49 protein-coding genes and 1 tRNA gene (1 of these 50 only partly in view) are annotated in these 52,197 nt (G+C 62.1%); 31 read left to right on the top strand and 19 right to left on the bottom strand.

From position 1 onward, the window contains the following. Positions 1-429: 429 nt before the first annotated feature. The 4 genes from NKH71_RS21925 to NKH71_RS21910 all read left to right on the top strand — a co-directional run bounded on the left by NKH71_RS21925 (position 430) and on the right by NKH71_RS21910 (position 7,662). Positions 430-3,213 (top strand): valine--tRNA ligase, encoded by a 2,784-nt coding sequence (locus tag NKH71_RS21925; protein WP_352857558.1) that lies wholly within the window; start codon positions 430-432, stop codon positions 3,211-3,213. A 402-nt stretch (positions 3,214-3,615) separates the two neighbouring features. After that, entirely contained in the window at positions 3,616-4,836 is a 1,221-nt protein-coding gene (locus NKH71_RS21920) for an OmpP1/FadL family transporter (RefSeq protein ID WP_352482115.1), read from the top strand. A 278-nt stretch (positions 4,837-5,114) separates the two neighbouring features. Next, the gene (gene ilvD / locus NKH71_RS21915; protein WP_352495392.1) at positions 5,115-6,839 is read left to right on the top strand and encodes a dihydroxy-acid dehydratase; all 1,725 of its coding nucleotides are present in this window, start codon (positions 5,115-5,117) and stop codon (positions 6,837-6,839) included. Beyond that, entirely contained in the window at positions 6,826-7,662 is an 837-nt protein-coding gene (locus tag NKH71_RS21910; protein ID WP_023678939.1) for a tetratricopeptide repeat protein, read from the top strand. Before ilvD ends, NKH71_RS21910 begins: the two co-directional genes overlap by 14 nt. Before the next feature lie 24 nt (positions 7,663-7,686). Here the strand turns inward: NKH71_RS21910 and NKH71_RS21905 are convergent, their stop codons facing one another. The 4 genes from NKH71_RS21905 to erpA form a co-directional block, all read right to left on the bottom strand. After that, the gene (locus NKH71_RS21905) at positions 7,687-7,983 is read right to left on the bottom strand and encodes a hypothetical protein (protein WP_502900409.1); all 297 of its coding nucleotides are present in this window, start codon (positions 7,981-7,983) and stop codon (positions 7,687-7,689) included. A gap of 95 nt (positions 7,984-8,078) precedes the next feature. Beyond that, positions 8,079-8,873, bottom strand: coding sequence for an exodeoxyribonuclease III (xth, locus tag NKH71_RS21900; protein WP_023720052.1), 795 nt, complete (start codon positions 8,871-8,873; stop codon positions 8,079-8,081). Between the two features lie 30 nt (positions 8,874-8,903). Further along, positions 8,904-9,293: a VOC family protein gene (locus NKH71_RS21895; RefSeq protein WP_352495391.1), complete on the bottom strand. Its 390-nt coding sequence runs from the start codon at positions 9,291-9,293 to the stop codon at positions 8,904-8,906. Between the two features lie 2 nt (positions 9,294-9,295). Beyond that, positions 9,296-9,643: an iron-sulfur cluster insertion protein ErpA gene (erpA, locus tag NKH71_RS21890; RefSeq protein ID WP_352467016.1), complete on the bottom strand. Its 348-nt coding sequence runs from the start codon at positions 9,641-9,643 to the stop codon at positions 9,296-9,298. 73 nt (positions 9,644-9,716) lie between these two features. Here erpA and NKH71_RS21885 point away from each other — a divergent pair, with 73 nt between their 5' ends. From NKH71_RS21885 to NKH71_RS21825, 13 genes are all read left to right on the top strand, one after another. Then, entirely contained in the window at positions 9,717-10,931 is a 1,215-nt protein-coding gene (locus tag NKH71_RS21885) for a deoxyguanosinetriphosphate triphosphohydrolase (RefSeq protein ID WP_352495390.1), read from the top strand. A gap of 61 nt (positions 10,932-10,992) precedes the next feature. After that, the gene (argS, locus tag NKH71_RS21880) at positions 10,993-12,750 is read left to right on the top strand and encodes an arginine--tRNA ligase (protein ID WP_352895328.1); all 1,758 of its coding nucleotides are present in this window, start codon (positions 10,993-10,995) and stop codon (positions 12,748-12,750) included. A gap of 103 nt (positions 12,751-12,853) precedes the next feature. Then, the gene (locus tag NKH71_RS21875) at positions 12,854-16,528 is read left to right on the top strand and encodes an SPOR domain-containing protein (protein ID WP_352895327.1); all 3,675 of its coding nucleotides are present in this window, start codon (positions 12,854-12,856) and stop codon (positions 16,526-16,528) included. Between the two features lie 119 nt (positions 16,529-16,647). After that, entirely contained in the window at positions 16,648-17,667 is a 1,020-nt protein-coding gene (gene nagZ / locus NKH71_RS21870; protein ID WP_254818318.1) for a beta-N-acetylhexosaminidase, read from the top strand. 58 nt (positions 17,668-17,725) lie between these two features. Continuing rightward, complete coding sequence (locus NKH71_RS21865) at positions 17,726-18,526, top strand: segregation and condensation protein A (RefSeq protein WP_352482297.1); 801 nt, start codon at positions 17,726-17,728, stop codon at positions 18,524-18,526. Beyond that, positions 18,523-19,302, top strand: a complete 780-nt coding sequence (scpB, locus tag NKH71_RS21860) for an SMC-Scp complex subunit ScpB (protein WP_352482126.1) — start codon at positions 18,523-18,525, stop codon at positions 19,300-19,302. The genes NKH71_RS21865 and scpB overlap by 4 nt, the downstream gene beginning before the upstream one ends. 178 nt (positions 19,303-19,480) lie before the next feature. Then, on the top strand, positions 19,481-19,702 hold the full coding sequence (locus tag NKH71_RS21855; RefSeq protein WP_023678929.1) for a twin-arginine translocase TatA/TatE family subunit: 222 nt from the start codon (positions 19,481-19,483) through the stop codon (positions 19,700-19,702). A gap of 62 nt (positions 19,703-19,764) precedes the next feature. Then, complete coding sequence (gene tatB, locus NKH71_RS21850; protein WP_352790527.1) at positions 19,765-20,463, top strand: Sec-independent protein translocase protein TatB; 699 nt, start codon at positions 19,765-19,767, stop codon at positions 20,461-20,463. Further along, entirely contained in the window at positions 20,460-21,323 is an 864-nt protein-coding gene (tatC, locus tag NKH71_RS21845) for a twin-arginine translocase subunit TatC (protein ID WP_023720061.1), read from the top strand. The genes tatB and tatC overlap by 4 nt, the downstream gene beginning before the upstream one ends. A gap of 340 nt (positions 21,324-21,663) precedes the next feature. Continuing rightward, positions 21,664-22,968 carry a serine--tRNA ligase gene (serS, locus tag NKH71_RS21840; protein WP_352482130.1) on the top strand — a complete coding sequence of 435 codons (1,305 nt, stop codon included), beginning with the start codon at positions 21,664-21,666 and terminating at the stop codon, positions 22,966-22,968. Further along, positions 22,968-23,726, top strand: coding sequence for a 5'/3'-nucleotidase SurE (surE, locus tag NKH71_RS21835; RefSeq protein WP_352482131.1), 759 nt, complete (start codon positions 22,968-22,970; stop codon positions 23,724-23,726). The genes serS and surE overlap by 1 nt, the downstream gene beginning before the upstream one ends. Then, positions 23,723-24,388 (top strand): protein-L-isoaspartate(D-aspartate) O-methyltransferase, encoded by a 666-nt coding sequence (locus tag NKH71_RS21830; protein WP_352482133.1) that lies wholly within the window; start codon positions 23,723-23,725, stop codon positions 24,386-24,388. The genes surE and NKH71_RS21830 overlap by 4 nt, the downstream gene beginning before the upstream one ends. A 264-nt stretch (positions 24,389-24,652) precedes the next feature. Continuing rightward, the gene (locus tag NKH71_RS21825; protein ID WP_352586934.1) at positions 24,653-26,185 is read left to right on the top strand and encodes a peptidoglycan DD-metalloendopeptidase family protein; all 1,533 of its coding nucleotides are present in this window, start codon (positions 24,653-24,655) and stop codon (positions 26,183-26,185) included. 153 nt (positions 26,186-26,338) lie between these two features. Here NKH71_RS21825 and NKH71_RS21820 read toward each other — a convergent pair whose 3' ends face one another. Continuing rightward, the gene (locus NKH71_RS21820) at positions 26,339-27,214 is read right to left on the bottom strand and encodes an ATP-binding protein (protein WP_352586937.1); all 876 of its coding nucleotides are present in this window, start codon (positions 27,212-27,214) and stop codon (positions 26,339-26,341) included. 287 nt (positions 27,215-27,501) lie between these two features. On the opposite strand from NKH71_RS21820, the gene yajC reads away from it, so the two are divergent. Genes yajC through NKH71_RS21800 form a run of 4 tightly spaced genes read left to right on the top strand, consistent with a single transcriptional unit; the run spans position 27,502 to position 31,705 of the window. After that, positions 27,502-27,843, top strand: a complete 342-nt coding sequence (gene yajC, locus NKH71_RS21815) for a preprotein translocase subunit YajC (protein WP_023678921.1) — start codon at positions 27,502-27,504, stop codon at positions 27,841-27,843. A gap of 51 nt (positions 27,844-27,894) precedes the next feature. Beyond that, positions 27,895-30,447, top strand: coding sequence for a protein translocase subunit SecDF (secDF, locus tag NKH71_RS21810; RefSeq protein WP_352586940.1), 2,553 nt, complete (start codon positions 27,895-27,897; stop codon positions 30,445-30,447). Positions 30,448-30,462: 15 nt separating this feature from the next. Continuing rightward, the gene (locus NKH71_RS21805; protein WP_023720178.1) at positions 30,463-30,852 is read left to right on the top strand and encodes an Mth938-like domain-containing protein; all 390 of its coding nucleotides are present in this window, start codon (positions 30,463-30,465) and stop codon (positions 30,850-30,852) included. Positions 30,853-30,877: 25 nt separating this feature from the next. Beyond that, the gene (locus tag NKH71_RS21800; protein WP_023720177.1) at positions 30,878-31,705 is read left to right on the top strand and encodes a phytoene/squalene synthase family protein; all 828 of its coding nucleotides are present in this window, start codon (positions 30,878-30,880) and stop codon (positions 31,703-31,705) included. Positions 31,706-31,731: 26 nt separating this feature from the next. On the opposite strand, the gene trmFO is transcribed toward NKH71_RS21800, so the two are convergent. Continuing rightward, positions 31,732-33,141, bottom strand: a complete 1,410-nt coding sequence (gene trmFO, locus NKH71_RS21795) for a methylenetetrahydrofolate--tRNA-(uracil(54)-C(5))-methyltransferase (FADH(2)-oxidizing) TrmFO (protein WP_023720176.1) — start codon at positions 33,139-33,141, stop codon at positions 31,732-31,734. 149 nt (positions 33,142-33,290) lie between these two features. Between trmFO and NKH71_RS21790 the strand changes: the two genes are divergently transcribed. Further along, complete coding sequence (locus NKH71_RS21790; protein WP_245278626.1) at positions 33,291-33,842, top strand: hypothetical protein; 552 nt, start codon at positions 33,291-33,293, stop codon at positions 33,840-33,842. A gap of 346 nt (positions 33,843-34,188) precedes the next feature. On the opposite strand, the gene NKH71_RS21785 is transcribed toward NKH71_RS21790, so the two are convergent. Beyond that, positions 34,189-34,329, bottom strand: a complete 141-nt coding sequence (locus tag NKH71_RS21785; protein WP_023678914.1) for a DUF1127 domain-containing protein — start codon at positions 34,327-34,329, stop codon at positions 34,189-34,191. 48 nt (positions 34,330-34,377) lie between these two features. Further along, the gene (locus NKH71_RS21780) at positions 34,378-34,518 is read right to left on the bottom strand and encodes a DUF1127 domain-containing protein (protein ID WP_023720174.1); all 141 of its coding nucleotides are present in this window, start codon (positions 34,516-34,518) and stop codon (positions 34,378-34,380) included. Positions 34,519-34,740: 222 nt separating this feature from the next. Here NKH71_RS21780 and NKH71_RS21775 point away from each other — a divergent pair, with 222 nt between their 5' ends. Together NKH71_RS21775 and NKH71_RS21770 are read left to right on the top strand one after the other, a co-directional pair. Then, a complete protein-coding gene (locus NKH71_RS21775) occupies positions 34,741-35,853 on the top strand; it encodes a DUF2157 domain-containing protein (protein WP_352790524.1) in 1,113 nt (370 codons plus the stop codon). Next, positions 35,850-36,431, top strand: a complete 582-nt coding sequence (locus NKH71_RS21770) for a GDYXXLXY domain-containing protein (protein ID WP_031194340.1) — start codon at positions 35,850-35,852, stop codon at positions 36,429-36,431. Before NKH71_RS21775 ends, NKH71_RS21770 begins: the two co-directional genes overlap by 4 nt. 76 nt (positions 36,432-36,507) lie before the next feature. Here the strand turns inward: NKH71_RS21770 and NKH71_RS21765 are convergent. Beyond that, a tRNA-Leu gene (locus tag NKH71_RS21765) sits at positions 36,508-36,592 on the bottom strand. 343 nt (positions 36,593-36,935) lie between these two features. Between NKH71_RS21765 and tig the strand changes: the two genes are divergently transcribed. From tig to NKH71_RS21740, 5 genes are all read left to right on the top strand, one after another. Beyond that, on the top strand, positions 36,936-38,411 hold the full coding sequence (tig, locus tag NKH71_RS21760) for a trigger factor (RefSeq protein ID WP_023720171.1): 1,476 nt from the start codon (positions 36,936-36,938) through the stop codon (positions 38,409-38,411). Positions 38,412-38,571: 160 nt separating this feature from the next. After that, entirely contained in the window at positions 38,572-39,096 is a 525-nt protein-coding gene (locus NKH71_RS21755; RefSeq protein ID WP_352482143.1) for a hypothetical protein, read from the top strand. A gap of 212 nt (positions 39,097-39,308) precedes the next feature. Then, the gene (locus NKH71_RS21750) at positions 39,309-39,662 is read left to right on the top strand and encodes a c-type cytochrome (RefSeq protein ID WP_502896297.1); all 354 of its coding nucleotides are present in this window, start codon (positions 39,309-39,311) and stop codon (positions 39,660-39,662) included. Between the two features lie 147 nt (positions 39,663-39,809). Next, the gene (locus tag NKH71_RS21745) at positions 39,810-40,742 is read left to right on the top strand and encodes a heme o synthase (RefSeq protein WP_352790520.1); all 933 of its coding nucleotides are present in this window, start codon (positions 39,810-39,812) and stop codon (positions 40,740-40,742) included. A gap of 317 nt (positions 40,743-41,059) precedes the next feature. Then, positions 41,060-41,872 (top strand): DUF2189 domain-containing protein, encoded by an 813-nt coding sequence (locus tag NKH71_RS21740; protein ID WP_023720167.1) that lies wholly within the window; start codon positions 41,060-41,062, stop codon positions 41,870-41,872. Between the two features lie 57 nt (positions 41,873-41,929). On the opposite strand, the gene NKH71_RS21735 is transcribed toward NKH71_RS21740, so the two are convergent. The 10 genes from NKH71_RS21735 to NKH71_RS21690 all read right to left on the bottom strand — a co-directional run bounded on the left by NKH71_RS21735 (position 41,930) and on the right by NKH71_RS21690 (position 50,124). Further along, positions 41,930-42,403 (bottom strand): aminoacyl-tRNA deacylase, encoded by a 474-nt coding sequence (locus NKH71_RS21735; protein WP_023720166.1) that lies wholly within the window; start codon positions 42,401-42,403, stop codon positions 41,930-41,932. Between the two features lie 144 nt (positions 42,404-42,547). Then, positions 42,548-42,952, bottom strand: a complete 405-nt coding sequence (locus NKH71_RS21730) for a cytochrome C oxidase subunit IV family protein (RefSeq protein WP_352895326.1) — start codon at positions 42,950-42,952, stop codon at positions 42,548-42,550. Positions 42,953-42,962: 10 nt separating this feature from the next. Next, on the bottom strand, positions 42,963-43,685 hold the full coding sequence (locus NKH71_RS21725; protein ID WP_023720164.1) for a heme-copper oxidase subunit III family protein: 723 nt from the start codon (positions 43,683-43,685) through the stop codon (positions 42,963-42,965). A gap of 13 nt (positions 43,686-43,698) precedes the next feature. Then, positions 43,699-44,403 (bottom strand): cytochrome c oxidase subunit 3, encoded by a 705-nt coding sequence (locus tag NKH71_RS21720; RefSeq protein ID WP_352482148.1) that lies wholly within the window; start codon positions 44,401-44,403, stop codon positions 43,699-43,701. Next, positions 44,400-46,169 (bottom strand): cytochrome c oxidase subunit I, encoded by a 1,770-nt coding sequence (gene ctaD / locus NKH71_RS21715; RefSeq protein ID WP_023720163.1) that lies wholly within the window; start codon positions 46,167-46,169, stop codon positions 44,400-44,402. The genes NKH71_RS21720 and ctaD overlap by 4 nt, the downstream gene beginning before the upstream one ends. 91 nt (positions 46,170-46,260) lie before the next feature. After that, the gene (coxB, locus tag NKH71_RS21710) at positions 46,261-47,076 is read right to left on the bottom strand and encodes a cytochrome c oxidase subunit II (protein WP_023720162.1); all 816 of its coding nucleotides are present in this window, start codon (positions 47,074-47,076) and stop codon (positions 46,261-46,263) included. Between the two features lie 319 nt (positions 47,077-47,395). Further along, positions 47,396-48,742, bottom strand: a complete 1,347-nt coding sequence (locus NKH71_RS21705) for a PQQ-dependent sugar dehydrogenase (RefSeq protein WP_352790518.1) — start codon at positions 48,740-48,742, stop codon at positions 47,396-47,398. Beyond that, positions 48,742-49,200, bottom strand: coding sequence for a DUF2231 domain-containing protein (locus NKH71_RS21700; RefSeq protein WP_502900408.1), 459 nt, complete (start codon positions 49,198-49,200; stop codon positions 48,742-48,744). The genes NKH71_RS21705 and NKH71_RS21700 overlap by 1 nt, the downstream gene beginning before the upstream one ends. 118 nt (positions 49,201-49,318) lie before the next feature. After that, complete coding sequence (locus tag NKH71_RS21695; RefSeq protein ID WP_051409696.1) at positions 49,319-49,675, bottom strand: SPW repeat protein; 357 nt, start codon at positions 49,673-49,675, stop codon at positions 49,319-49,321. Between the two features lie 206 nt (positions 49,676-49,881). Further along, on the bottom strand, positions 49,882-50,124 hold the full coding sequence (locus NKH71_RS21690; RefSeq protein ID WP_156948109.1) for a hypothetical protein: 243 nt from the start codon (positions 50,122-50,124) through the stop codon (positions 49,882-49,884). A gap of 24 nt (positions 50,125-50,148) precedes the next feature. On the opposite strand from NKH71_RS21690, the gene NKH71_RS21685 reads away from it, so the two are divergent. Beyond that, a complete protein-coding gene (locus tag NKH71_RS21685) occupies positions 50,149-51,015 on the top strand; it encodes a class I SAM-dependent methyltransferase (RefSeq protein WP_352495377.1) in 867 nt (288 codons plus the stop codon). 361 nt (positions 51,016-51,376) lie between these two features. Continuing rightward, positions 51,377-52,197, top strand: the 5' portion of a protein-coding gene (locus tag NKH71_RS21680; protein WP_352482301.1) for a bifunctional diguanylate cyclase/phosphodiesterase. 1,759 nt of this gene lie beyond the right edge of the window; only the first 821 of its 2,580 coding nucleotides appear in the window; the start codon lies at positions 51,377-51,379; its stop codon lies off the right edge, out of view.

Here is a 52,197-nt window from a genome sequence, read left to right as displayed (position 1 = left end):
GAATCGGTGATTGCAACGTCACCACCGTGCCATGGCCGCTCGCCCTTCAGAGCAAGCGCCGTTCTCTCTCCAAAACTTTTTGCAGAACCTTCAGGACACTATCCCTGCAGGCAATTGAATTTCCGAGATTGGGGAAGACAGACGTCGAAGGTGGCGATCCTTCCCACCCCCCTCTGTCCTGCCGGACATCTCCCCCGCAAGAAGGGAGATCGGATGACGCTTTGGCTTTCGCCAACCACCAATGCTGCAAGGCAGGGCAATGAGGGGCAGTGCAACCTGAAGCGATTGCCTTGCAACGATCACTTCCGCGAGTTGCACCTAACCATCCCAGCGCTATCTATTTGGCCATGCCGCCCTTGCGGTTGACTTGGCAACAACCTTCCGATTTACACCGGACCACAAATTCCGGACAGCGCGGACCGTTTTCCCATGCTCGAAAAGACCTACGACGCCAAAGCCGTCGAGCCGAAGATTGCCAGGATATGGGAAGAGGCCGACGCGTTTCGGGCCGGTGCCGGCGCCGAGGAGGGGGCTGAAGCCTTCACCATCGTCATCCCGCCGCCGAACGTCACCGGCTCGCTGCATATGGGCCATGCGCTCAACAACACGCTGCAGGACATTCTGGTGCGCTTCGAGCGCATGCGCGGCAAGAACGTCTTGTGGCAGCCGGGCATGGATCATGCCGGCATCGCCACGCAGATGGTGGTCGAGCGCCAGCTGATGGAAAAGCAGATCCATCGCCGCGACCTGACGCGCGATGAGTTCATCGACAAGGTGTGGGAGTGGAAGGCCGAGTCCGGTGGCGCCATCCTCAACCAGCTGAAGCGGCTCGGGGCCTCGGCCGACTGGAGCCGCGAGCGCTTCACCATGGACGAGGGCCTGTCGAAGGCAGTGCTCGAAGTGTTCGTGACGCTCTACAAGGAAGGGCTGATCTACAAGGACAAGCGCCTTGTGAACTGGGACCCGAAGCTGTTGACCGCCATCTCGGATCTCGAGGTCGAGCAGCAGGAGGTCAACGGCAACCTCTGGCACTTCCGCTATCCGATCGAAGGCATGACCTTCGATCCGGAAAATCCGAAGACCTTCATCACCGTTGCGACGACCCGCCCCGAGACGATGCTGGGCGATACGGCTGTCGCAGTCCACCCCGACGACGAGCGTTTCCGGCATCTCGTCGGCAAGAACCTCATCCTGCCGATCGTCGGCCGCAAGATCCCGGTGGTGGCGGACGAGTATTCCGATCCCGAAAAAGGCAGCGGTGCGGTCAAGATCACACCGGCGCATGACTTCAACGATTTCGAGGTCGGCAAGCGCCACCGGCTGCCGGCGGTCAACATCCTCACCGTCAATGCGGCGGTGAGCCTCAAGGACAATGAGGACTTTCTGGCCGGACTGGAAGTGACGCCGGAGCGCCAGGCCGTCTGGGACGGCCTCGATGGCCTGGACCGTTTCGATGCGCGCAAGAAGATCGTCGAGCTGATGGAGGCGGGCGGCTTTCTCGAAAAGGTCGAGCCGCATCGCCATGCGGTGCCGCACGGCGACCGCGGCGGCGTGCCGATCGAGCCGTTTCTGACCGACCAGTGGTATGTCAATGCGGCGGAACTGGCCAAGCCGGCGATCGCCTCGGTGCGCGAGGGCCGCACCAATTTCGTGCCCAAAAACTGGGAAAAGACCTATTTCGACTGGATGGAGAACATCCAGCCCTGGTGCATTTCGCGCCAGCTCTGGTGGGGCCACCAGATCCCTGCCTGGTACGGGCCGGACGGGCATGTCTTTGTCGAAAAGACCGAGGAAGAAGCGCTCGGTGCCGCCGTCGAATATTATCTGGCGCTGGAAGGGCCGTGGAAGGCCTGGGTCGAGGACAAACTCGAGAATTTCCAGCCTGGCGAGATCCTGACCCGCGACGAGGACGTGCTCGACACATGGTTCTCGTCGGCGCTGTGGCCGTTCTCGACGCTCGGCTGGCCGGACCAGACGCCGGAGCTGGAGACCTATTACCCGACCGACGTGCTGGTCACCGGTTTCGACATCATCTTCTTCTGGGTCGCCCGCATGATGATGATGGGCCTGCATTTCATGGACCAGGAGCCGTTTCATACCGTTTATGTGCATGCGCTGGTTCGCGACAAGAATGGACAGAAGATGTCGAAGTCGAAAGGCAACGTCATCGATCCGCTCGACCTCATCGACGAATATGGCGCCGATGCGCTGCGCTTCACCTTGACGGTGATGGCAGCGCAAGGGCGCGACGTTAAGCTCGATCCGGCCCGCATTGCCGGCTATCGCAATTTCGGCACCAAGCTGTGGAACGCGACGCGCTTCGCCGAGATGAACGAAGTGGCGCGCGACGACGATTTCTGGCTGCAGGACGCCAAGCTGGCGGTCAACCGCTGGATCCTGACGGAGCTGACGCGAGCCGCGCGCGACATAACCGACGGCATCACCTCGTACCGCTTCAACGAGGCGGCGGGTGCTGCCTACCGGTTCGTCTGGAACCAGTTCTGCGACTGGTACCTGGAACTGCTGAAGCCGGTGTTCATGGGCACCGACGAGGCCGCCAAGGCCGAGAGCAGGGCATGCGTCGCCTTCGTGCTGGACGAGATCTACAAGCTGCTGCATCCGATGATGCCGTTCATGACCGAGGAACTGTGGGCCGAAACCGCCGGCGAAGGCAGGCAACGGCCGTCGCTGCTTTGTCATGCGGCTTGGCCGTCGCCCGACTTCGAGGACGAGGAGGCCGCCGCCGATATCAACTGGCTGGTCGATCTCGTCTCCGGCATCCGCTCGGTGCGTTCGGAAATGAACGTGCCGCCGGCAGCGATCGCGCCCCTGATGGTGATCGGTGCCAATGAAACGACCCACCAAAGGCTTGAGCGCCAGGCATCGGCCATCAAGCGGCTGGCGCGGGTCGGCGACATCTCGCTGGTCGATGCGGCGCCCAAGGGCTCCGCCCAGATCGTCGTCAACGAGGCGACCATCTGCCTGCCGCTCGGCAGCCTGATCGACGTTACAGCCGAGGCAGCGCGCCTGCAGAAGGAACTTGCCAAGGTGACCGAGGAAATTGCGCGGCTTTACAAGAAGCTGTCCAACGAGAAATTCGTCGCCAACGCACCGGACGAGGTGGTGGAGGCCGAGCGCGAAAAACTCGCCGAATATCGCGAGGCGCAAGAGAAGCTTTCGGTGGCATTGACGCGGGTGCGCGATGCCGGCTGATCGAACAAATTGGGCCGGCTGATAGAGCAAATTGGGCCGGCTGATCGAGCAGATTCGCCGGGTCACGAATCTGCTTTCCAGATGGGCTTCGTGCCACGAAAACAGGCATTCCGCAGCGTAAATCTTGAGGCAAACTGAATGTTTTTGCCCCATTGTTGCCATAATGTAACAATGGGTGGCTGCGCACGCGAAATGCCCAGTTTTGTCGTGATTTAGGCGATTTTCCCGATTTTTCTCATTGATTTGTACCGAGCCAGCCATTTTCCCGCCTTGTCGAGAAGGCCGACACCTTGTCGGAAATGCGTTCGGCCAGGGTGTACATGTACGCACGGCGAATTCGTTGTTGCGCCATTAACCTGAATTGGTTCTAGCTTGATGGAATGACATTCGGGGAGGAGATTCATGTGTTATTCGCGTCTGAAAGCGCTGCTGGGCGCAGCGGCCTTTTCGCTGGCTTTGGTCGGGACGGCGCACTCCGGAGGCTTTGACCGGGGCGGCGTCAACATCGACCAGCTGTTCGACGCGGCGCCATATTCGTTCGATGCAGGCGTCACCTATGTTTCGCCCCAACGCACGCTCAAAAATGTGCAGCGTCTGGACGGCTCGGGGCTGTCGACGTCGGCGGTGGATGTTGGTGGCGACTATGCGGTGCCGCATGTCGGCATCAAGGCCAACATCTTTGAGCCCGTAGACTGTCTTGCCACCTATACCAGACCGTATGGTGCGGACGCAAATTTCGGCATGAACAACGCCTATTCGCCGACAGCGGTCAAATACTCCGTGGACACAGACGATTTCGGTCTCACCTGCTCTTACAAGGTGAACGTCGGCAAGGGCGCCATACGATTCATTGGCGGTGTCTCCTACCAGCAGGTCGACGCGTTTCTGTCCCGCCAGACACTGCTCGCCTTCGGCAATACCGGCCTCGGCGTCTTCAAGCTGTCCGACGAGGCATGGGGTTGGCGTGCGGGCGCAGCCTATGAGATCCCCGAGATCGCTCTGCGCGCCAGCCTGATGTACTCTTCCAGCTATAAATATGACGGGCTGTCGGGAACGGTCGACACGACCGGCTTCAGGGGCGCCTTTCCAGCGGATCTGGTTCCTGGCTCTACCGGCGTGTACCCAGTCTCGGCGTCGGCCGAGATACCTCAGGCTCTGGAATTCAAGCTGCAGAGCGGTATAGCTCCTGGCTGGCTGGCCTTTGGTTCCATCCGCTGGCAGGAGTGGAGCAAGCTTGGCGTCATTGCCATCAATGGCGTGCGCAGTCCGGTAACCGGTGCTCCCTCGCCCGTTTCATTCGACCTGCTTTATCGCGACGGCTGGACGATCACGGGCGGTATCGGTCACAAGTTCACCGACCAATTGTCGGGCGTGGTTTCGCTGACCTGGGATCGCGGCACCTCGACGACCTCCGGCTATCAGTCGGATACCTGGGCCGTGGCCAGCGGCGTCTCCTATTCGCCGAACGACCAGGTCGAGGTCAGGCTCGGCGGCTCGATCGGTGTGCTGACGAGCGGGTCATCGACTTTCAGCGGTGTCGGCGACGTGGCAAATGCCGTCACCTATACCTACGGCAACGACCTGCTTCTCGCCGGTTCGGCTTCCGTCAAGATCAAGTTCTAACTACAAATTTTTAAACGACAAAACGGCCGGGCACTGCCCGGTCGTTTCGTTCGGTGCGTCATCCGTCATTCGGCCAGCGCAACAATTGCCCCCATGATGTTCGCTCCGATAATTGTGACGTTTCGGCAACAGTTTCTGAACAACCCTCGCGCCACCCGGCCGCCTGGGAACATTGCCCATTTCCCGCCATAAACCCGGCGCACCTCGAACTTGTCTCGGGACACGCGCCAAAAGGCTAGGCGAAGAGACAGGCCGCACCGCCCGCGGCAAGGACGAGTATGGACGCCAGAGCGATCTCCAAGGCCAAGCTGCCAAGCCGTCACGTGACCGTTGGTCCCGAGCGGGCGCCGCATCGCTCCTACCTCTATGCGATGGGGCTGTCGGCGGCCGAGATCGCGCAGCCGCTGGTTGGTGTCGCCAGCTGCTGGAACGAGGCCGCACCTTGCAACATCTCACTGATGCGCCAGGCGCAAGTGGTCAAGAAGGGCGTGGCGGCCGCCAAAGGCACGCCGCGCGAATTCTGCACCATCACCGTCACCGACGGCATCGCCATGGGCCACCAGGGCATGAAGTCGTCGCTGGTGTCACGCGAGGTCATCGCCGATTCAGTCGAGCTTACCATGCGCGGCCATTGCTACGATGCGCTGGTCGGCCTGGCCGGTTGCGACAAGTCGCTGCCCGGCATGATGATGGCTATGGTGCGCCTCAACGTGCCGTCGATCTTCATCTATGGCGGCTCGATCCTGCCCGGCAGCTACCGTGGCCGGCAGATCACCGTGCAGGACGTATTCGAGGCGGTCGGCCAGCATTCGGTCGGCACCATCGGCGACGCCGAACTGCTAGAAATCGAGCAAGCCGCGTGTCCGTCGGCCGGCTCCTGCGGCGCCCAGTTCACCGCCAACACCATGGCCACCGTCGCTGAGGCGATCGGCCTGGCGCTGCCCTATTCCTGCGGCGCGCCGGCACCCTACGAGATGCGCGACCGCTTCAATTTCGCTTCCGGCGAAAAGATCATGGAGTTGATCGCAAGGAACATCCGCCCTCGCGGCATCGTTACTATGAAAGCGTTGGAAAATGCCGCGACCGTGGTCTCGGCCACCGGCGGCTCGACCAACGCGGCGCTGCATCTGCCGGCGATCGCGCACGAAGCCGGGATAAAGTTCGACCTTTTCGACGTGGCCAGGATATTCGAAAAGACACCCTACATCGCCGACCTCAAGCCGGGCGGCAAATACGTCGCCAAGGACATGTTCGAGGCCGGCGGCATTCCGCTCTTGATGAAGACGCTGCTCGACCATGGCTATCTTCATGGCGATTGCCTGACGGTGACCGGCCGCACTTTGGCCGAAAATATGGAACATGTTTCCTGGAATGACAGCCAGGATGTGGTCCGTCCCGCCAACAAGCCGATTACCCAGACCGGCGGGGTCGTGGGCTTGAAGGGTAACCTTGCCCCCGAAGGCGCGATCGTGAAGGTCGCAGGCATGGCGGAACTCAAATTCTCGGGTCCGGCGCGCTGCTTCGATTCGGAAGAGGAATGTTTCGAGGCGGTTACGCGCCGTAACTATAGCGAAGGCGAGGTTCTCGTCATCCGTTACGAGGGTCCGCGCGGCGGCCCGGGCATGCGCGAAATGCTGTCGACGACGGCGGCTCTCTACGGCCAGGGCATGGGCGGCAAGGTGGCGCTCATCACCGACGGGCGTTTTTCTGGCGCGACGCGCGGTTTCTGCATCGGCCATGTCGGGCCGGAAGCGGCCGTCGGTGGCCCGATCGGGCTTCTGAAAGACGGCGACTTGATCTCGATCGATGCGGTGAACGGCACGATCGAGGTTGCATTGTCCAAAGCCGAACTGGCGGCGAGGGCAAAAGCATGGAAGGCGCGCACGACCGACTATCAGTCGGGCGCGATCTGGAAATACGCACAGACGGTCGGATCTGCCCGCGACGGCGCGGTCACCCATCCGGGCGGTGCCAAAGAAACACACTGCTATGCGGACATCTGAGTTGTTGAGGTCGTCTGTCCTTTCGGCACTGGTTGCGCTCGCCACGTTTGGCGCGACCTTAGGCGCCGTCGGCCAGGCCATGGCCTTCGACGACAAGGTGTTCGACGACAAGACCGGCGTGAAGCCGCAGTCGAGCCCGTGGGCGGTGTTCCAGTTCGGCTTTTCCGCTTACAAGAACGGCCATAAGGAGCAGGCCGCGGAAGCCTACAAATATGCCGCCGAGAACGGCCAGATCGGCGCCACCTGGAAGCTTGCGCGCATGTATGCCGAAGGCGATGGCGTGGCGCGAGACGACTACGCGGCATTCAAGTTCTTCAGCGAGATCGTCGACCAGGACGTCGAGCCCGGTTCGCCCGAGGAAAGCTATGTTTCGGACGCGCTGGTGGCGCTTGGCGACTATCTGAGGAAAGGCATTCCCGGCAGCCCCGTCGAGGAGAACGAGGTGGCGGCCCAGGAATATTACATGCGTGCCGCCGCCAACTACCGCAATCCGAACGCCCAGTTCGAGATGGGCCAGATGTTCCTCAAGGGCGAGGGCGGCGTCAAGGCCAGCGTCAAGCAGGCCGGACGCTGGTTCCAGCTGGCGGCCGAAAAGGGCCATGCGGGCGCGCAGGCGACGCTCGGCAACCTGCTTTTCCAAAGCGGCAAGATCGTCCGCGGGCTGGCGATGATGACCGCGGCACTCGAACGAGCCTCACCCGCCGACCAGCCATGGATCCGCGGCATGCAGGAAGAAGCGTTTGCCGCCGCCGGCGAAGCCGACCGTCGCACCGCGATTTCGCTGGCCGACGACATCCTGACCAAGGGTGGCGGCGACCAGTAGGCCGGCGGGATTGGTCGATTTAAATCAGTTCTCGGTCGGTTTCGCCGGCACGCCGCCGGGCGCCGGTGTTGATATCGGCGTGCCTTGCAGATGCGGGGCCAGTGTGTTCTCCGGGCAGCCGTCCCGCTGCTTTGTCCAGGACGTGTTGTTGAGCACCATCTCGCAGCGGGCGAGGTGGCTTTGTCCGGCAAGTGTCAGGCAGGCCATTTGACCGATCTGGAACGATTTGCCATTGGCAAGGCATAGCGGAGCGGCAACGGCCGGCATCGCGCCAAAAGCGAGCGCCGCGGCACACGTGCAAAGTGCAAGTCGGATAGTCATGGGAACCCCAGCCACCATGATGATTTCTCATCAAGCGCGCGATTTGTGGCGATAAGAGGTCAACTTCTCAATGTGCCGCCGGACAGCAGCTCCGATCAGGCCGGCCGCAGCGCCAGATCGATCGCCACCGGCACATGGTCGGAGGGTTTTTCCCAGGCGCGCACCTGTTTTTCGATCGAAGCCGAGGAAAACCAATTGGCGGCTTCGGGCGACAGAAGCAGGTGGTCGATGCGGATGCCGTTGTTCTTCTGCCAGGCGCCGGCCTGATAGTCCCAGAACGTAAAGACGTCGGGGGCGTCGGTGACGGCACGCACGGCTTCGGTGAAGCCGAGATTCTTCAGCCGCCGGAACGCCTGCCGCGTTGCGGGCTGGAACAGCGCGTCGCTTAGCCAGTTTTCCGGATATTTCGCATCGGCCGGCTCAGGAATGACATTGTAGTCGCCGGCCAGGACCAGCGGCTCTTCCAGTGCAAGCCGCTCCTCGGCCCAGCGCTCCAGCCGCGTCATCCAGGAAAGCTTGTAGGAGAACTTCTTCTCGTCGTCGATTGGGTTGCCGTTCGGCAGATAGATAGAGGCAACCCGCAAGGCGCCCTTGTCGGTCGAGAACACGCCTTCGATGAAACGCGCCTGCTCGTCGGCATCGTCGCCCGGCAAGCCGCGATTGACCTCGTCGAAACGCAGCTTCGACAGGATGGCGACGCCGTTGAAGCCTTTTTGGCCGTAGGTCTCGACATTGTAGCCGAGCGCCTCGATCTCGGCGCGAGGAAATTGCTCGTCGACCGTCTTGATCTCCTGCAGGCAGGCGATGTCGGGCGCGCTTTCCGTCAGCCAATGGGTCAAATTGCCGATGCGGGCGCGGACGCCGTTGATGTTCCAGGTGACGATTTTCATGACGTCCTCGATAGGCTGGTGGTCCGGAGACTAGCGATCCGGCGGGTGACGTTCGACAAGGCCGATCGTATTGCCTGCCGGGTCCTTTAGGAAGGCCATCCACTCGCTTTCCCCCGCCTGGCCGAACAGGCCTTCGGTGTCGCGATGGACGAGCGCCGGCGGCGCGGTGAAGGGAACACCGGCGGCCCTTGCCGAAGCGTGGAACTCTTCGAGGTCCGATATGTCGAGATAGACGGTGCCGGCCGGCAGGCCGTCGGTGAAAAGCAGGCGCACGTCACCTGCCATGATGAAGGCGATGCCTGGAGGATCGAAACGCGCATGCAGACTCATGCCGAGCACCTCGCGCCAGAAGGCCAGCGTTGCGTCGAGATCGCGTCCGGCGGAAAGCGCGATCTGACGGACCGCGCCGATGTCGGGCATTTCTAGATCGAGAAGCTGGTGCCGCAGCCGCAGGAGGCGACCGCATTGGGGTTCCTGATCTGGAACGACTGGCCCATCAGATCGTCGACAAAATCGATCACCGAGCCGCCCATATAGACCAGCGACAGGTCGTCGATCAGCACGGTTGCGCCGTCCTTCTCGATGGCGACGTCGTCATCATTGCGCCTATCGACCAGATCGAACTTGTAGGAGAAGCCGGAACAGCCGCCGCCCTCGACCGAGACGCGCAGGGCCGTCTTGCCGGCTTCGCTCGCCACGATCTTGGCGATCCGCTTGGCGGCGGCGTCGGTCATCTCGACTTTCATGGCGGTCTTGGCATCAGCGCCCATGGGCGTCACCTTGCTTTCGGTTTCGTATGATAGGTATGAAGCGCGACGGGGCAAGTCAACTGCGGCATACGCTATGACCAACGAGTTGGGCGACATCGGATTCGGCTATCGGCCGCGCGCGGCCTATGCCAGCGACCCGGCGAAGTCGCGCGGCCGGCTGTTCGACGAGGTGGAAAGCCCGACGCGCACGCCGTTCCAGCGCGACCGCGACCGCATCATCCATTCGACGGCGTTCCGCCGGCTGAAGCACAAGACGCAAGTGTTCGTCGCACACGAAGGCGACCATTACCGCACAAGGCTGACGCATTCGATCGAGGTGGCGCAAATTGCACGCGCTCTGGCGCGGGCACTGCGCGGCGACGAGGACCTGGCCGAGGCGGTGGCCCTGGTGCACGACTTCGGCCACACACCCTTCGGCCATACCGGCGAGGACGCGCTGAACGAGAAGATGGCCGCCTGGGGCGGCTTCGACCACAATGCGCAATCGCTGCGCGTGGTGACGCGGCTGGAGCGGCGCTATGCCGAGTTCGATGGGCTGAACCTCACCTGGGAAACGCTGGAGGGGCTGGTCAAGCACAATGGCCCACTGACCGATGCCAAGGGCAAAGGGCTGAAGGGGCCGGTGCCGCAGGCGATCCGCGACTATTCCGAACTGCACGACCTCGAGCTCGACCGCTTCGCCGGTATCGAGGCGCAGTGCGCGGCGATTGCCGACGACATCGCCTACAACACCCATGACATCGACGACGGGCTGAGGGCAGGGCTGCTGACGCTGGACATGCTGGAGGACCTCTCGCTGCCGGGGTCGATCCTCAAGGGGGTGCGTGAGCGCTATCCGGCGCTCGATGACGTACGCACCGGCCACGAGCTGATGCGCCGGCAGATCACTATCATGGTCGAGGACGTGATCGTCTCGACGACGGCCAATCTGGCGCGCATCAAGCCCGACAGCGCCGAGGCGGTAAGGGCGGCCGGCGAGACGATGGTGAGCTTCTCCGCCGAGACGGCCGTATCGGAAAAGGAGTTGAAGGCCTTTCTCTACAAGCATCTCTATCGGCACGCGGAGGTCATGCGGGTGCGCGCCGACGCCGACCAGATCGTCAGGGACCTGTTCGACGTCTATTTCGCCGATCCGCGCGCCATGCCGGATGGCTGGCGCGAAGGGCTCGATCGGGCGGAGGATCGCGTCAAGGCGCGCAGTGTTGCCGATTTCCTGGCTGGCATGACGGACACTTATGCACTCAAGGAACACAGGCGTTTGTTTGACCATACGCCGGATTTGAGCTAGGGCGGGCGCGATTTTGCCGGCCAACGAGCCGGATCCCTGCAAAACCGTCAGAGCCATAGCAATGAACATCTTCGCCGATTTCAACGCGCGAATCATAAAGGCCGTCGAAGCGCTTGATTTGAAAGACAAGGATGGCGTGCCGCCGGATCTGTCGCGCATCGCCGTCGAGCCGCCGCGCGATGCCAGCCATGGCGATCTCGCCACCAACGCTGCCATGGTGTTGGCCAAGCCGACCGGCCAGAACCCGCGCGCGCTGGCCGAAAGGCTGGCCGAGGCGCTGCGCGCCGACGAGGATATCGCGGCCGCCGAGATCGCCGGCCCGGGCTTCGTCAATCTCAAGCTCAAGGACGACTTCTGGCAGGCACATCTGACGGCGCTGCTCGGCGAGGGCCGCAATTACGGCCGCTCGACAGTCGGCGGCGGCAAGAAAACCAATGTCGAGTATGTCTCGGCCAACCCGACCGGGCCGATGCATGTCGGCCATTGCCGGGGTGCCGTGGTCGGCGACGCGCTCGCCAACCTGATGGCCTTCGCCGGTTACGACGTGACCAAGGAATATGTCATCAACGATGCCGGTTCGCAGATCGACGTGCTCGGACGCTCGGTCATCCTGCGCTACCGCGAGGCGCTTGGCGATGAGATCGGCGAGATTCCGGCCGGGCTTTATCCAGGCGACTATCTGATCCCCGTTGGTCAGGCGTTGGCCAGCGAATTCGGCCGCTCCCTACTGCAGATGCCGGACGAGGAGGCACTTGCCATCGTCAAGGACAGGACGATCGACGCGATGATGGCGATGATCCGCGAGGATCTGGCGCTGCTCAACGTGCATCACGACGTCTTCTTTTCCGAGCGGACGCTGCATGCCAACAATGCGAAGAAGATCCGCTCGGCGATCAGCGACCTGACGCTGAAGGGCCACATCTACAAGGGCAAGCTGCCGCCGCCCAAGGGCGAGAAGCCGGACGACTGGGAGGACCGCGAGCAGACGCTGTTCCGCTCGACCGCGGTCGGCGACGACATGGACCGGGCGCTGGTCAAGTCGGACGGTACCTTCACCTATTTCGCTGCCGATGTCGCTTACCTCAAGGACAAGGTCGATCGCGGCTTCGTCGACCTGATCTATGTGCTTGGCGCCGATCATGGCGGCTATGTGAAACGGCTGGAAGCGCTTGCCCGGGCGATTGCCGGCGACGAGGTCAAGCTTACCGTGCTGCTTTGCCAACTAGTGAGACTGTTTCGCGCCGGCGAGCCGGTGCGCATGTCGAAGCGGTCGGGCGAGTTCGTGACCTTGCGTGAAGTGGTCGAGGAGGTCGGCCGCGACCCGATCCGCTTCATGATGCTCTACCGCAAGAACGACGCGCCGCTCGATTTCGACTTCGCCAAGGTGACCGAGCAGTCGAAGGACAATCCCGTGTTCTACGTGCAGTATGCCTCGGCGCGCTGCCATTCGGTGTTCCGGCAGGCAAGCGAGCAATTGGGCGAGGCCATGTTCGACCGCAACCAGCTGGCCGCCGAAGTGGCTTTGCTGACCGACGGGGGTGAGATCGGCCTGATCAGGAAGCTTGCCGAATATCCGCGGCTGATCGAAGCCGCGGCGCTCGCGCTTGAGCCCCACCGGCTGGCATTTTACCTCTACGAACTTGCTTCCAGCTTCCACGGACACTGGAACCGGGGCACCGATAATCCCGACTTACGTTTTGTTAAGGTTAACGACCGACAATTGACGCATGCCAGACTAGGGCTGGTGCAGGCTGTTTCGGACGTTTTGACGTCCGGCCTGACGCTGATCGGAGCCAATGCGCCCACCGAAATGCGTTAGGTTTGAGTAAAAAACCTGTCACCTTTTGCCCACATTGCGCTGGTAAGGGCCAACCCTACGCGACGTCCATGGCGTCCGAATGAGTGCGAGTTCGGGAACAATAATGGCAGACAGAACCCAGCTGAGAGCAGCCGACCACAACGACATCGCCAACGATGATCCGTTCGCGGAACTGACCAGGATCATGGGGTTCGACCCGCGCCAGCCGGTCAAACCGCAAACCCCGGCCCAGCCGAAAACCGCTGCCGTCGAGCCGCCGGTGGGCGAGGGCGATTTCGACATCGATCTCGAGAAGGAGTTGATGGGCGAGTTCGGCACCGACGCCAATGACAATGCTTCCCTTGTCGAGTTTCGCGAGCCGGCACCCGAACCGGCTAGCACGGATGAGATGGAGGACGCGCTTGCCGCCTCGTTCGAACAGGATTTCGCGTTCGACGACAGTGCGGTGGATGATGCTGCTCCTGTTGCGGCCGCTCCTGTTGCCGCCGACGAAATTGCCTCCGGCCCCGAAAGGTCGTTCGCTCCCGCTGTCGAGCCGGAGTTCGACGACGAGTTCGATAATGCCGTCGCCGGCTCGCTCGAAGACGTGTCGCCGTTCGAGGACGACCTGTCGAGTGACCACGAACTTGCCGGCCCTGTCGACCAGGATTTTCGGCTCGACGACGATGTGACGGGTAAGATCGGGGCGACGGGCGAGGACGGACCCAGGGCCGCAGCCGATGCATACGCGCCGGTCGACGAGCCTGCCTTCGACGACGAGCCTGCCTTCGACAATGAGTTCGACAACGCCGTGGCCAGCTCGCTCGAAGACGAGCTGATGCTCGAAGAACATGAGCCGATGGAGCAGGCCGTCGCCGTTGAAACCGCGGCGCAAGCCGCCGAGCCTGCGTTCGATGACGAGTTCGACGATGCCGCTGCAAGCTCGCTCGAAGACGAGCTGATGTTCGACGAGCATGAGCCGGCGGAAACCGTCGCCGCCCCGGCATCGCCGGTTGAGGCGGTTTCGGACGATGAGAATTTTGCCGGCCATTTCGATGATGCCATGGCCGATGTCGACATGGACTTAGACGTTCGCCCGAACGAGCCTGCCGAAATCGAAGAACCAGAGGCCGCCCGGCTTTCCGGCACGGCTGCTGAAGCGGCGTTCGACGACCATTTCGATCTGAGCCTCGACGATGCGCTTGCCGAAGACGTCGAAGAGCCCGTGGCGCAGGTCGTTGCGGCCGAACCCGTGCCGCCGGCCGCCGCTGTCGCCCCGACGGCCCCAGTGGCTGAGGAACGCAGCCTGGAAGACGAGCTGAACGCGCTGCTGGGGGCGATGAGCACACGGCCGGCACAAGCGGCCAACGAACCTCAGACAAGCCAGCAGCCTGCCCAGAAGCCTGTGATGGCTGCTGCTCAGCAGCCCGTGGCGCCCGCAATTCAGGAGCCAGCAGTGGCCGCTGAACAGCCCATGGTGGCGGCTGAAGACGTCACCAACGAACCGGTGCATCCTGTCGACGAGCTGGATTGGGAACTCGACGAGCACGAGCCCGCTGAGCCGCAGCAGTCCAGTGCCGCCGATGACGCCGATCTTGGCAGTGTCCTCTTGGATGAGCTTGAAGGCGAGGATTTCGGCGCTGAAGCCGCTGCCGGACCTGCGGATGATTTGGACAATGATGCGCTCGATGCCGATTTCGCCAGGAATATCGGCCTGGATCATGACTCGGCCGACAAGAGTGCCGCAGCTGCTTCCGAAGAAGATCCGCTCGATGCGCTGAACTGGCTGACGACACGCGCCACGCCGCCCGAGCCGGCCCGCTCGTGGAGCCGCGTGACGCCGGTCGCACAGCCTCAGCCCGCTTTTGCAGGCCAGCCGGTGGCTTCGGCGCGTCCGGCACCACCGCCGCAGCCGGCTGCGGCGCCGTCCTATCGGGCCGCACCGGTCGAAGAGGCGCCGTCCTATGAAGGCCAGGCATCCCGTGAAGAGAGGCCGTCCTATGAAGATCGGCCCGCCTACACGGAAGCTGCACCAACCTCGCATCAACAGCCTTCCGCGTATGACGAGATGCCCGATGTCGAGACGGTCGACGTGCCCGAGCGCGTCGTGGCGCTGGCGGACGATCTCGACATTCCGGAGCTCAACTTCGACGATGACGAGCCGGTGGCGCCCGCCTACGACGATCTTGATGCCGATTTTGCCAGCCTTCTCACCGAAATGAATGCCACGGATATAGCGCCTGCCCCGGTGCGCAGTGCTGGCTATGACGATGAATACGATGCGGGCTTTGCGTCTGGTTATAAGCAAGATCGTGGCGAGACGCGCCCCTATGGCGCCAAGCCTGCGGAAGCCCCCGTCAGCGCGGCGGCCGCTTCCTATGCCGATGCAGCGGACGGTTTCGATCTGGGCCCATTGCCCGGTGGCCAGCCGGTTTCGCAAGCCGACGATTTCACCTTCGATGAGCTCGACTACGATCCCGAACTGGACGACGAGATGTCGGTCCCGGGCCTCGCCGAACGCGAGGCCGAAAGGCGGCCGCGCAGGCGCGGGCTGCTGATAGGAGCGATAGTCGGCGCGGTGGCGATCGCCGGAGGCCTTGGCGCCTTTGCGTTGACCCTCGGCGGCAAGAGCGACGGCGATGCGCCGGTTATCGTCAAGGCCGACAACAGGCCGATCAAGATCAAGCCGGAAAATCCAGGCGGCGCCGTCGTGCCGAACCAGGACAACAAGGTCTATGACGCTGTGGTCAAGGGCGCCAAGCCCGCCGAGCCCGTTCAGCAGAAGCTGGTCACCAACACCGAAGAGCCTGTGGACCTGAAAGCCAACGAACCGGAGAGCCGCGTCGTCGATCTTTCGCCCAATGACCCCGACGCCGCGGACGATCTCGACGCGCCCGGCACAGTGGCGTCCGACACCAACGCCTCTGGTATCAACGCGCCTGATACCAATGCGCCTGACACCGATGCGCTTGGCGCCAATGCCGCTGGCGGTACCGAAACTGCCGCCGCACCGGCGCCCAAGTCCGAGGATCGCATCGCGCAGGTTCTGCAGGAGGCCGAGAAGGGTGCCAACCCCGAGATCGTCGCCGTTGCGCCGCGCAAGGTACGGACCATGGTCGTGAAACCTGACGGCTCGCTGGTGGCGCGCGAGGATCCGGCGCCTGCCGCCCCGCAGATGGCTGCTGCCGAGCCGGCAGATCCGGCGCCGCAGCACGTGGCTCCGTCGGCCCAGGCCGACGCCGCCGCGCAGACTGGCACCGTGCCCCTGATCGAGCAGATGACAAGTGATCCGAAGATTGGCGATCAGAAGATTGGTGACCAGCCGAGTGGCGATCAGGCGAGTGGCGATCAGGCCGAAACCACCAAGCTGCAGCCGGCGCCCAAGCCCGACACCAAGGCCGAAGCCAAGGCCCAGCCCTCAGCCAGCAAGCAGTCCGCCAACACCCCGGCCACGGTCCCAGTGGCGCCGCAGCGTCCGTCCGACCAGCCGGTCGACGTAGTCGGCGAAGTCAAGCCCGATCAGGTTGCTTCCATCGATCCGGCCGCGGCCGGCGCTGGTTCGTGGTCGATACAGATCGCTTCGCAGCCGACAGTCGAAAGCGCCCAGTCGACTTATCAGGATCTGCAGCGCCGCTACGGCAGCGTGCTTTCCGGCCGCACCGCCAACATCGTCAAGGCCGAAATTGCCGGCAAGGGCACCTTCTACCGCGTCCGCGTTCCAGCGCAGTCGCGCAACGAGGCGATCAAACTGTGCACCAGCTACAAGGCTGCCGGCGGCAATTGCTTCGTGTCCCACTAGCGGCACCAAAAACCTCTCGAAAAGCCGGCGCTCGCGCCGGCTTTTTTGCGTGAACGGAAATCCCTGGAGGCAATTGCGGGCGATTCCCTTTGTCGGCGCGAAGCTCTAAACTGTTCCGCATGACCGAATCAAAATCCATGATCCTCGGCTGCGCCGGGAAATCACTGACCCGCGACGAGATCCGTTTCTACCGCAACGAATGCCCGTGGGGTTTCATCCTGTTTGCGCGCAATATCGGCGAGACCGAGCAGATCCGCGATCTGGTCGCCGCTATGCGCGACTGCGTCGGGCGTGCGGACGCGCCGGTGTTCATCGACCAGGAGGGCGGCCGGGTGCAGCGCCTGCGGCCGCCGCTGGCGCCGAACTATCCGGCTGCCGGCGCACTCGGCGCCTTATGGCGCGACGACCATGACGCCGGCACCCGTGCCGCCTGGCTGATGGCGCGGCTGCATGCCTTCGATCTGCTGCGCTACGGCATCACGGCGGATTGCCTGCCGGTGCTCGACGTGCCGATCGAGGGCGCCAGCGACGTCATCGGCGCACGCGCCTATGGCAAGGAGCCGCGCGCCGTCATCGAATTGGGTCGCGCCGCGGCGGAAGGCCTGATGGCGGGCGGCGTGCTGCCGGTGATGAAGCATATTCCCGGCCATGGAAGGGCCTTCGCCGACACGCATTTCGAACTGCCGACCGTCGACGCCTCGATCGGCGACCTGCAGCGGCATGATTTTGCGCCGTTCAGGGAGCTCAACCATTTGCCGATGGCGATGACGGCGCATGTCGTCTATAGCGCGATCGACCCGAAGAACCCGGCCACGACATCCGGCAAGGTCATCGAAAAGATCATCCGCGGCGAAATCGGCTTCGACGGTCTGTTGATGAGCGACGACACCTCGATGAAGGCACTTTCTGGGGATTTCCCGTCAAAGGCGGCCGCTATCCTTGCGGCGGGCTGCGATCTGGTCCTTCACTGCAACGGCGTGTTTGAGGAGATGGCCGGCATTGCATCGCGAACGACCGGACTTGAAGGCAAGTCGTTTGAGCGCGCGGAGCGGGCGCTGACCTATATCAGGAACCGTGACGTAGCGGACGAGACCGAGATTCGGGCCGAATTTGCCAGTTATTTCGACGCGGTGGCCTAGCATCAAAGGAAGCGAAGTGGCGGAAACATTGGACCTGAAGGCCGGCAAGGCCGCACCGATGGACCGTCTGTGGGCCGAGAACGATGATTCCCGGCTGACCGGCGATCCCGCTTTGGTCGTCGACGTGGCCGGTTTCGAGGGTCCGCTCGATCTTCTGCTGCATCTTGCCCGCAACCAGAAGGTCGACCTGTCGCGCATCTCGATCCTGGCGCTGGCCGAGCAATATCTGGCCTTCGTCGAGAAGGTGAGGGCGCTGCGGCTGGAGCTTGCCGCCGACTATCTGGTGATGGCGGCATGGCTGGCCTTCCTCAAGTCGAAGCTCCTGATCCCCAAGCAGCCCGGCGACGAAGGCGAAAGCGGCGAGGAACTGGCGGCAGTGCTGCAGTTCCGGCTGAAGCGGCTGGAGGCGATGCGCGACGCGGCGGCACGGCTGGTCAACCGCAACCGGCTCGGACGCGACGTGTTTGCGCGCGGCATGCCGGAAATGGTCATCGTCGAGAAGCGAAATGCCTATTCGGCCTCGCTCTACGATTTGTTGACCGCCTATGCCCAGCAGCGCCAAAAGCAGGCGATCACCAATGTGACGATCGCCAGGCGCGGCGTGTGGTCGCTCAAGGATGCGCGTGACGTGCTGATCAGGCTGATCGGGTCGCTGCGCGACTGGACGGCGCTCGACAGTTTCCTGGTCGAATATCTGGCCGGCCCGGAAGAGCGGCGCACCGCTGTCGCCAGCTCGTTTGCCGCAACGCTGGAACTGGTGCGCGAAGGCAAGATGGAGATGCGGCAGGACCAGGTGTTCGCGCCGCTTTATCTGCGCGGCCGCGCTCAAGCCATCAAGATAGTCGAGGTGACACCATGAGCGAACGCGCCAACGCTTCGGTCATTCCGTTCAAGGTCGAGGACGACGCCGAGCAAGGCGCGGTTGCCGAGAACCCGGCACAAAACCAGGGGCAGAATTTGTCGCAGAATCCCGGCGAGCGGCTGCATATGGCGGAGGCCGTACGGATGGCCGAGGCGATCGTATTCGCCAGCGCCGAGCCGGTCAGCGAAAAACAGCTCACTTCGCGGCTGCCCGACGGCATCAACATTGCCGCGGCGATGGCCGAACTGCAGCAGATCTATGCGCGGCGCGGCGTCAATCTGGTGCGCGTCGGCGATGCCTGGGCCTTCCGCACCGCCGGCGACCTCGCCTTCCTGATGAGCCGCGACACGGTGCAGCAGCGCAAGCTGTCCCGCGCTGCCCTCGAAGTGCTGGCGATCATCGCCTACCACCAGCCGGTGACGCGCGCCGAGATCGAGGACATCCGCGGCGTCGAGACGTCAAAGGGGACGCTCGACACGCTGATGGAGACGGAATGGGTGAGGATGCGCGGCCGGCGCCGCACGCCCGGCCGTCCCGTCACCTACGGCACAACCGACATTTTCCTCGACCATTTCGCGCTGGAGGAGATCCGCGATCTCCCCGGCATGGAGGAATTGAAGGGTGCAGGATTGCTGTCCGGCCGCATGCCGTCGAATTTCTCGGTGCCGCTGCCGCCGGCCGACCCCGATGCGCTCACCGACGACGAGGATCCGCTGACCGACATCGACCTCGAGGACCTCGGCCTTTTGACGCCGCGCGTCACAGAAGATTGAGCCGAGCGCCATCTTTAAGCCACAGCCAGGATGGAACTGCGCCGATTGGTAGCGGGCCGCCGTGCCGAAAGTGCGTGACTTCGGCCATTCATTCATGAACTCTGTCGCAGTTCTGTTTGAATCCGAACCCGAAAGCGCATAGATCAGCGTCTGGGAAACCGTTCGAGAGAGATTTGCTATGGGTTCATTTTCGATTTGGCACTGGATGATCGTTCTGGTGATCGTGCTGCTGGTCTTCGGCCGCGGCAAGATCCCCGAGCTGATGGGCGACATGGCCAAGGGCATCAAGAGCTTCAAGAAGGGCATGGCCGACGACGAGACTGCCGAGGACAAGCGCACCGTCGAACACCGTTCCGACGAGACCGTGTCGGTACCGAAGGAAAAGGCCAGCAAAAGCTGAGCCCAAAACTTTGGTTGGCCAAAACTTGAGTCGGCCTGAAACTTGAGTCGGAACGTATAGCCATGTTCGAAGTCGGCTGGACCGAGATGCTGGTGATCGCGATCGTCATGATCGTGGTCGTCGGGCCCAAGGATTTGCCCAACATGCTGCGCACCTTCGGCCGCACAACGGCGAAGCTGCGCGCCATGGCGTCGGATTTCCAGCGGCAGTTCAACGACGCACTGAAGGAAGCCGAACTCGACGACGTCAAGAAGTCGGTCGATTCGCTGAGAAGCCTCAATCCGGCAGCCGAGATCAGGAAGCAGCTCAATCCATTCGAGCAGGCCGCCGCCGACGTCCGTTCCGGCGTCGATGCCGTGATGAAACCCAAGCCGGCGGTCGAGGCCGCCTCGACAGAGCAGGCAGCCGAGCCGCTGAAGAACGGCGCGACGACGATGCCGGGCGTCAGCCCGCCGGAGCCGACGCCGGCCACGCCGATCTTTCCGGCGATGACGGACGAGTCCGTCGTGGCGCCGGCAGTAGAGGCGCAAACGACTGCAGCGGCCGTGCCGCAAAAAGCACCGGCGGCAAAGAAGAAGCCGGCGCCCGCGAACGCCGCGGCCGCAGTGCCGGCCAGGCCGGCCAAAACCGCTGCGCCGAAGGCAAAAGCTGAGCCGAAAGCGCAGTCATCAGCAGCGAAGAAGCCGGCGGCAGCAGCGAAGAAGCCTGCGGCAGCAACGAAGAAGCCGGCCGCCACGAAAACGGCGGGAGCCGCCAAGTGAGCACTTCGGACACGGAAAAGGACGAGATCGAAAAATCGTCGGCTCCGCTGATGGAGCACCTGATCGAGTTGCGCCGGCGGCTGATGTGGTCGATCGGCGGTTTTTTCGTTGCTTTTCTTGTGTGCTTCTTCTTCGCCAAGAAGCTGTTCAACCTGTTGGTGATCCCGTTCAGATGGGCGACCCAATGGGCCGGGCTCGACCCGCACAAGGTCGAGCTGATCTATACGGCGCCGCAGGAGTTCTTCTTTACCCAGGTCAAGCTCGCCATGTTCGGCGGCATGGTCATCGCTTTTCCGCTGATCGCCACGCAGATCTACAAATTCATCGCGCCCGGCCTCTACAAGAACGAGCGCAATGCCTTCCTGCCGTTCCTGATCGCCTCGCCGATCCTGTTTCTGATGGGCGCGTCGCTGGTCTATTTCTTCTTTACGCCGATGGTGATGTGGTTCTTCCTCGCCATGCAGCAGACCGGCACCAACGACCAGGTGCAGATTTCGCTGCTGCCGAAAGTGTCCGAATATCTCAGCCTGATCATGACGCTGATCTTCTCCTTCGGCCTGGTGTTCCAGTTGCCGGTGGTGACAAGCCTGATGACGCGAGTCGGCATGCTGTCGTCGCAAGGGTTGGCCGAGAAGCGCAAATGGGCGATCGTCATCGCCTTCGTCGTGGCGGCGGTGCTGACGCCGCCCGACCCGATGAGCCAGATCGGCCTCGCAATTCCGACGATCCTGCTCTACGAGGTCTCGATCTGGTCGGCTCGCTTGATCGAGCGCAGCAAGGAGCGCGACCGTGTCGCCCGCGAAAAGCAGGACGCCACGGAAGAGGTGGCCGAAAAGCCGGCGGACGCGTCGTCGACGTAGGTGGGGTTACCGGCTGGCATCTTTCTTCCGGCCGCAGCAACTTTGTTCTTGCTTTGTGCCGGCAGCTATGCTACTAATCTGGGTATGGTGCTGATTCGGCGCCGACGACCCGCCCTCTGAGGCGGGTTTTTTTGTTTCAGGTTCCCTTTCGACCAAATGTTGCGAGTGCTGCCGTCTGTGAAGTCGGCGGGACAGATGGCGGCGTGAAGAAACGCCGGCGTTCCCGTCTTGCATCAATGAAAGATGCGGTTTACGCCCTCTGGTCTTTGTTTTGGGCATGTCGTTGCCCCACAACCGCTGCGCATTTTTTGGGCGACATGCCCTCGAGGACGAACAGACCATGCTTGACATCAAATGGATTCGCGACAACCCGAAGGCCCTTGTCGACGCGCTCCAGAAGCGCTCGTGGTCGGCCGAGGCGGCGCAGTCCACCGTCGACGATCTGATCGCTGCGGATGAGGCGCGGCGCGAGCATCTGACCGAGCTGCAGACCAGGCAGGAGCGCCGCAACGCCGCATCGAAGGAGATCGGCAATGCCATGCGCTCGGGCGATGCCGCGCTTGCCGAACGGCTGAAGGCTGAGGTCGGCGAGATCAAGGCCTTCATCCAGAACGGCGAGGCGCGCGAACGCGAACTCGACAAGGCGCTGAACGACGCACTGGCGGTGCTGCCCAACGTGCCGTTCGACGATGTGCCGGTCGGCAAGGACGAGCACGACAACGTCGTCAAGCGCGTCGTCGGCAAGCTGCCGACGCGGCCGAATTGGGTGAAAGAGCATTTCGAGATCGGCGAAGCGCTCGGCATGATGGATTTCGAGCACGCGGCAAGGCTTTCCGGCTCGCGCTTCACGGTGCTCAAGAACCAGCTGGCGCGCATGGAGCGCGCACTCGGCCAGTTCATGCTCGACCTGCATACCACCGAGCACGGCTACGAGGAGATCGTCCCGCCGCTGATGGTGCGCGACGAGGCGCTTTTCGGGACTGGGCAGCTGCCAAAGTTTGAGGAAGATTTGTTCTTCGCCCGGCATGGGGATGGCAGGCTTGGCCTAATCCCCACCGCCGAAGTCCCACTCACCAATCTCGTGCGCGAGGAGATCACGCCGCACGAAAAACTGCCGCTGCGCTATACCGCGCTGACGCCGTGCTTCCGCTCCGAGGCGGGTTCGGCCGGCCGCGACACGCGCGGCATGCTGCGTCAGCACCAGTTCAATAAGGTCGAGCTGGTGTCGATCACCGATCAGGACTCGTCGATTGCCGAGCACGAGCGCATGACCGAATGCGCCGAGGAGGTGCTGAAGCGGCTGGGCCTGCCGTTCCGCACCATGACGCTGTGCACCGGCGACATGGGCTTTGGCGCGCGCAAGACCTACGATATCGAGGTCTGGCTGCCCGGCCAGAATACCTATCGCGAAATTTCGTCGTGCTCGGTATGCGGCGATTTCCAGGCCCGGCGCATGGACGCCCGCTACAAGGACAAGGATGGCAAGGGCAACCGCTTCGTCCACACGCTGAACGGTTCGGGCACCGCCGTCGGCCGCGCTCTGATCGCCGTCATCGAAAATTACCAGAACGAGGACGGCAGCGTAACCATTCCTGAAGCGCTTCGGCCTTACATGGGCGGTCTGGAAAAGATCGAATCGAAATAATGCGCATCCTTCTGACCAACGACGACGGCATCCATGCCGAGGGCCTTGCATCACTCGAACGCATCGCCCGCACGCTGTCGGACGACGTCTGGGTGGTGGCACCGGAACAGGACCAGTCCGGCTATGCGCATTCGCTGTCGATCTCGGAGCCGCTGCGCCTGAGGAAAATCGGCGAAAAACACTTTGCCGTGCGCGGCACGCCGACCGACTGCGTCATCATGGGCGTGAAGAAGATCCTGCCCGAAGCGCCCGACCTGATCCTGTCCGGCGTCAATTCCGGCGCCAACATCGCCGACGACGTCACCTATTCGGGCACCGTCGCCGGCGCCATGGAAGGCGCGCTGCTCGGCGTGCGCTCGATCGCCATCAGCCAAGCCTATTCCTATGTCGGCGAGGACCGCGTCGTTCCCTATGAGACAACCGAGGCGCTGGCGCCAGCGCTGCTTCAAAAGCTCGTCGCCATGCCGTTGCCGGACGGCGTGCTGCTCAACGTCAATTTTCCGAATTGTGCGCCGGAAGAGATCGCCGGAACTGTGGTCACTTCGCAGGGCAAGCTGGTCCACAGCCTGTGGGTCGACGAGCGGCGCGACGGGCGCGGCCTGCCTTACTACTGGCTGCGCTTCGGCCGCGAGCCGGTCGAGGGCAAGCAAGGCAGCGACCTCCATGCCTTGCGCAATCGGCTGGTGTCGGTGACGCCGCTGCAGCTCGATCTCACCGCGCATGAAATCCGCGATCAACTGGCCAAGGCGCTCGCATGAACTTGAATCACGCTGCAACGGTCGACGACCGCGAAGGTTTCGCTGCCTTCCTGCTTCGCCTGCGCGGCAGGGGCACGGTGCCGAAGGCGCTGATCGCCGCCTTCGAGGCGACGCCGCGGCGCGGCTTCCTGTCTCCGCATTTCCACTCGATTGCCTGGTCGGACCGTATGCTGCCGATCGAATGCGGCGAGGCCATCGAAGGCGCCGACCTGCAGGCGGCGGTGATCGCGGCACTTGCCATCGAACCGGGCAACCGCGTGCTCGAGATCGGCACCGGGTCCGGCTACACGGCGGCGGTGATGTCGCGGCTTGCCGCGCGGATCGTCACCATCGACCGTTACAAGACGCTGGCCGAACAGGCCCGGCAGCGTCTCGAGGCACTCGCCATCGGCAACGTCATCGTGCGCCAGGCGGACGGTTCCAACGGGCTGGCCAACGAAGCGCCGTTCGACCGCATCGTCGCCTGGGCGGCCTTCGACAGCCTGCCGCGTTTCCTGCTCGACCAATTGTCGAGCGGCGGCATCGTCATTGCGCCCATCGGACCCGACGAGGGCGAGCAGGTGCTGGCCAAGCTGACCAAGGTCGGCAGCCGCTTCGAACGCGAGGATATCGGCCTGGTGCGTCTGCAGCCGATCCTGCGCAGTGTCGCGGCGGTCATCTAGGGTGTGTCGATATTCAGGTGAGGCCGGCCTGCAAATTGCGGCTTCCTCCGCTTCCGGTGCTCACGTACCCAAATGTACGCTCCGCTCCGGTTCTCGGAATCCACCATTTTCGGCTCGGCCTGACCTGAATCTCAACACACCCGGCGCTCGATCCTCGAAACATTTTTAAGAAAATTTGCGTCTGATTCTACAGGTTTAACCGACCGGTAACATTAACGCGCTTTAATCAGGCTCAGTTGTACCGGGTCTGTGCGGGTTAGTGCGATGCAATTCAGTGTTTTGAAGGCAAACGGACGCAATCTGGCGCGTGGCTGCGCCGTCCTCATGATCGCAGGGGCTGCGACGGGGTGTAGTTCCCAGGTGGCGCGGTTCAACAGCGTCGACGACGTGTTCACCGCCTCGACCAACAACCAGCGCGCCATCATCGACAAGCAGGATGCTGCCCAGCCCTATCCGGGCGATGTTGCGGCCGCGCCGATCGACGGCAGCCACACCCAGTCGGTCAGCCGCTCAAGCCTCGAACCCGTTACGGCGCAGCAATTGCCGCCGCCGGCTCCCGCCCTGGCACCTGCCGCCCGCCCGGTGCGTACCGCTGCCGCGCCGGCCCTGGCGCCTGCCGCTCCTCGTGTCGACAGGACGGCAACCGGCACCGTTGCTCCGGCGGCAAGGCCGTTCAAGAACGCCGAGCCCGACGCGCCGCGCATGGCGACGGCCGCCGGCGCACCGCATGCAACCGAGATCGTCGTCAAGGATGGCGAGACCATTTCCGGCCTGTCGCGGCGCTACGGCGTGCCGGCCGATGCCATCATGAAAGTCAACGGGCTGAGCGCGACCAAAGGGCTGAAGACCGGCCAGAAGCTCGTCATCCCGGCCTATGCTTACTCGAGCAACGGCGCCGCGCCGAAAGTCGCCGACGCCAAGCCCACGAACGGCACCAGGCACGACCAGCCGGCCGACGCGCCGGAGAAGGTGGCCGTGCTGCCGCAGCAGCCGAAGCTCAGGGAAGGCAAGTCTGCCGCGCAGGTGGATGCCTCGGCCGCCGCAAGCCAGCCGAAGGATGGAAAGACTGCGCTCAAAACAGCCTCGGCGATGGCCAAGCCGGCCGGTGCCGGCGGCACTTACACGGTACAGCAAGGTGATACGCTGTCCGCCATCGCCAGAAAGACCGGCGTCGGCGTCGTTGCGCTGAAACAGGCGAACGGCATGCAGGACGGGCTGCTCAAGATCGGCCAGACCCTGAAAGTGCCGGCCGGCGGAACCGCTGTTGTCGCCGGCGCGAAGCCGGCAAAGGTCGATCCGGTGACGACGGCCACCACTCAGCCACCGGCCAAGACAACGCCGACGCAGACGCTCGCCTCCTACACGCCGCCAAAGAAGGATGCGAAAGTCATCCAGCAGGCCGAGGACGACGATGCGGTGGCGCCGGATGCAACCGGCATCGGCAAGATGCGCTGGCCGGTGCGCGGCCGCGTGATTTCAAGCTTCGGCGGCGGCAAGGACGGCGTCGACATCGCCGTGCCTGAGGGGACGCCGGTCAAGGCAGCCGAAAATGGCGTCGTCATCTATGCCGGCGATGGCCTCAAGGAATTCGGCAATACAGTGCTGGTGCGTCACGAAAACGGTCTGGTCACCGTCTACGGCCATGCCAGCTCGATCGAGGTGCAGCGCGGCCAAAAGGTCAAGCGCGGCCAGGAAATCGCCCTGTCCGGCATGAGCGGCACCACCGACTCGCCGAAACTGCATTTCGAAGTGCGCAAGAACTCGGCGCCGGTCGATCCGTCAGGCTATCTCGAATAGGGAAAAAGCGACTTGCGGGCCGCCTGACCTTCAGCCCGCCGAAGAAGTCCGCTCCGCAAGGTGCGGGCTTCTTCTGTTGCTTTTCTGGACCATGATCTAGTCCGAAACCGGGCTCCTTTTTTGCTACGCTGACCTTCGGTTCGGGATCATGGTCTAGTCCTTGAGCGACTTGCCGAGCCGGCCTGCCAGATCCTGGGTGAATTGCCAGGCGACGCGGCCCGAACGGCTGCCGCGCGTTGTCGCCCATTCCAGCGCCTCGGCGCGCAGCGTCTCGGGATCGATGGCGAGATCGTGATGGCGGACATAGCCATCGATCATGTCGAGATATTCGTCCTGCGAACATTTGTGGAAGCCAAGCCACAGGCCGAAGCGGTCCGACAGCGAAACCTTCTCCTCGACCGCTTCCGACGGGTTGATCGCCGTCGAGCGCTCATTGTCGATCATGTCGCGCGGCAACAGATGCCGCCGGTTCGAGGTGGCATAGAAAATGACATTGGCCGGGCGGCCTTCGACGCCGCCTTCAAGTGCTGCCTTCAGCGATTTGTAGGATGTGTCGTCATGGTCGAATGACAGGTCGTCGCAAAACAAGATGAAGCGAAACGGCGCTGCCTTCAGCAGGCCCATCAGCTTCGGCAACGTGTCGATGTCTTCGCGGTGGATCTCGATAAGCTTGAGCGGCACGTCGGGCTTCGCCGAAGCGTTGACCGAGGCGTGTACCGCCTTGACCAGCGACGATTTGCCCATGCCGCGCGCGCCCCATAACAGCACGTTGTTGGCAGCGTAGCCGGAGGCGAAGCGCTCGGTGTTGTCGACCAATATGTCGCGGACGCGGTCGACGCCGCGGATCAGGCCGATATCGACGCGGTTGACCTTGCGCACCGGTTCCAGATAGCCGGGATCGGCCTGCCAGACGAAGCAATCGGCCTCGCCGAGGTCGGTTTGCGGCACCGGCGGCGGGGCTAGGCGGGCGACCGCCTCGATCAGGCGGTCGAGCTTCTGGTGCAGGATATCGATAGGGCTGTCGGTCATCTCTTGTCTTTTTGTTTCGCGTTTTGTTTCGCGTTCAGGACGGCGCGGGAGGGTAACCTACCTGATTTCAGGGGTTTCGAAACTCGTCCCAAGCATTTGTTCGGGCATGATCTTTTGCGAAAACAGAGCATCGCTTTTCGTGATCACCCTCTAACACGGCTCACCAGGCCGGAAAAGCAGCCGATTTGCCCGGCCGCGCAGTTGCATTGGCAACGTTACCGACTATATTCCGGCCAAATTTGGCGGGGCCGCTTTGCGGCTGTTTTTCAAAGTTCAGGAGTACCTCGATGTTCGTGACACCGGCATACGCCCAAGGCATCGGCGGGGACTCGTCCGCAATGTTTATCCAGATCGTGCCGTTTGCTCTGATTTTCGTGATCATGTATTTTCTGATCATCCGGCCGCAGCGCACGCAGCTGAAGAAGCGCGGCGAGATGCTGGCGGCGGTTCGCCGCGGCGACACCGTCGTCACCGGCGGCGGCTTGGTCGGCAAGGTTACCAAGGTGATCGACGACAACGAGCTCGAGATCGACCTTGGCGGCGGCACCAAGGTGACGGCGCTGCGCTCGACGCTTGCCGACGTGCGCGTCAAGGGCGAGCCGGTGGCGAACCAGAACGCCAAGAAATAACCGAATTGTCGGCGGAACGATCCGCCAGTACGCCCTGACGGACGACGCCATATGCTTTATTTTTCGCGCTTCAAGATGATCCTGATCTGGCTGGCCGTGGCCGCCACAGTGGTCCTCGCTGCGCCCAACCTTTTTTCCGCCAGCACGCTGGCCAAGCTGCCCGACTGGGTGCCGAAGCGGCAGATGACGCTTGGCCTCGACCTGCAGGGCGGCTCGCATATCCTGCTCAGGATGGATCCGAACGATCTGATCAAAGATCGGCTGGAGACGACGCGCGACGAAATCAGGACGCTGCTGCGCGATGCCAAGATCGGCTATACCGGCCTTGCCGGAACGGGCCGCACGGTGCAGGTCCGCATCACCGATCCCGCACAGATCGAGGCTGCCAAGAAGGCGTTGAAGACGTTGACCGATCCGGTGGCGGCCGGCTTGTTCAGCGGCGGCTCGATCCAGGAGATGACGCTGGATGATTCCGAGCCCGGCCTGCTCAAGTTCACCGTCACCGATGCGGGCATCAAATATCGTACTTCGGCAGCGCTGACGCAGTCGATCGAGGTCGTCGGCCGCCGCGTCAATGAACTCGGCACGACCGAGCCGATCGTGCAGCGGCAAGGTGACGACCGCATCCTGGTGCAGGTGCCGGGTCTCCAAGACCCGCAACGGCTGAAGGAAATTCTTGGCCAGACCGCCAAGCTGACCTTCCAGATGGTCGACCAATCGATGCCGGTGCAGGACGCGCTGAACGGCCGTCCGCCGCCGGGATCCTCGGTGCTGTATTCGCAGGACGACCCGCCGGTTCCGTATCTGATCGAGAACCGCGTCATCGTTTCGGGTGAAAACCTCGTCGATGCCCAGGCGACGTTCAACTCCCAGAACAACGAGCCGGTTGTTTCGTTTCGCTTCGATTCGAAAGGGGCGCAGCGGTTCGGCCAGGCGACATCACAGAACGTCGGCAAGCTGTTTGCCATCATCCTCGACAATCAGGTGATTTCGGCACCGCAGATCCGCGAACCGATCCCCGGCGGCACCGGCCAGATATCGGGGAATTTCACCGCTGAGAGCGCCAACGACCTCGCCGTGCTGCTGCGCGCCGGCGCCTTGCCGGCGACGCTGACGGTGATCGAGGAGCGCACGGTGGGCCCTGGCCTCGGACAGGATTCCATTCATGCCGGCAAAGTCGCCGGCATCATCGGTTCGATCCTGGTTGTGGCGTTCATGTTTGTCGCCTACGGCTTCTTCGGCTTCCTCGCCAACATCGCGCTGGCGGTGCATGTGGCGATGATCGTCGGGCTGCTGTCGCTGCTTGGAGCGACGCTGACCTTGCCCGGTATCGCCGGTATCGTGCTGACCATCGGCATGGCGGTCGATTCCAACGTGCTGATCTATGAACGCATCCGCGAGGAGCGACGTGCCGGCCGCTCGGTCATCCAGGCGATCGATACCGGTTTCAGCAAGGCGCTGGCCACAATCGTCGATTCCAACGTCACCTCGCTGATCGCGACCGTGGTGCTGTTCTATCTCGGCACCGGGCCGGTGAAGGGCTTTGCCGTCACCTATGCCATCGGCATCCTGACCACGGTCTTCACCGCCTTCACCTTCACCCGCCTGCTGGTGTCGATCTGGCTTCGCCGGGCCCGTCCGAAGGAGTTGCCGCGAGCGCCTGTGACTTTCGTTCCGCCCGGAACGAAAATTCCGTTTATGGGCATCCGCCGCTGGACGTTCACGCTGTCCAGCGTGCTTTCAGTCCTGTCGGTCGTCGGGTTCATGACCATCGACATCAATTACGGCATCGATTTCAAGGGCGGCTCGCTGATCGAGGTGCAGTCCAAGACCGGCAATGCCGATCTGGCCGACATCCGCGGCAGGCTGACGGAACTCAATATCGGTGAGGTGCAGGTTCAGCAGTTCGGCGAGCCGAACGACGTGCTGATCCGCGTCGGTACGCAGGAGGGCGGCGAGAATGCCGAGCAGACCGTCATCGACAAGGTGCGCGGCGAACTGCAAGACCAGTACGATTTCCGCCGCGTCGAAGTGGTCGGGCCGACGGTCTCGGGCGAGCTTGCCAAGCAAGGCACCATCGCCATGCTTGTCGCGCTGCTCGGCATCCTGATCTATGTCTGGTTCCGCTTCGAATGGCAGTTCGCGGTCGGCGCCATCGTTGCGACCGTGCATGACGTGGTCATGACGATCGGCTTCTTCGTCATTACCGGCCTGGAATTCAACCAGTCGTCGCTGGCGGCGATCCTCACCATCATCGGTTATTCGCTCAACGATACGATCGTCGTCTATGACCGTGTTCGCGAGGATCTGCGAAAATACAAGCGAATGCCGCTGCCGCAATTGCTGAACAACGCCATCAACGAGACGCTGTCGAGGACGACGCTGACCTCGGTGACGACGATCCTGGCGCTGCTGGCGCTGGTGCTGTTCGGCGGCGAGGTGATCCGCTCGTTCACCATGGCCATGCTGTTCGGCGTCGTGTTCGGCACCTATTCGTCGATCTTTATCGCCGCGCCACTGCTTATCTTGTTCAAGCTGCGGCCGCAGGCCACAGCATCCGATGAGGAAAAGCCGGTGGGCGGCGGCAAAGCCATAGCCACCTGACGGCTTGCCGCAAAAGTGGCCAAGGGCATCGTCATCCGCGAGGCGCATTTCCCCGGCCGCGCACCGATCGAGGCTTACGGCAATGGCGGTTTCCGCTTTGCCGACATGTCGCACCGCGGCTCGCTGCTGTGCCTGCCTTCTGGCATCTATGGCTGGGAGCCGGCCGATCCGCTGGCGCTGACGGCAGCGGATTTCACCAAGCTGTTCAACGAGGCCGACAAGGTCGAGATCCTGCTGGTCGGCAGCGGCAAGGATCTGAGGCCATTGCCGGCGGCGTTGCGTGCTGCGCTGAAGGATGCCGGCATTTCCGCCGATCCGATGTCGACCGGGGCGGCAGTGCGGACCTATAATGTGCTGCTGGCTGAAGACCGCGCCGTGGCCGCAGCACTCATCGCCGTCGACTGACGTGGCCGAAAACACCAAAGCCGTCATGGAGACGGTGCGCGCCGCCGATCATGACCGCTATCTCGCCGCGCTCTACGCGCCCGAAGACAAGCGGGACGCGGTGTTTTCGCTCTATGCCTTCAACGCCGAAATTGCCGGCATACGCGATCGCATCCGCGAAGCGCTGCCGGGTGAAGTCCGGCTGCAATGGTGGCGAGACGTCATCGCCGCCGAAGAGGATCGCGCTAAGGTCGGCCATCCCGTGGCGGACGCGCTGAGGGCGACTATTTCCGCTCACCGCCTGCCCAAGGCCGCTTTCGACAATATGCTCGAAGCGCGCGTCTTCGATCTCTATGACGACCCGATGCCGTCGCGCACCGATCTCGAAGGCTATTGCGGCGAGACTGCCGCCGCGCTCATCCAGCTTGCGGCGATGGTGCTCGATCCGGTCGAAGCACCGCGCTTTGCCGAACTTGCCGGCAGGGCAGGTTGTGCGCAGGCGATGACCGGTCTCCTGCTTCTGCTGCCGCTGCATCGTAAGCGGGGACAGTGCTTCGTTCCGGCCGACATTCTGGCTGCGGCGGGATCGTCGCCGCAAGAGTTCGCTACAGGTGACGGCGGGCCGGGCGCGGAACGCGCCGTTGCCGCGATGATCGCGCTGGCACGCGAGCATCTCTCAGCTTTCGAGCAGGGGGCGTCCGCCCTGCCGATTTCACTGCGTCCGGCGTTTCTGCCGCTGGCGCTGACGGGCGCCTATCTCGGCAAGATGGACGGCTCCCGCCATTCACCGCTTGATGGCGCGGTGCGGCTTTCGGCCTTGCACCGGCATTGGCTCTTGTTCCGGCGCGCAACGCGGGGCTGGCCGGTCGCATAAAGGCTGCCGCGTAGCCAACCCGACCGTCATTCCGCAGCTTCCGCCTGCGCCGGCAGCCCGAGCCATTCGCGGCAGTCGGCGAGCGCGCGCGATGTCACCGCGTGCCGCTTGGCGACCGTCTTGTCCTTGCCGCGCAGTCGCTTGCCTTCGATCTTTGGCGCGTCCACGGGCGGGAACAGGCCGAAATTGACGTTCATCGGCTGGAAAGAGCGCTTTCCCGGCTCGTCGTCGGAGACAATATGGCCGCCGGTGATGTGGTTGAGCAGCGCGCCGAAAGCGGTGGTCAACGGCGGCAGCGACGGCGCATGGCCAAGCCTTTCGGCGGCGGCGAAACGCCCGGCGAGCAGGCCGATGGCGGCACTCTCGACATAGCCCTCGCAGCCGGTGATCTGGCCGGCAAAACGCAGGCCGGGCCGCGACTTCAACTGCAGCGAAGCGTCGAGCAGCGTCGGCGAATTGATGTAGGTGTTGCGGTGCAGGCCGCCGAGGCGGGCGAATTCGGCGTTTTCCAGCCCAGGAATGGTGCGGAAAATGCGCACCTGCTCGGCGTGCTTCAGCTTGGTCTGGAAGCCGACCATGTTGTAGAGCGTGCCCAGTGCGTTGTCCTGGCGAAGCTGGACGACGGCATAGGCCTTTACAGACGGATTGTGTGCATTGGTCAGCCCCATCGGCTTCATCGGCCCGTAACGCAATGTCTCGATGCCACGCTCGGCCATCACCTCGATCGGCAGGCAGCCGTCGAAATAGGGCGTGCCTTCCCATTGCTTGAATTCGGTTTTCTGGCCGTCGACCAGCGCCTGCACGAAGGCAAGGTACTGCTCCTTGTCCATCGGGCAGTTGATGTAATCCTTGCCGGTGCCGCCGGGGCCGACCTTGTCGTAGCGCGACTGGAACCAGCAGATATCCATGTCGATCGTGTCGAAATGGACGATCGGCGCGATGGCGTCGAAGAAGGCGAGCGCGTCGGCGCCGGTTGCTTCCGCGATCGACTGGGCGAGCGAAGGGGCGGTCAGCGGGCCGGTGGCGACGATCGCCTGGTCCCAGTCCGCCGGCGGCAGGCCAGGCACTTCCTCGCGCCGGATGGTGATGAGTGGGTGCGCTTCGAGCTTTCTGGTGACCGCTTCGGAAAATCCGTCGCGGTCGACGGCCAGCGCACCGCCGGCCGGCACCTGGTGCGCGTCGCCGGCGCTCATGATCAGCGAACCGGCGAGCCGCATTTCGGCATGCAGCAGGCCGACGGCATTGGCTTGCGCATCGTCGGAGCGGAAGGAATTGGAACAGACGAGCTCGGCCAGCCCGTCGGTCTTGTGCGCATCGGTGCCGCGGACGGGACGCATTTCATGCAGGATAACCGGAATGCCGGCTTCGGCCGCCTGCCAAGCAGCTTCGGAGCCGGCGAGACCGCCACCGATGACGTGAATGGGATTTGTGTTCATGAGCGCCGAAATAATCCCTTGGCGCGGCGATTGCAATTACACGAATCAGCCGCGCTGTTGCCGCCACGCGCTGCAATCGTCTACTATTGCGAATGGGTGGGAGTCTCGGGATCTTTGCCAGAGCGACATTTCTGACAGTCGTGATCGCCGTGGGCGGATCAGCAGCGGCCGGCGAACCGGCCGCGACGGCTTCCAAGCGGATCCCCATATGCCATGGTTACGGTTGCAACTATCGCACGACGCTGGCGCTTGGCCCCAGTGACGGTGCGCGTTTCCGCTCTATCCTGCGTGCGGGCGCGGGTTCGCCCCAGGCCGAGCGCTCCGCTATTTCGAAGGCCGTCCGCTATTTCGAACAGCGCATTTTCCAGGCCATCGGCGTCCGCGACCAGCCGCAGTCGAAATTCGGTGCATCGCGCGTCAGGGGCCAGATGGATTGTGTCGACGAATCGACCAATACGCATGCGTTGCTGGTCTATCTTGCCGAGCGAAAACTGCTCAGGTTTCATAAGGTCGAGGACAAGGCCTCGCGAGGCCTGTTTGTCGACGGGCGCTATCCGCATTGGACGGCGGTGATCAGCGACCGCGGCGGTACAGAATGGGTGGTGGATTCCTGGTATGCGCCGATGGGCGGCGCGCCGGATATTTTTCCGCTGAGCCAGTGGAAGAAGCGAGGCGTGCTGAAGAGCGGCGCGCTGGACTGACGACGGGGACGTCCCGCCAAAACGGCTCCCAGGGCGTTTCGAGCCTGAAAACAACAACACCCGCCGGGGGAGGAGGTCCGGCGGGTGTCGTTTTGTTGGCCGATCCTCGGGAGGAGGTGAAGATCGACCGTATTCGTCATCGCCGGGGAGGAGGTCGGCTTTGACGAAATTCCTTTCGCCATTTGAAAGGGCGCGAAACCCTTTTTAGAAACAACTTAGAAACAACGCCCGCCGGGGGAGGAGGTCCGGCGGGCGCCGTTTTTGTGGTCAACCCTCGGGAGGAGGTGAAGGCTGACCGTATCCGTCAGGGTCGGGGAGGAGGTCGACCCTGGCGAAATTCTGCTGGTTAGATCGCCCTGCGAGCGACCATCTTGATCTCGTCGCGGACTATGCCGAGATCGTTGAGCTGGCGGTTTGACAGGCGACCCAGCTCGGTAACCGTCTCGCGGTAGACGCGCCAGTTACGATAGTTGCGGATCAGGTTCATTGTCGTTCTCTTTCAAAACTGGTTCGGACCATTTGCGGTCCGAAAGGATTAGACCGCCTTGCGGGCGACGTAGTGGATGTCGCCGCGGCTGATGCCGAGGTCGGTCAGTTCACGGGTGCTCAGGCGGCTCAGCTCAGAAACGGTGTCCCGGTAGCGGCGCCAGTTGCGATAGTTGCGGATCAGGTTCATGGTATTCTCGTTTCGTCTTTCTTTCGGATCATTCCGTCTTTGTGTGCACCGTGAAGATAAGAGGGGTCATATCGATTTAAAAGCGCTATTGGTGCATGGCAGCAATGCAAATTGTGCATTGCAGCATTAACGCGCGTCCGGTTTTCCGCCCAGATCGGAAAATGCCGTCAGGTCAAACGCTTGGGCGGACGAGCTAAAAGGGCCAAACAAAGGGGGAGGGGCATGGCGAGCTATTCGTCACGGGTCAGGTTGGATATCGCACGATGGCAGCAGGCCGGCCTGATCGACGCGCCGACAGCCGACGTGCTGACGCGCGACGTCGAGGCCAACGAACGCAAATCGCTGAGCTTCGGCTCGATCCTGGCGATGATGGCGGCACTGTTGTTCGGCGCGGCCATCCTGATCTTCATCGCCGCCAACTGGGAAGTCATCCCGCGGCTGGTACGGGTCGCAGCACTCTTTGCCGTTATCCTTGCCGGCTATGTCGGCGGCGCGGTGCTGAAGATGCGTGACCATGCGGCGATCGGCGAAGCGCTGTGGATCGTGGCGGCAGCAGCGTTCGGCGGATCGATCGCGCTGATCGGCCAGATGTACCATTTGTCGGGCGACGAGGCCTCCGCCGTGGTCACCTGGGGCGCCGGCACGGCGCTGGCGGCGGTGGCGCTGCGCTCGAACCCGCTGACCGTCGCTGCCGTCGGCATCGCCGATGCCTGGCTGTTCCTGAAAGGCTTCGAGTATCGCGCAGAATTCCCGCATCTCTTCGTCGTCATGGCGCTAGTGCTGTTTGCCGTTTCGTTCTGGACGCGCAGCCAGGCGGCGCGCCACCTGATCATCCTGTCGGTGCTGTTCTATCTCGTGCTCCTGGTGACGCGGTACGACACGCTGCAAGTCGCCATTCCGCTCGTTGTAGCGTCGGTGCTGCTTTTTATCGCTGCGATCTTTGCTGCCGGGCCGGTCGACAGGATCTTGCAACTGGGTGGCAGGCTGCCCCTGCACGCGCTGATCGGCTTTCTCACCGGCCTGGCGATGATCCAGTTCGAACTGGCGGATGAAAGCAGCTACAGCAGCGGCTTCGCCATTGCCTCGGCTGTTGCGCTGGCCGGCATCGTCGCGGCGATCGTGCTGGGCGGCCGCGAGAGCCGAGGACTGCGCTGGGTTGCCTATGCGGGCTTCGCCTTCGAACTCGCCATCATCTATGTGGTGATGCTGCAATCAATGCTCGACACGGCAGGCTTCTTCCTTGCGGCGGCGGTGCTTCTCGCCGTTCTTGCTTTCATTATCATCCGCATAGAAAAGCGCATGAACGCTCCGGATATGACAGGAGCAGCAGCATGATGACCGGCAAAAGACTGATCATCTCGGCGCTGGCCCTGGCGCTTGTCCAGATCGGCTTCCTGAGCTGGATCATCGCCGGACGCGCGGCGATCCTGCGCGACGGCAAGCAGGTCCTGCTCAGGGTCGAGCCGATCGATCCGCGCGATCTCTTGCGCGGTGACTATATTTCGCTTGGCTACGAGATTTCGCGCATACCGGTGAAGCTGATCGGCAACATTCCAGCCGGCAAGCTGGCGAGTGACGACACGCCGATCGTGGTCAGGCTGAAGCCGGGCGCCGACGGCTATTGGGGTCCGACCGCGGCTTGGTTCGGGCAAGCGCCGGCGCCGGCAGCATCCGGTGAAGCCGATATCGTCGGACACGTCTCCGAGGGCTCGGATCTCAGCGCAGCCACGACGATCGCGCCGGATTACGGCATCGAGCGCTTCTATCTGCCGGAAGGCGAGGGGATGGCGATCCAGAACGACATGCGGGTGCGGCCGTTCGGCATCCGCGTCGCGATCGCGGCCAACGGCACGGCGCAGATCAAGGCGCTGGTGGATGGCGACAAGACACTGTTCGAGGAGCCGCTTTACTAGATCGCGCTACAGCCTTGGCAATGATCCTCCTTCGGAGGAACTCCGAGTGGCCTGCCACCCGAAGAAGAGCGAAGGGTGGTGCGGATGAAGGGACTCGAACCCCCACGCCTTTCGGCACTGGAACCTAAATCCAGGGCGTCTACCAATTCCGCCACATCCGCATTGCCCGGCCAATCCCATGTAGCCATCATTCTGTCAATGTCAGAGCCCACATCGGCATCATTGGCCGGAATGCAAAGATGGTTGAAAATCAGCGTCGCCTGTGACAAAAGGCGGGTCGAATGTGACGGGACGCGACGATCCGCTTCTGCAGAATGTGATAAGAAGTAGGAAAAACAAAGACTTATTCACATTTTGGAGCGTATTTCTGGAGGATTTGTGCCGCGTTGGGCGGACAAATCGCCAAGTCCCGCACCAAAAGCCATTCCCGGCAAGATCATACCGGCAGGCTGTGAACGGCAGGGGCCGTTTGGCGGCCTCATTGGTGGAAACAAAGGTTTTATGATGCAGGTCACCGAAACGCTCAACTCAGGTCTCAAGCGCGAGATCAAGATCACCGTGCCGGCCGGTGACATGGAAGCCAAGCTGATGGCGCGGCTCTCCGATGCCAGGAACAAGGTCCGCATCAACGGCTTTCGCCCCGGCAAGGTGCCGGTGCAGCATCTGCGCAAAGTCTACGGCAAATCGTTCATGGCCGAAGTGGTCAACGAGATCCTCAACGACTCGACCCGTTCGATCATCACCGGGCGCGGCGAAAAGGCTGCCATGCAGCCCGAAGTGATCATGACCGAGGACGAGAAGGAAGCCGAGAAGATCCTGGCTGGTGGCGCAGATTTCGAGTTCCGCCTGAACTACGAGGTCATTCCGCCGATCGAGATCAAGGATTTCTCCGACATCAAGGTGACGCGTCAGGTATTCGAAGTGCCTGATGAGGAGATCGACGAGCAGGTCAAGCGTGTCGCCGAGTCGGCGCGCACTTACGAGCCGAAGACCGGCAAGGCCGCCGAGGGCGACCGCGTGACCCTCGATTATGTCGGCAAGATCGACGGCGAAGCCTTCGGCGGCGGCGCCGGCACCGATCAGCCGCTGGTGCTCGGCTCGAAGGAATTCATCCCTGGCTTCGAGGACCAGCTGGTCGGCAGCAAGGCCGGCGACGAGAAGCAGGTCACGGTAACCTTCCCGGAAAACTACCAGGCGGCGCATCTGGCCGGCAAGGAAGCCACTTTCGACGTGACCGTCAAGGACGTGTCGAAGCCCGGCGAACTTGAGATCAACGACGAGATGGCCAAAAACCTCGGCCTGGAGTCGCTGGAGCGCCTGCGCGAGGTGGTGCGCGGTCAGATCGAAAATCAGTTCGGCTCGATGACGCGCCAGAAGGTCAAGCGCCAGTTGCTCGACCAGCTCGACGCCGCCTACTCGTTCGAGGCGCCGTCCAAGCTCGTCGAGGCCGAGTTCAACAACATCTGGAACCAGGTCAACCGCGATCTCGAAGCCGCCGGGCGCACCTTTGCCGACGAAGAGACGACGGAAGAGGAAGCGCGTGCCGAATATATGCGGCTTGCCGAGCGCCGCGTGCGTCTCGGCCTGGTTCTCGCCGAAATCGGCGAGAAGGCGGGCGTCACGGTGACGGACGAGGAATTGCAGCGCGGCCTGTTCGAGCAGGTGCGTCGCTATCCGGCCAACCAGCAGCAGGAGGCCTTCGAATTCTATCGCAACAATCCCGAAGCGCTGAATACGTTGCGCGCGCCGATGTTCGAAGAGAAGGTGGTCGACCATCTGCTTGGCCAGATCTCGGTCACCGACGTCAAGGTCAGCAAGGAAGAGCTGCTGGCCGACGACGAGGATACGGAGACGACCAAGGCCAAGCCGGCGAAGAAGGCGGCTGCGAAAAAAGCCGACACCAAGAAGGCCGACGACGACGCTGAAGAGCCCAAGAAGAAGGCTGCGCCGAAGAAAAAGGCCGCCAAGGACGCTGAATAACGTCCCTGCTGAATTCCAAAAGGCCGCCTTCTCGAGGCGGCCTTTTTCGTTGTGGCGCAGGCGCAACGGATTTCACGCATCTGGCGGTCGAGGTGGCGATACGAAGCTTTGATGATTATCTGCGCTGGGTTGCGGATCGCAGCGGTTGTTGGAGGCATCGTTGAGACAGTTCTTCGGTATCGGAAGCGTGGTCGCGGCGGCGTTCCTGCTTGCGTCGGTCTACGGCATCGCCCAGGCTGACACGGTTCTCGACAACTGGCGGTTCGACAAGACCAGCGACGGTCTGGTCACCGCCTCGCTTTACGCTACCAACAAGCTCATCACCGGCGGCGGCGCATTGAGCTACAGCCCGGTATTGACGATTGCCTGCCGGACCGCCGGCGAACCGCGTTGGAGCGAATGGCTGCAGCTGAGCGATACTGTTTCCGCCAGCCGAACCATCGCCATGTCGGTGACTGTCGACCAATCCGGCAAGCTCAACGAAAGCTGGTCGGTCGGCCCGCGCAGCAGGATGCTGGTGCGCGACGGTGCCGACGGCATCAGGCGACTGATTTCCGCGGACCGGCTGCTGCTGTCCTGGCGGTTCGGGCTGCTGTCGGGGCGCGGCAAAGCCGAGTTTGACCTCGCCGGAGTTGAAGAGGCGGTCGGCCGGATCGCCACCACCTGCAACACCAAATTGCCTTGAGCAGATTGTCCGCATGAAACCTTTGCATGGCCGAACTCTACCTGCCGGCCGGGTTCCGTGGTATGTAGGTGCCGCAACTCCAGGCAGTGGATATCCGTTCTGCCATTCAAGAGCGCATGCCAGCGGACTAGATGTCGGCCTGTGCAGGTCAGCCAGGGCAAATTGGCGATCAGGGAGGAAATGCCATGCGTGCCATTGTGTTTTTTATCATCATGTCGGTCGCGACCGTCATCGCCGGCCCCTCGTGGGCTCAGGATGCCGCGGCGGGTGAGAAGGTCTTCGCCAAATGCAAGGTCTGCCACGTCGCGGACAAGGATCAGAACAAGGTCGGTCCGTCGTTGAACGGCGTCATCGGCCGAACGGCCGGCACGCATCCGGGGTTCAGCTATTCCAAGGCGATGACCGAGGCCGGCAAGTCCGGCGTCAAATGGGACGAAGCCACACTGACGAGCTACCTTCGCGATCCCAAGGCGATGGTCAAAGGAACGAAGATGGCGTTTCCCGGCCTCAAGAAAGACGAGGACATCGTCAATGTCATTGCCTATCTGAAGCAATTCTCCAAATAACGCGGCTCTTCCGCCGGATCTTGGTATCGCAAACAGGTCGAGGCATAGCCTCGGCCGCAATCTGCCGGCAGTGTCGGTGGGGAGGGCGGCTTGTTGCAAAAAAGACATTGGCCGGCTAGGCTGCCGTTCCCATCGGTGGTCGTCTGAATGTCGACTGAAGAAAGCCGTCTCAAGGATACCGGCATCCGCCTCTCGGAGGCGACGGCGTGTGATTTCCTTGCGCTTTTGAAACCACGGGTCATGGCGCTTGCCGTGTTTACTGCGTTCGTCGGCCTGATGGTGGCGCCCGGCGTAATGAATCCAGTTATCGCCGTAATCGCCATCGGCGCAATTGCGGTCGGAGCAGGAGCCGCCGGCGCGCTCAATATGTGGTACGACGCAGACATAGACGCCTTGATGTCTCGCACGTCCAAGCGACCAATTCCGTCAGGCCGCGTCACGCCTGGCGAAGCTCTCGGCTTCGGTCTGGTGCTTTCCGCACTGTCGGTCATGACGCTCGGCGTGCTGGTGGGGTGGCTTGCCGCATCGTTGTTGGCGTTCACTATCTTTTTCTATGTCGTTATCTACACAATGTGGCTGAAGCGCTCGACGCCACAAAATATCGTCATAGGCGGCGCGGCAGGCGCCCTTCCTCCAGTGATCGGGTGGGCGGCTGCAACCGGCGCAATCGGCATCGAAAGTGTCATTCTGTTTCTGATCATTTTCCTCTGGACGCCGCCTCATTTCTGGGCGCTGGCCCTTTTCAAGGTCGGCGACTATGCCGCGGCGGGCATCCCGATGATGCCGAATGTGGCCGGCCAGCACTCGACCAGAAAACAAATCTTCGCCTATTCGCTGGTCTTGGCGCCAATCGGCGTGCTTCCTTGGGCCTTCGGCTTCGCGAGCGGATACTACGGCACTGCTTCAGCAGCGTTGGGCGCAGGGTTCATTTGGCACGCCTGGAAGGTCCTCGTCGCCGACAAGGAGATGAAGCCGGCAAAGGCGCTGTTTGCGTATTCGATTGTCTATCTTTTCGCGATCTTCGCGGCGCTGCTTGCCGACACCATTGTAATGCGAGTGGTCGCGTCAGCCGGCTATTGAGCCCGGCTCAAAACATCACGTTGGCAGAGCACAAAATCCCAGCAACAGCAGAATAACGACGCCAAGGCCGAGTATGAGAACTGTCCTTCCATCCATGACCTTCACCTTCGTCTAGAAGAGCATATCGAAGAACGGCATCCAGAGCTAGTCGGGCTACCCGGGACCTCTTACCCCCGGGGGCCTTCGTACAAAGCGCGACAAGTCCCCCGCATGAGAGTATATTGATCATGGTGCAGGTCGCGGTTTGCGTGGCCAATCACGCAGAACGGCAGCACCGTAAAACGCGACCTTACCGGACCCGGTCTGGAGGAATGGTCATGGCAAGCTTTCACGTGATAGCAGGCGCCAGCGAGACGCTGGAACACACCAGAATTCGAAAAATCGGTGTCTCCGATCTTTTTGATGCGCTCAGGCGTGGCGTCGATGATTTCATGGTCAAGCCGTCGCACATCGTTTTTCTCTGCCTGATCTACCCGCTTGCGGGGGTCGTGCTTGCTGTCTGGACATCAGGCAACAACACGCTGCCATTGTTGTTTCCGCTTGTGTCCGGCTTTGCGCTAATTGGTCCGTTCGCGGCGATCGGCCTCTATGAGATCAGCCGGCGACGGGAAGCCGGGCTCGACGCATCGTGGAGGCACGCCTTTGAGGTCAGAAGTTCTCCGGCGCTGCCGGCTATCGCGGCGGTCGGCATCATGCTGCTTGCGATATTCATCGCCTGGCTTTTGACGGCCCAGATATTTTACCAGACCGTGTTCGGCCCGGCGCCGCCGCAATCGCTGTCCAGCTTCATCAGTGAAATATTCGCCACGGGACGCGGCTGGACACTCATCATCCTGGGTCACGCCATCGGCTTTGTGTTCGCCGCGGTTGTGTTGTGCACCACGGTCGTCGCATTCCCGTTGTTGCTCGACCGCGATGTCGGCGCCTACGAAGCCATCCACACCTCGGTGCGCGTTGTCCTGGCCAACCCGATCGTGATGGCGGTGTGGGGCCTTATTGTCGCCGTCGCCCTGATCATCGGCTCGCTGCCAGTGTTCGCCGGGTTGGCGGTCGTGCTGCCGATCCTTGGTCATGCCACCTGGCATGTCTATCGGAAAGTTGTCGAATCGCCGCCGGCTACCAGACCGTGAGCTGAAAAACCTGTCCTCCGCACCGAGCGCCGGTGCGGGGAGGGTGGGGCAGAGCTTTCAATAGGCCGGGTGGCTGAAACGGGCCTGGCGCGCGTCTTTTGTCAGGTCGCGGAAATCCTTGCCGCTCACATGCACCAGCGTCCTATGGTCGCCGCCCTCGAAATAGATTTCGGGAGCGTCGCCGAGGCTTTCATCGAGGACCACCGGCACATCATAGGCAGCGCCGATCGGCGGCACAGCGCCGACATCGCAATCGCCGAACAACGAGACCACCTCGTCTTCGGAGGCAAGTCCAAGAGGCTTGTCCATAACATCCTGCAATGTCGCGAGTTCTATCCTGTGCGTGCTTGGAACCACGGCCAGCGCGTAGCCACGGTCGTGGTGAACGACCACCGATTTGGCCATTATGCTGCCAGGCACATGTGCCGCAATGGCGGATTGTCTGCTTGTCGCCGTGCGGTGATGCTCGACGGTGTCGTAGGAAATGCCTTTCTTATCGATGAAGTCCTTCAGTCTGTTTGCGATGGTCATCTTGGGCGCCCCTTGCTGGTGTTCGCGACGCATGTGGAAACGCCGGCATCGCCTGTCGTTTCCGATACCAACAGAAATGGTCCAGCCGTAGATTGTTTCAAGGCGAAGGCTCCAGAACAGGACGGCCTGGATCCGGATTGCATGTCAGGGCCCGGCCCCGAAAAACGCCATTCGGGTGAGAAGGGTGTAGTCCGCTTCGAAGACCATCAGCGTCACGAATACCAGCACCAGCACCGGCGGCAGGATGACTGCATATGTCAGCGCCAGCCGTTCCCAGGCCATGTGCATGAAGATGGCGACGATCAGCCCTGCCTTGAGGATCATGAAGATCAGGATCAGCGACCATCTGAGATAGCCGTGGAGCCCGAAATAGTCGACCAGATAGGAACAGGTGCTGAGGATGAACAGCCACGCCCAGACCACCAGGTAGAGCTTGATCGGGTGCTCCTGATGAACCTCCGTAGGGGTAACGCTGGTCGCCGTCGCATCATGCGTACGGGCGCTGTCGAGCGTGTGTTGTCCAAGGCCATTTGCGGTTGCTTCAGCCATGTCCTGCCTCTCACCAAAGATAGAAAAATGCGAAAATGAACACCCAGACCAGGTCGACGAAATGCCAGTAGAGCCCCATGATTTCGACGTTTTCGTAGCGGCCCCTCCGGCTGGTGAAGAAGCCGGGCCGTCCGACGTCGTAGTCCCCGCGCCAGACCTTTCGCGCCACGATGATCAGGAAAATCACCCCGATCGACACATGTGTGCCGTGGAAGCCGGTGATCATGAAAAAGGATGCGCCGAACTGTGCAGCGCCCCACGGATTGCCCCAAGGCCGCACGCCCTCGGTGATCAGCTTGGTCCATTCGAAGGCTTGCATGCCGACGAAGGTCGCGCCGAGTGCCGCGGTCAAAAGCAGCAGGACTGCCGTCTTGCGGCGGTCGCGGCGGTAGCCGAAATTCACCGCCATGGCCATCGTTCCGCTGCTCGAGATCAGGACGAAGGTCATGATGGCGATAAGGATCAATGGAATGTCGGAGCCGCCGATGCGCAGGGCAAAGACCTCGCTCGGATTGGGCCACGGCACGCGTGTGGAGATACGGTCGGTCATGTAGGAGAGCAGGAAGCAGCCGAAGATGAACGTGTCGCTGAGCAGGAAGATCCACATCATGGCCTTGCCCCAAGACACGTTTTTGAACGCCCGCTGATCCGAGGACCAGTCGGCGGCGATGCCTTGCCAGCCTGCGGGCCGCGGCCCCGTTCGGCCGATGTGGGTCAGTGTCGTCTCTGCCATCCGCCCGTTCCTCCTAGGTCAGCAACCCTCGGCAAATGTCGATTAAAGTCGAAGCCCAGCCGGCCAGAAGAGCGAAGATGGCGAGCCAGACGAAAAGCAGGAAATGCCAGTACATGGCGCACAGCTCGACGCTCAGGCGAAGCCGCTGCGGCCGCGCACCGTTCCAGGCACCGACGGTCGTTCTGCCCAGGCCGACCAGCCCTCCCAGTATATGCAGCCCATGCATTCCCGTTAGCAGGTAGAAGAAGCTGTTGGCCGGATTGGACGCCAGAAAATAGCCATCCGCGCTCAGTTCCCGCCATGCCATAAGCTGTCCAACCAGGAAGGCGAGCGCCGTGAGTCCAGCGGTGGCGAGACCGAGCCTGACCATGTCCACTTGACCCTTGCGCGCCGCGAGCGAAGCGCACTGCATGGCAATGCTGCTCAAGACCAGTACGCCGGTATTAAGCCAGAGCAGAGGCGGGATGGGCAGCGGCTGCCAATCCGACAGCGCCATGCGCATGAAGTAAGCACTGGTGAACAGCGCGAACAGGCAGCCGACGACGGCAAGGAAGACGCCGAGACCGATCTTTGCGGTCGGCAGCGCCGATCGGTCCAGGGCGACAAAATCCCCGACCAAACCTTGCTCGAGCCACGGCCTCGTCATTAGCCGCTGATGCGAGAGCCACCACCCAGCAATGCCGGCGATCACGAGCAGGAAAACCAGAATGACGCTCATGCCGGCTCCCTGGAAGGTCCGAAGGAGCCCGGAACGTTTTGCGGTATGAAGTCCTCCTTGGCGCCCGGTACGCTGTAGTCATAGGCCCAGCGATAGACGATCGGCAGATCCTTGCCGAAATTGCCATGGCCCGGCGGTGTTTCGGCCGTCTGCCACTCGAGCGTCGTTGCCCGCCACGGATTGCCACCAGCCTCACGGCCATGGCGGATGCTCCAGATGAGATTGAACAGAAACACAATCTGGGCAAAACCGACGATAAAAGCCATGATGCTGATAAACGAGTTGAGGTGGTGGGCCGATTCCGTCATCACCGTCATATCGGTCAATTCGTTGTAGCGCCGCGGCACGCCCATCAAGCCGAGATAGTGCATGGGAAAGAAGATCAGATAGGCGCCAAGGAAGGTGACCCAGAAATGGAACCGGCCCAGCGTCTCGTTCAGCATCCGACCGGTGACCTTCGGATACCAGTGATAGATCGCGCCGAAGATTACGATGATCGGGGCGACCCCCATGACCATATGGAAATGGGCGACGACGAACATCGTGTCCGACAGCGGAACGTCGACGACGACATTGCCGAGGAATAGCCCAGTCAACCCGCCATTGACGAAGGTGACGATGAAGGCCAGGGCAAAAAGCATCGGTATGGTGAGGTGGATGTCGCCACGCCACAGCGTCAGCACCCAGTTGTAGACCTTGATGGCTGTTGGAACCGCGATGATCAATGTCGTGGTGGCGAAGAAAAAGCCGAAATAGGGATGCATGCCGCTGACATACATGTGGTGCGCCCAGACCACGAAGCTCAGTGCGCCAATGCCGACGATGGCCCAGACCATCATGCGGTAGCCGAAGATGTTCTTGCGCGCATGGGTGCTGATCAGGTCGGAGACGATGCCGAAGGCCGGAAGCGCCACGATGTAGACCTCGGGGTGGCCGAAGAACCAGAACAGATGCTGGAACAGGATCGGGCTGCCGCCGCCATGCTGCAATTGTTCGCCCATCTCGACGATCGCCGGCATGAAGAAGCTGGTGCCGAGCGCCCGGTCGAGCAGCATCATCACGCAGGCGACGAACAGTGCCGGGAAGGCGAGCAGCGCCATGACGGTGGCGGTGAAAATACCCCAGACGGTGAGCGGAAGGCGCATCAGTGTCATGCCGCGCGTGCGGCCCTGTAGCACCGTCACGACATAGTTCAAGCCGCCCATGGTGAAGCCGATGATGAACAGGATCAGCGAGACGAGCATCAGGATGATGCCCCAGTCCTGGCCGCCTGGCGTACCGGTCATGATCGCCTGCGGCGGATAGAGCGTCCAGCCGGCACCTGTCGGTCCGCCGGGGGCAAAGAAGCTCGACACGAGGACCAGCACGGCCAGGAGATAGATCCAGTAGCTCAGCATGTTGACATAGGGAAAGACCATGTCGCGAGCGCCAACCATCAGCGGGATCAGATAGTTGCCGAAGCCGCCCAGGAAGAGTGCGGTGAGCAGGTAGATCACCATGATCATGCCATGCATGGTGATGAACTGGTAGTAGGCTTCCGGTGTGATGAAGTCGAACGTGCCGGGGAAGCCGAGCTGCAGCCGCATCAGCCAGGACAACACCAGCGCCACCATGCCGATCGCCGTCGCCGTCGCCGAATACTGGATGGCGATGACCTTGGCATCCTGCGAGAAAACGTATTTCGTCCACCAGCTGTGCGGATGGTAAAGTTCCATTTCCGCGACTTCGGCCGGCGGTACCGCATCTGCAGGTGTGATATCGACCATAGGAACACCTCCGTGCCCTTTTCGGCCATGCCCGACAGTTCGGGCCTGCCGCAATCTTTTCAATGCCGACGGCGCGCCGTCGTTCCGGCGTCTACTCTGCCGAGCCCATCTGTTGGGGCGCGGACAGCTGCGCAAAAGTCTGCTGCTGGCCAAGCCACGCCAGATAATCTTCCTGCGTATCGACCATGACCACGCCATGCATCATCGGATGCCCTTGGCCGCAGAGTTCGGCACACAGGACCTGGAAGGTTCCGGTCTTGGTCGGAGTGAACCAGAAATAGGTGACTGAGCCCGGGATCATGTCCATCTTGGCGCGGAATTCCGGCACGTAGAAATCGTGCAGCACATCGATCGAGCGGAGCAGCATCTTGACCGGTTTGCCAACCGGCAGATGCAGGTCGGCCGCTTCGACCACGACGTCGTCCTGGCCGTTGGCATCAGCGGCGATGACGCCGAGCGGATTTTCAGCGTTGACGTCGCGAGTGTCGGATGTGCCGAGCTTGCCGTCCTTGCCGGGCAGGCGGAAACTCCATTGCCATTGCTGGCCGACGACTTCGACCTCGGTTGCGTCGCTTGGGACGTTGACGAAGCGGCTCCAGACGAACAGGCCGGGAACCAGCAAAGCCGTGACACCGACGGCAGTGACGACCGTCAGCCAGGATTCGAGCCGCCTGTTCTCAGGTTCATATGCCGCCTGATTGCCTTCCCGATGACGGAAGCGGAAGACGCAATAGGCCATGAAAAGAACCACGGCGGCGAAGACGACGCCGGTGATCCAGAAAGTTATGATGATGGTGTTGTCGATATAGTCCCAGTTCGAGGCAATCGGCGTCCACCACCATGGGCTCAGGAAGTGGAACAACACCGAGCCCACGACTATCAGAACGAGTACAAGCGCAACGGCCATGTCCCGGTTCCTCCCGGTATTCCAAGCGGCGCAAAGCCGTCCCGGGAAATACCAAGTGCATCATAACTTGATTTGCGATGAAAATTCTAGAGCCGGCTGTGGGAAGGGCAAAAATACCATTTCTCGGTGCTGGCGGTCCTTCGGTTCGGCGGTGATCAGCGGTAGCGCGCGGCAAACATCGTCAGCGTCGAGTAAACGGCAATGGCGAGCATGCCGAATGTGCCCGGCAGAATCACCGGAACGGCGATCGTCGGGATCGTCGCGCGCAGGGTTCGATCCCCTGCTCGACCGACAGCTCGACGAAGGGAGTGGAGCCCCTTTATTGGCCGGCAGATGTCACCCGCCAAACTGTGTTGCCGACGTCGTCGGCGATGAGCAGGGCCCCGGTTTTGTCGACGGCCAGGCCGACAGGCCGGCCGCGCGCCTTGTTGTCCTTGTCCAGGAAGTCAGTCACCACGTCCTGTGCGGCGCCACTCGGATGGCCGCCGCTGAATGGTACGAACACCACCTTGTAGCCATTGAAGCGCGTGCGGTTCCAGCTCCCGTGCTCGCCAACGAAGGCGCCGCCGCGATATGCGTCGGGAAGGGAGGTTGCCGTGTAGAAGGCCAATCCCAGAGGGGCGACGTGGGAGCTCAGCGCATAATCCGGAACGATCGCTTTAGCGACCAGGTCCGGACGCTGGGGCATGACTCGGGGATCGAGATGCTGGCCGTAATAGCTGTATGGCCACCCGTAGAAGCCGCCGTCCTTTACCGACGTCAGATAATCCGGCACGAGATTGGGGCCGAGCTCGTCGCGCTCATTGATCACGGCCCAGAGCGCCCCGGTCTGCGGCTCCCAGCTCAGGCCGTTCGGATTGCGCAAACCGCTGGCGAAAATGCGCGACCTGCCGGTAGCCCTGTCCACCTGCCAGATCGCGGCGCGGTCCTTCTCCGCCTCGATGCCGTTCTCGGCCACGTTGCTGTTCGAGCCGATGCCGACATAGAGCAGCGAGCCGTCCGGGCTTGCCACCAGGCTCTTCGTCCAATGGTGGTCGATCGGGCCGCCGGGCAGGGCGGTGAGCGGCGTTCCGGGCGCGGTGATCTTGGTGTCGCCGGTGGTGTAGGGATAGCGAACAATGGAATCAGTGTTGGCGACGTAGAGATCGCTTCCCACCAGCGCCACGCCGAAGGGCGAGCTCAGGTGGTCGAGGAAGACGCTGGTCAGCTCGGGCTTGCCATCGCCATCGGCGTCGCGCAGCAAGGTGATGCGGTTGCTTGGGCCGCTGTCGCCGCCCGAAGTGACCCACGATTCGATCCAGCCCATCACCAAATCCTTGGGCCGTTTGATCGGTTCGCCGCCCGGCGCCTTGGACTCGACCACCAGGACGTCGCCATTGGGCAGCACATAAAGTGAGCGCGGATGCTGCAAGCCGTTGGCAAAAGCCTGGATCTGCAGCCCCTGCGCGACTGTCGGCTTTTCGTCGTTCTTCCATCCTACCACGGAAGCGAGATGCATGGGCGGGAAGAAATATTGGATCGGCTCCGGCAGGTTTGGATTCGGCCCTATCTGACTGCCGGGATCCGGGTCGTTGCCGCTGCACGCTGCAAGAGTGATCGCCGCAGTGCAAGTAAGGATGGACGCCGCGATGCGCCCGGCCTGTCTGATGGAGCTTGCTACGCGCATCAATCCGCCACTCCGACGTGATGCCGGTACACCATGGACCAGCCCAGCCAACCAGTGAAGATGAGGATGAGCACGACAACCGCCGAGAGGATCAAGCCGGTGGGAACGATGGAGGTCCATGCATCGCGGGTGTGCACGAGCATGTTGATCACGGACAACACCAGCGCCAGCAGATTACCGAGCACGTGCGGCCAGGCAGGGGGCTGTGCCCTTATCAGCGGATTAGCCAGAAAATCGATCAACCCCACGATCGCTGCAAGGCAGCCCATGATCACTCCGACGGTAACCAGCCAAGCGGAGAAGTCCGCCCACATCATCTCCGCCGTTCGCCAATAGGCCAGATCCGTCAGCAGGGTGCCGACGAAGCAGGCGATCGGAAACGGCACTAGCATCGGATGAATGGGATGTCCCGCAATCCTGGCCGTCGAACGCGGATTGTCACCGACCACAATGCGCAATCCTTCTCAGTTCTCGTCCAACAACCCCCAATACGGCCTCCGGCAGCTGTTGCCGAGAGGCCGGCAGACGACACATCGATCCGTCAGGCCCAAAAAGGGTGCTGGCTGGCTGCGCCTGCTAGGCGGCGGACTGGGTCGGAGGGTTCTGGTACATCATCCAGAGCTCGATCGCGGCCAGGACGGCGACCAGAATGCCGATCACGACATGCACGGTCATCGCCGTGGTCGCCTGGAATCCAAGCACCCAGGGCGATACGAGAACCCACAGTCCGACGACAAGGTTCACCCACTCTTCCCACACGGCAAATGCCGCGAGGGCGGCAATCGAAAGCACGACAATCAAGATTCCGCTGCCGAGGGCGTTCTGCGTCTGCGGGCCTGCCGCAAAGGCGAAGATCCAGGGAGAGAAGAACAGAATTGCCCCAAGGATCAGGTTGGCTACGTCACAGAGCCTGGCGTTTGTCCACTGGTTCATGGCATCCTCCATTGGGAGCGTTTGTGGCTCCCGAGTTCGGCAAGGTGGTGCCTGAGTCCGGCGAGATGCGCCCGAAGCCGCTCACTCCGTGTTACGGCAGTGCCCTTGCCCGGCCGGAGTTTCCGCATCTGGCGGTACTCCAGCCAAATCCGGCTATCTAACTGAATTCCGGGCTTTATGTTCCATTCGGCACCGGCACGCCTGGATCACTTGATGGTGATCGAGCGATCCAAAGCCGCAGTGGACATGGTCAGCGGCGACGTGCCAGCGGCGCGGACAGGCTCATTCTTTTCTCGATCCGGTGAAAACATTGGTCGTGGATCGCAGTTCTTGAAGACGAGACGCTCTTGCTCGTCTTGATTGCCGCCGAAGCTTGTTTGAGAGGCGACCGGTCCGGATTGACGCGCGATACTTTCGCTGCAAAGGTATCTTAACGACTTGTTTACCATGCGTCAGTCAGGGTTGGGGGGAATTTGGAACCGTTTCTGGGTGCGAACCGCCTTAATTGGGATGATCGGGCCGAACTGCACTCGACCGACACAACGGGCAGCTACCACATCGAGAATGTGCTGGCAGGCGGATCCAATCTCTATGAGCTGGAAACGCGCGAAGTCGGCGATATTGCCGGCAAGGATATCGTCCACCTGCAGTGTCACATCGGCCTTGACACAATCAGCTTGAAGAATCTTGGTGCGGGCAGCGTGACCGGCCTCGACTTTTCACCCGCGGCGATCGCGGCGGCGCGGGATTTCGCTGCGAAGGCAGGCACCGACGTGCGTTTCGTGGAAGCGCCACTGTTCGAGGCGGTCGAAGCCCTGGGCCGGACCTTTGACATCGCTTACGTTACCTGGGGTTCGGTAAACTGGCTGGACGACGTGTTCCGTTGGGCGCGGGTGGTTGCCGATCTCCTGCGACCCGGCGGCCGGCTCTACATGGCAGAGGGCCATCCATTGATGTTTCAGTGCAATCGAAAGGCCGCGGCTCTGGAGTTGAAGCACGACTGGCGAACGCCGATAGCTCGGCCGCTCGCCTGGAACGAGGAACTGACCTACACCGGCGATGACCGCATCTTGAAGCATCCTCGCTATTATGAATGGATCCACCCGATCAGTGACGTGGTGAACGCGCTGATTTCAGCTGGTCTGACGCTCGATTTTCTCAATGAGCATGACACGGTTTCGTGGCAGCACTTTTCATTTGCAGTGCGGGCCGGCAAGGATATGTACGGCCTGCCAGAGAACTCTCCCAAGATACCGATGGCCTATTCCATTGGCGCGACGAAGCGGAGCGTCGGCAAGATACCATATCTTGTGTCTCACAAGTCGATCGAGGGCCACTAGCCCAAGGTCAACGCTCTTGACGTACTCGGGTCGGAGCATCGAGGTTTGCAATGGCGCTCGTGTCTGCGGTCTTCCGAGCAAGGCTGATCTCGTTTCATGTTGGTCCGCTTCATGCAGCCTGCCTTCAACATCGCGCGGGCGGTGGTGTCGATGTCGACATAACAGCCGGCGTCAGCCATCGGAAAATGCGAAATTTTTCAGGAGTGTGAAGGTCAAATTAAACATTGAACGCTAATATTCCTCATCGGGTCGACCCGAGAACCTGAAATGGCAATTGAGGAATCGCCTATTGGCTTTTTTCCGCGCTAGGTTCGGCGGCATTAAGGAGGCCGTCTTTTCGTCGGCAAATATTCCGGCGGCGATCGCGTTTGTCGTCATCCTTATCAGCGCAGCGTTCGCGGAGCACCAGAACAAGATCGTCTCGGACCAGGCCGTCCGTGCGGACGTGCTGACCAAGGTCAACCTCATCCGCGCCAAGCTCGAAGGCAATATCAACGGAAACCTTCAACTCGTGCATGGACTGGTCGCTGCGGTCGTAACCGAGCCCTATATGGGACAGCAACGCTTCGCTTCGCTGGCGAGTAATCTGTTTGGCGCGAACTCGCAATTGAACAATATTGCCGGCGCGCCCGATCTGGTCGTTTCCCTGATGTACCCGATGGAGGGTAACGAGCAGGCGATGGGCCTCGATTACCGCAAGAACGAGCGGCAGCGTGCGGCTGCGCTAAGGGCGCGAGACGAACGCAAGCTGGTGCTTGCCGGTCCCGTCGATCTGAAGCAGGGAGGACAAGGCTTTATCGGTCGCTTTCCGGTTTTCGTGCGGAGCGCGGGCAATACGGAAAGGTTCTGGGGCATCATTTCCGCCGTTGTCGACGTGCAGCGTCTCTATCGGGCGAGCGGGCTGCTTGACGACGATCTCGGGATTGACATAGCGCTGATCGGCAGGGACGCTCTCGGCCAAAATGGAGACCAATTCTACGGCAATGAGCGGATCGGCAAAAGCGATCCGGTGACGGCCGACGTTTTGCTCCCGTCCGGTTCGTGGCAGATCGCGGCCATTCCCAAAAATGGCTGGCCTTCGACGCCAAGTAACGCATGGTTGTTGCGCGCGATCATGGCGACGGCCGGGGCCTTGGTTGTGTTCCCCTTCCTGGTCACAGGTCGCCTGATCGGCGAAAGACA

The sequence above is a fragment of the Mesorhizobium sp. M0983 genome (assembly GCF_040318975.1).
GTDB lineage: Bacteria > Pseudomonadota > Alphaproteobacteria > Rhizobiales > Rhizobiaceae > Mesorhizobium.
Note: the sequence above shows the minus strand (reverse complement) of the source record. Positions and strands in the feature narration are given on the sequence as shown.

Bases quoted from the DNA above. Each gene is read 5' to 3' on its own strand.
- NKH71_RS21925 (WP_352857558.1), top strand. From the start codon at position 430: ATGCTCGAAAAGACCTACGACGCCAAAGCCGTCGAGCCGAAGATTGCC.
- NKH71_RS21920 (WP_352482115.1), top strand. From the start codon at position 3,616: ATGTGTTATTCGCGTCTGAAAGCGCTGCTGGGCGCAGCGGCCTTTTCG.
- ilvD (WP_352495392.1), top strand. From the start codon at position 5,115: ATGGACGCCAGAGCGATCTCCAAGGCCAAGCTGCCAAGCCGTCACGTG.
- NKH71_RS21910 (WP_023678939.1), top strand. From the start codon at position 6,826: ATGCGGACATCTGAGTTGTTGAGGTCGTCTGTCCTTTCGGCACTGGTT.
- NKH71_RS21905 (WP_502900409.1), bottom strand. From the start codon at position 7,983: ATGACTATCCGACTTGCACTTTGCACGTGTGCCGCGGCGCTCGCTTTT.
- xth (WP_023720052.1), bottom strand. From the start codon at position 8,873: ATGAAAATCGTCACCTGGAACATCAACGGCGTCCGCGCCCGCATCGGC.
- NKH71_RS21895 (WP_352495391.1), bottom strand. From the start codon at position 9,293: ATGCCCGACATCGGCGCGGTCCGTCAGATCGCGCTTTCCGCCGGACGC.
- erpA (WP_352467016.1), bottom strand. From the start codon at position 9,643: ATGGGCGCTGATGCCAAGACCGCCATGAAAGTCGAGATGACCGACGCC.
- NKH71_RS21885 (WP_352495390.1), top strand. From the start codon at position 9,717: ATGACCAACGAGTTGGGCGACATCGGATTCGGCTATCGGCCGCGCGCG.
- argS (WP_352895328.1), top strand. From the start codon at position 10,993: ATGAACATCTTCGCCGATTTCAACGCGCGAATCATAAAGGCCGTCGAA.
- NKH71_RS21875 (WP_352895327.1), top strand. From the start codon at position 12,854: ATGGCAGACAGAACCCAGCTGAGAGCAGCCGACCACAACGACATCGCC.
- nagZ (WP_254818318.1), top strand. From the start codon at position 16,648: ATGACCGAATCAAAATCCATGATCCTCGGCTGCGCCGGGAAATCACTG.
- NKH71_RS21865 (WP_352482297.1), top strand. From the start codon at position 17,726: ATGGACCGTCTGTGGGCCGAGAACGATGATTCCCGGCTGACCGGCGAT.
- scpB (WP_352482126.1), top strand. From the start codon at position 18,523: ATGAGCGAACGCGCCAACGCTTCGGTCATTCCGTTCAAGGTCGAGGAC.
- NKH71_RS21855 (WP_023678929.1), top strand. From the start codon at position 19,481: ATGGGTTCATTTTCGATTTGGCACTGGATGATCGTTCTGGTGATCGTG.
- tatB (WP_352790527.1), top strand. From the start codon at position 19,765: ATGTTCGAAGTCGGCTGGACCGAGATGCTGGTGATCGCGATCGTCATG.
- serS (WP_352482130.1), top strand. From the start codon at position 21,664: ATGCTTGACATCAAATGGATTCGCGACAACCCGAAGGCCCTTGTCGAC.
- surE (WP_352482131.1), top strand. From the start codon at position 22,968: ATGCGCATCCTTCTGACCAACGACGACGGCATCCATGCCGAGGGCCTT.
- NKH71_RS21830 (WP_352482133.1), top strand. From the start codon at position 23,723: ATGAACTTGAATCACGCTGCAACGGTCGACGACCGCGAAGGTTTCGCT.
- NKH71_RS21825 (WP_352586934.1), top strand. From the start codon at position 24,653: ATGCAATTCAGTGTTTTGAAGGCAAACGGACGCAATCTGGCGCGTGGC.
- NKH71_RS21820 (WP_352586937.1), bottom strand. From the start codon at position 27,214: ATGACCGACAGCCCTATCGATATCCTGCACCAGAAGCTCGACCGCCTG.
- yajC (WP_023678921.1), top strand. From the start codon at position 27,502: ATGTTCGTGACACCGGCATACGCCCAAGGCATCGGCGGGGACTCGTCC.
- secDF (WP_352586940.1), top strand. From the start codon at position 27,895: ATGCTTTATTTTTCGCGCTTCAAGATGATCCTGATCTGGCTGGCCGTG.
- NKH71_RS21800 (WP_023720177.1), top strand. From the start codon at position 30,878: ATGGAGACGGTGCGCGCCGCCGATCATGACCGCTATCTCGCCGCGCTC.
- trmFO (WP_023720176.1), bottom strand. From the start codon at position 33,141: ATGAACACAAATCCCATTCACGTCATCGGTGGCGGTCTCGCCGGCTCC.
- NKH71_RS21785 (WP_023678914.1), bottom strand. From the start codon at position 34,329: ATGAACCTGATCCGCAACTATCGTAACTGGCGCGTCTACCGCGAGACG.
- NKH71_RS21780 (WP_023720174.1), bottom strand. From the start codon at position 34,518: ATGAACCTGATCCGCAACTATCGCAACTGGCGCCGCTACCGGGACACC.
- NKH71_RS21775 (WP_352790524.1), top strand. From the start codon at position 34,741: ATGGCGAGCTATTCGTCACGGGTCAGGTTGGATATCGCACGATGGCAG.
- NKH71_RS21770 (WP_031194340.1), top strand. From the start codon at position 35,850: ATGATGACCGGCAAAAGACTGATCATCTCGGCGCTGGCCCTGGCGCTT.
- tig (WP_023720171.1), top strand. From the start codon at position 36,936: ATGCAGGTCACCGAAACGCTCAACTCAGGTCTCAAGCGCGAGATCAAG.
- NKH71_RS21750 (WP_502896297.1), top strand. From the start codon at position 39,309: ATGTCGGTCGCGACCGTCATCGCCGGCCCCTCGTGGGCTCAGGATGCC.
- NKH71_RS21745 (WP_352790520.1), top strand. From the start codon at position 39,810: ATGTCGACTGAAGAAAGCCGTCTCAAGGATACCGGCATCCGCCTCTCG.
- NKH71_RS21740 (WP_023720167.1), top strand. From the start codon at position 41,060: ATGGCAAGCTTTCACGTGATAGCAGGCGCCAGCGAGACGCTGGAACAC.
- NKH71_RS21735 (WP_023720166.1), bottom strand. From the start codon at position 42,403: ATGACCATCGCAAACAGACTGAAGGACTTCATCGATAAGAAAGGCATT.
- NKH71_RS21730 (WP_352895326.1), bottom strand. From the start codon at position 42,952: ATGGCTGAAGCAACCGCAAATGGCCTTGGACAACACACGCTCGACAGC.
- NKH71_RS21725 (WP_023720164.1), bottom strand. From the start codon at position 43,685: ATGGCAGAGACGACACTGACCCACATCGGCCGAACGGGGCCGCGGCCC.
- NKH71_RS21720 (WP_352482148.1), bottom strand. From the start codon at position 44,403: ATGAGCGTCATTCTGGTTTTCCTGCTCGTGATCGCCGGCATTGCTGGG.
- ctaD (WP_023720163.1), bottom strand. From the start codon at position 46,169: ATGGTCGATATCACACCTGCAGATGCGGTACCGCCGGCCGAAGTCGCG.
- coxB (WP_023720162.1), bottom strand. From the start codon at position 47,076: ATGGCCGTTGCGCTTGTACTCGTTCTGATAGTCGTGGGCTCGGTGTTG.
- NKH71_RS21705 (WP_352790518.1), bottom strand. From the start codon at position 48,742: ATGCGCGTAGCAAGCTCCATCAGACAGGCCGGGCGCATCGCGGCGTCC.
- NKH71_RS21695 (WP_051409696.1), bottom strand. From the start codon at position 49,675: ATGAACCAGTGGACAAACGCCAGGCTCTGTGACGTAGCCAACCTGATC.
- NKH71_RS21690 (WP_156948109.1), bottom strand. From the start codon at position 50,124: ATGGTAAACAAGTCGTTAAGATACCTTTGCAGCGAAAGTATCGCGCGT.